The organism is Paenibacillus sp. RU5M (assembly GCF_900221055.1).
GTDB lineage: Bacteria > Bacillota > Bacilli > Paenibacillales > Paenibacillaceae > Paenibacillus > Paenibacillus marchantiae.
Window position 1 is genome coordinate 1 of record NZ_OBQM01000022.1, and the last position, 57,671, is coordinate 57,671.

The 57,671-nt window shown below is 46.8% G+C and carries 51 protein-coding genes, 9 tRNA genes and 1 rRNA gene (1 of these 61 running past the window's edge); 55 read left to right on the plus strand and 6 right to left on the minus strand.

From position 1 onward, the window contains the following. From rrf to yajC, 18 genes are all read left to right on the plus strand, one after another. Positions 1 to 95 (plus strand): 5S ribosomal RNA (gene rrf, locus CRO25_RS31595); the annotation flags it as partial. 84 nt (positions 96 to 179) lie between these two features. Next, positions 180 to 255, plus strand: a tRNA-Asn gene (locus CRO25_RS31600). Between the two features lie 4 nt (positions 256 to 259). Continuing rightward, positions 260 to 331: transfer RNA gene (locus CRO25_RS31605), tRNA-Glu, on the plus strand. Between the two features lie 9 nt (positions 332 to 340). Next, positions 341 to 416: transfer RNA gene (locus CRO25_RS31610), tRNA-Val, on the plus strand. 20 nt (positions 417 to 436) lie between these two features. Further along, positions 437 to 510: transfer RNA gene (locus tag CRO25_RS31615), tRNA-Met, on the plus strand. A 27-nt stretch (positions 511 to 537) separates the two neighbouring features. Then, a tRNA-Asp gene (locus tag CRO25_RS31620) sits at positions 538 to 615 on the plus strand. A gap of 24 nt (positions 616 to 639) precedes the next feature. Then, positions 640 to 714 (plus strand) — tRNA-Gly (locus CRO25_RS31625). A gap of 6 nt (positions 715 to 720) precedes the next feature. Further along, positions 721 to 797: transfer RNA gene (locus tag CRO25_RS31630), tRNA-Arg, on the plus strand. A gap of 14 nt (positions 798 to 811) precedes the next feature. Beyond that, positions 812 to 890, plus strand: a tRNA-Leu gene (locus tag CRO25_RS31635). Positions 891 to 897: 7 nt separating this feature from the next. Then, positions 898 to 971, plus strand: a tRNA-Pro gene (locus CRO25_RS31640). A gap of 243 nt (positions 972 to 1,214) precedes the next feature. Beyond that, positions 1,215 to 1,907, plus strand: coding sequence for a BofC C-terminal domain-containing protein (locus tag CRO25_RS31645; RefSeq protein ID WP_079697659.1), 693 nt, complete (start codon positions 1,215 to 1,217; stop codon positions 1,905 to 1,907). Between the two features lie 297 nt (positions 1,908 to 2,204). Continuing rightward, positions 2,205 to 2,708, plus strand: coding sequence for a crossover junction endodeoxyribonuclease RuvC (ruvC, locus tag CRO25_RS31650; RefSeq protein ID WP_053779097.1), 504 nt, complete (start codon positions 2,205 to 2,207; stop codon positions 2,706 to 2,708). Then, positions 2,705 to 3,319 (plus strand): Holliday junction branch migration protein RuvA, encoded by a 615-nt coding sequence (ruvA, locus tag CRO25_RS31655; RefSeq protein WP_079697660.1) that lies wholly within the window; start codon positions 2,705 to 2,707, stop codon positions 3,317 to 3,319. The genes ruvC and ruvA overlap by 4 nt, the downstream gene beginning before the upstream one ends. Before the next feature lie 55 nt (positions 3,320 to 3,374). After that, positions 3,375 to 4,385 (plus strand): Holliday junction branch migration DNA helicase RuvB, encoded by a 1,011-nt coding sequence (gene ruvB / locus CRO25_RS31660; protein ID WP_053779099.1) that lies wholly within the window; start codon positions 3,375 to 3,377, stop codon positions 4,383 to 4,385. A 51-nt stretch (positions 4,386 to 4,436) separates the two neighbouring features. After that, the gene (locus tag CRO25_RS31665) at positions 4,437 to 6,539 is read left to right on the plus strand and encodes a SpoIID/LytB domain-containing protein (RefSeq protein WP_079697661.1); all 2,103 of its coding nucleotides are present in this window, start codon (positions 4,437 to 4,439) and stop codon (positions 6,537 to 6,539) included. 7 nt (positions 6,540 to 6,546) lie between these two features. Continuing rightward, a complete protein-coding gene (gene queA / locus CRO25_RS31670; protein ID WP_072734773.1) occupies positions 6,547 to 7,575 on the plus strand; it encodes a tRNA preQ1(34) S-adenosylmethionine ribosyltransferase-isomerase QueA in 1,029 nt (342 codons plus the stop codon). 44 nt (positions 7,576 to 7,619) lie between these two features. Continuing rightward, entirely contained in the window at positions 7,620 to 8,756 is a 1,137-nt protein-coding gene (gene tgt, locus CRO25_RS31675; RefSeq protein ID WP_064635839.1) for a tRNA guanosine(34) transglycosylase Tgt, read from the plus strand. A 66-nt stretch (positions 8,757 to 8,822) separates the two neighbouring features. After that, entirely contained in the window at positions 8,823 to 9,134 is a 312-nt protein-coding gene (yajC, locus tag CRO25_RS31680; protein ID WP_079697662.1) for a preprotein translocase subunit YajC, read from the plus strand. 132 nt (positions 9,135 to 9,266) lie between these two features. Here the strand turns inward: yajC and CRO25_RS31685 are convergent, their stop codons facing one another. Next, complete coding sequence (locus CRO25_RS31685; RefSeq protein ID WP_053779103.1) at positions 9,267 to 9,659, minus strand: TIGR04086 family membrane protein; 393 nt, start codon at positions 9,657 to 9,659, stop codon at positions 9,267 to 9,269. A gap of 222 nt (positions 9,660 to 9,881) precedes the next feature. On the opposite strand from CRO25_RS31685, the gene CRO25_RS31690 reads away from it, so the two are divergent. Continuing rightward, positions 9,882 to 10,604, plus strand: a complete 723-nt coding sequence (locus CRO25_RS31690; RefSeq protein WP_064640704.1) for a DUF421 domain-containing protein — start codon at positions 9,882 to 9,884, stop codon at positions 10,602 to 10,604. Positions 10,605 to 10,607: 3 nt separating this feature from the next. On the opposite strand, the gene spoVB is transcribed toward CRO25_RS31690, so the two are convergent. After that, the gene (gene spoVB / locus CRO25_RS31695) at positions 10,608 to 12,209 is read right to left on the minus strand and encodes a stage V sporulation protein B (protein WP_063567707.1); all 1,602 of its coding nucleotides are present in this window, start codon (positions 12,207 to 12,209) and stop codon (positions 10,608 to 10,610) included. A gap of 223 nt (positions 12,210 to 12,432) precedes the next feature. Between spoVB and CRO25_RS31700 the strand changes: the two genes are divergently transcribed. The 6 genes from CRO25_RS31700 (at position 12,433) to CRO25_RS31725 (ending at position 18,949) form a co-directional block, all read left to right on the plus strand. After that, positions 12,433 to 12,672 (plus strand): post-transcriptional regulator, encoded by a 240-nt coding sequence (locus CRO25_RS31700; protein WP_175383441.1) that lies wholly within the window; start codon positions 12,433 to 12,435, stop codon positions 12,670 to 12,672. A gap of 90 nt (positions 12,673 to 12,762) precedes the next feature. Then, positions 12,763 to 14,013, plus strand: coding sequence for a protein translocase subunit SecD (gene secD, locus CRO25_RS31705; RefSeq protein WP_079697663.1), 1,251 nt, complete (start codon positions 12,763 to 12,765; stop codon positions 14,011 to 14,013). Then, positions 14,003 to 14,911 (plus strand): protein translocase subunit SecF, encoded by a 909-nt coding sequence (gene secF / locus CRO25_RS31710; protein ID WP_079697664.1) that lies wholly within the window; start codon positions 14,003 to 14,005, stop codon positions 14,909 to 14,911. Before secD ends, secF begins: the two co-directional genes overlap by 11 nt. A 74-nt stretch (positions 14,912 to 14,985) precedes the next feature. Beyond that, positions 14,986 to 15,951 carry a cation diffusion facilitator family transporter gene (locus CRO25_RS31715; protein WP_063567708.1) on the plus strand — a complete coding sequence of 322 codons (966 nt, stop codon included), beginning with the start codon at positions 14,986 to 14,988 and terminating at the stop codon, positions 15,949 to 15,951. Positions 15,952 to 15,990: 39 nt separating this feature from the next. Then, positions 15,991 to 18,399 carry a single-stranded-DNA-specific exonuclease RecJ gene (gene recJ, locus CRO25_RS31720; RefSeq protein ID WP_079697665.1) on the plus strand — a complete coding sequence of 803 codons (2,409 nt, stop codon included), beginning with the start codon at positions 15,991 to 15,993 and terminating at the stop codon, positions 18,397 to 18,399. Positions 18,400 to 18,436: 37 nt separating this feature from the next. Next, complete coding sequence (locus CRO25_RS31725) at positions 18,437 to 18,949, plus strand: adenine phosphoribosyltransferase (RefSeq protein WP_024633046.1); 513 nt, start codon at positions 18,437 to 18,439, stop codon at positions 18,947 to 18,949. Between the two features lie 196 nt (positions 18,950 to 19,145). Here CRO25_RS31725 and uraA read toward each other — a convergent pair whose 3' ends face one another. Further along, entirely contained in the window at positions 19,146 to 20,462 is a 1,317-nt protein-coding gene (gene uraA / locus CRO25_RS31730; protein ID WP_063567710.1) for a uracil permease, read from the minus strand. A gap of 376 nt (positions 20,463 to 20,838) precedes the next feature. Here uraA and CRO25_RS31735 point away from each other — a divergent pair, with 376 nt between their 5' ends. From CRO25_RS31735 to CRO25_RS31785, 12 genes are all read left to right on the plus strand, one after another. Next, the gene (locus CRO25_RS31735; RefSeq protein ID WP_063567711.1) at positions 20,839 to 23,022 is read left to right on the plus strand and encodes a bifunctional (p)ppGpp synthetase/guanosine-3',5'-bis(diphosphate) 3'-pyrophosphohydrolase; all 2,184 of its coding nucleotides are present in this window, start codon (positions 20,839 to 20,841) and stop codon (positions 23,020 to 23,022) included. Positions 23,023 to 23,034: 12 nt separating this feature from the next. Continuing rightward, the gene (gene dtd / locus CRO25_RS31740) at positions 23,035 to 23,496 is read left to right on the plus strand and encodes a D-aminoacyl-tRNA deacylase (RefSeq protein WP_079697666.1); all 462 of its coding nucleotides are present in this window, start codon (positions 23,035 to 23,037) and stop codon (positions 23,494 to 23,496) included. A gap of 77 nt (positions 23,497 to 23,573) precedes the next feature. Then, positions 23,574 to 23,741, plus strand: coding sequence for a hypothetical protein (locus CRO25_RS33635; protein WP_157258400.1), 168 nt, complete (start codon positions 23,574 to 23,576; stop codon positions 23,739 to 23,741). Positions 23,742 to 24,026: 285 nt separating this feature from the next. Continuing rightward, entirely contained in the window at positions 24,027 to 24,533 is a 507-nt protein-coding gene (locus CRO25_RS31745) for a type 1 glutamine amidotransferase domain-containing protein (RefSeq protein ID WP_053779112.1), read from the plus strand. A 111-nt stretch (positions 24,534 to 24,644) separates the two neighbouring features. Further along, a complete protein-coding gene (locus tag CRO25_RS31750) occupies positions 24,645 to 25,091 on the plus strand; it encodes a hypothetical protein (RefSeq protein ID WP_063567713.1) in 447 nt (148 codons plus the stop codon). Between the two features lie 615 nt (positions 25,092 to 25,706). Then, positions 25,707 to 26,975 carry an SEC-C metal-binding domain-containing protein gene (locus tag CRO25_RS31755; RefSeq protein ID WP_079697667.1) on the plus strand — a complete coding sequence of 423 codons (1,269 nt, stop codon included), beginning with the start codon at positions 25,707 to 25,709 and terminating at the stop codon, positions 26,973 to 26,975. Positions 26,976 to 27,806: 831 nt separating this feature from the next. Next, positions 27,807 to 29,060 (plus strand): histidine--tRNA ligase, encoded by a 1,254-nt coding sequence (gene hisS, locus CRO25_RS31760; RefSeq protein WP_079697668.1) that lies wholly within the window; start codon positions 27,807 to 27,809, stop codon positions 29,058 to 29,060. A gap of 202 nt (positions 29,061 to 29,262) precedes the next feature. Further along, on the plus strand, positions 29,263 to 31,041 hold the full coding sequence (aspS, locus tag CRO25_RS31765; RefSeq protein ID WP_063567716.1) for an aspartate--tRNA ligase: 1,779 nt from the start codon (positions 29,263 to 29,265) through the stop codon (positions 31,039 to 31,041). A gap of 18 nt (positions 31,042 to 31,059) precedes the next feature. After that, positions 31,060 to 31,818: a ThiF family adenylyltransferase gene (locus CRO25_RS31770; protein WP_024633055.1), complete on the plus strand. Its 759-nt coding sequence runs from the start codon at positions 31,060 to 31,062 to the stop codon at positions 31,816 to 31,818. Positions 31,819 to 32,012: 194 nt separating this feature from the next. Next, positions 32,013 to 33,311, plus strand: a complete 1,299-nt coding sequence (locus CRO25_RS31775) for an NCS2 family permease (protein ID WP_079697669.1) — start codon at positions 32,013 to 32,015, stop codon at positions 33,309 to 33,311. Positions 33,312 to 33,380: 69 nt separating this feature from the next. After that, the gene (locus CRO25_RS31780) at positions 33,381 to 35,174 is read left to right on the plus strand and encodes an ABC transporter ATP-binding protein (RefSeq protein WP_079697681.1); all 1,794 of its coding nucleotides are present in this window, start codon (positions 33,381 to 33,383) and stop codon (positions 35,172 to 35,174) included. A gap of 176 nt (positions 35,175 to 35,350) precedes the next feature. After that, positions 35,351 to 37,537: a UvrD-helicase domain-containing protein gene (locus tag CRO25_RS31785; protein WP_079697670.1), complete on the plus strand. Its 2,187-nt coding sequence runs from the start codon at positions 35,351 to 35,353 to the stop codon at positions 37,535 to 37,537. Positions 37,538 to 37,664: 127 nt separating this feature from the next. On the opposite strand, the gene CRO25_RS31790 is transcribed toward CRO25_RS31785, so the two are convergent. Both CRO25_RS31790 and CRO25_RS31795 read right to left on the minus strand, forming a co-directional pair. Next, positions 37,665 to 38,567: a DMT family transporter gene (locus tag CRO25_RS31790; RefSeq protein WP_079697671.1), complete on the minus strand. Its 903-nt coding sequence runs from the start codon at positions 38,565 to 38,567 to the stop codon at positions 37,665 to 37,667. Between the two features lie 28 nt (positions 38,568 to 38,595). Continuing rightward, a complete protein-coding gene (locus CRO25_RS31795) occupies positions 38,596 to 39,336 on the minus strand; it encodes an SDR family NAD(P)-dependent oxidoreductase (RefSeq protein WP_079697682.1) in 741 nt (246 codons plus the stop codon). Between the two features lie 163 nt (positions 39,337 to 39,499). On the opposite strand from CRO25_RS31795, the gene CRO25_RS31800 reads away from it, so the two are divergent. The 4 genes from CRO25_RS31800 to crcB (CRO25_RS31815) are packed head-to-tail and all read left to right on the plus strand — an operon-like array spanning position 39,500 to position 42,525. Beyond that, on the plus strand, positions 39,500 to 40,378 hold the full coding sequence (locus CRO25_RS31800) for a LysR family transcriptional regulator (RefSeq protein WP_079697672.1): 879 nt from the start codon (positions 39,500 to 39,502) through the stop codon (positions 40,376 to 40,378). A 53-nt stretch (positions 40,379 to 40,431) separates the two neighbouring features. Then, positions 40,432 to 41,739, plus strand: coding sequence for a replication-associated recombination protein A (locus CRO25_RS31805; RefSeq protein ID WP_079697673.1), 1,308 nt, complete (start codon positions 40,432 to 40,434; stop codon positions 41,737 to 41,739). A gap of 28 nt (positions 41,740 to 41,767) precedes the next feature. Continuing rightward, positions 41,768 to 42,169, plus strand: a complete 402-nt coding sequence (crcB, locus tag CRO25_RS31810) for a fluoride efflux transporter CrcB (RefSeq protein WP_079697674.1) — start codon at positions 41,768 to 41,770, stop codon at positions 42,167 to 42,169. Next, complete coding sequence (crcB, locus tag CRO25_RS31815; protein ID WP_079697675.1) at positions 42,166 to 42,525, plus strand: fluoride efflux transporter CrcB; 360 nt, start codon at positions 42,166 to 42,168, stop codon at positions 42,523 to 42,525. Before crcB (CRO25_RS31810) ends, crcB (CRO25_RS31815) begins: the two co-directional genes overlap by 4 nt. A gap of 141 nt (positions 42,526 to 42,666) precedes the next feature. Here the strand turns inward: crcB (CRO25_RS31815) and mnmA are convergent, their stop codons facing one another. Next, positions 42,667 to 43,791: a tRNA 2-thiouridine(34) synthase MnmA gene (gene mnmA / locus CRO25_RS31820; RefSeq protein ID WP_079697676.1), complete on the minus strand. Its 1,125-nt coding sequence runs from the start codon at positions 43,789 to 43,791 to the stop codon at positions 42,667 to 42,669. A gap of 323 nt (positions 43,792 to 44,114) precedes the next feature. Between mnmA and cymR the strand changes: the two genes are divergently transcribed. The 14 genes from cymR to CRO25_RS31890 form a co-directional block, all read left to right on the plus strand. Next, the gene (gene cymR / locus CRO25_RS31825) at positions 44,115 to 44,534 is read left to right on the plus strand and encodes a cysteine metabolism transcriptional regulator CymR (RefSeq protein WP_063566846.1); all 420 of its coding nucleotides are present in this window, start codon (positions 44,115 to 44,117) and stop codon (positions 44,532 to 44,534) included. 125 nt (positions 44,535 to 44,659) lie between these two features. Beyond that, a complete protein-coding gene (locus CRO25_RS31830; protein WP_079697677.1) occupies positions 44,660 to 45,811 on the plus strand; it encodes a cysteine desulfurase family protein in 1,152 nt (383 codons plus the stop codon). Positions 45,812 to 45,975: 164 nt separating this feature from the next. Beyond that, on the plus strand, positions 45,976 to 46,497 hold the full coding sequence (locus CRO25_RS31835) for a PRC-barrel domain-containing protein (RefSeq protein ID WP_024633069.1): 522 nt from the start codon (positions 45,976 to 45,978) through the stop codon (positions 46,495 to 46,497). A gap of 10 nt (positions 46,498 to 46,507) precedes the next feature. After that, positions 46,508 to 46,717 (plus strand): hypothetical protein, encoded by a 210-nt coding sequence (locus tag CRO25_RS31840; protein WP_024633070.1) that lies wholly within the window; start codon positions 46,508 to 46,510, stop codon positions 46,715 to 46,717. 251 nt (positions 46,718 to 46,968) lie between these two features. Then, positions 46,969 to 48,036 carry an AI-2E family transporter gene (locus tag CRO25_RS31845; RefSeq protein ID WP_063566848.1) on the plus strand — a complete coding sequence of 356 codons (1,068 nt, stop codon included), beginning with the start codon at positions 46,969 to 46,971 and terminating at the stop codon, positions 48,034 to 48,036. Positions 48,037 to 48,458: 422 nt separating this feature from the next. Continuing rightward, entirely contained in the window at positions 48,459 to 51,089 is a 2,631-nt protein-coding gene (gene alaS / locus CRO25_RS31850; protein ID WP_072734757.1) for an alanine--tRNA ligase, read from the plus strand. Positions 51,090 to 51,331: 242 nt separating this feature from the next. After that, on the plus strand, positions 51,332 to 51,592 hold the full coding sequence (locus CRO25_RS31855) for an IreB family regulatory phosphoprotein (RefSeq protein ID WP_024633073.1): 261 nt from the start codon (positions 51,332 to 51,334) through the stop codon (positions 51,590 to 51,592). Between the two features lie 125 nt (positions 51,593 to 51,717). Continuing rightward, positions 51,718 to 52,134 carry a Holliday junction resolvase RuvX gene (ruvX, locus tag CRO25_RS31860; protein ID WP_063566850.1) on the plus strand — a complete coding sequence of 139 codons (417 nt, stop codon included), beginning with the start codon at positions 51,718 to 51,720 and terminating at the stop codon, positions 52,132 to 52,134. 12 nt (positions 52,135 to 52,146) lie between these two features. Next, positions 52,147 to 52,446, plus strand: coding sequence for a DUF1292 domain-containing protein (locus CRO25_RS31865; protein WP_024633075.1), 300 nt, complete (start codon positions 52,147 to 52,149; stop codon positions 52,444 to 52,446). After that, the gene (locus CRO25_RS31870) at positions 52,447 to 52,761 is read left to right on the plus strand and encodes a DUF1292 domain-containing protein (protein WP_024633076.1); all 315 of its coding nucleotides are present in this window, start codon (positions 52,447 to 52,449) and stop codon (positions 52,759 to 52,761) included. 75 nt (positions 52,762 to 52,836) lie between these two features. After that, positions 52,837 to 53,877, plus strand: a complete 1,041-nt coding sequence (gene mltG, locus CRO25_RS31875) for an endolytic transglycosylase MltG (RefSeq protein WP_256863804.1) — start codon at positions 52,837 to 52,839, stop codon at positions 53,875 to 53,877. Positions 53,878 to 53,891: 14 nt separating this feature from the next. Further along, on the plus strand, positions 53,892 to 54,821 hold the full coding sequence (locus CRO25_RS31880) for a peptidase U32 family protein (RefSeq protein ID WP_063566851.1): 930 nt from the start codon (positions 53,892 to 53,894) through the stop codon (positions 54,819 to 54,821). A 17-nt stretch (positions 54,822 to 54,838) separates the two neighbouring features. Then, positions 54,839 to 56,167: a U32 family peptidase gene (locus tag CRO25_RS31885; protein ID WP_079697678.1), complete on the plus strand. Its 1,329-nt coding sequence runs from the start codon at positions 54,839 to 54,841 to the stop codon at positions 56,165 to 56,167. A gap of 235 nt (positions 56,168 to 56,402) precedes the next feature. Then, on the plus strand, positions 56,403 to 57,671 hold the 5' portion of the coding sequence (locus CRO25_RS31890) for a methyl-accepting chemotaxis protein (RefSeq protein ID WP_064635864.1). 1,014 nt of this gene lie beyond the right edge of the window; 1,269 of the gene's 2,283 nt are visible here — the first part of the coding sequence; its start codon is at positions 56,403 to 56,405; its stop codon lies beyond the right edge, outside the window.

Here is a 57,671-nt window from a genome sequence, read left to right on the forward strand (position 1 = left end):
TTCCACACGTACCCATCCCGAACACGACCGTTAAGCCCTCTAGCGCCGATGGTACTTGGACCGCAGGGTCCTGGGAGAGTAGGACGCCGCCAAGCGAACTCTTTCATCTTACATAGAAAACAGATTTTGTATGTTGACGTCGTACGATGAATTGCATTTGCACTGCAGATGCTTAGTATTCCCTGATAGCTCAGTTGGTAGAGCACTCGACTGTTAATCGAGTTGTCACAGGTTCGAGCCCTGTTCGGGGAGCCATTAAGGCCCGTTGGTCAAGGGGTTAAGACACCTCCCTTTCACGGAGGTAACAGGGGTTCGAATCCCCTACGGGTCATATTTACATGGAGGCTTAGCTCAGCTGGGAGAGCATCTGCCTTACAAGCAGAGGGTCGGGGGTTCGATCCCCTCAGCCTCCACCATATAGATTTCTGAATAACGACGCGGGGTGGAGCAGCCCGGTAGCTCGTCGGGCTCATAACCCGAAGGCCGCAGGTTCAAATCCTGCCCCCGCAATTATACTTTCTTTCAAGAAAGTGATCTGGAACCGTGGTGTAGTTGGCCTAACATGCCTGCCTGTCACGCAGGAGATCGCGGGTTCGAATCCCGTCGGTTCCGCCATTTTTATATTTATTAATACCGTATGCGGAAGTGGCTCAGCGGTAGAGCATCGCCTTGCCAAGGCGAGGGTCGCGGGTTCGATTCCCGTCTTCCGCTCCAATATTTGCGCCCTTAGCTCAGCTGGATAGAGCGTTTGACTACGAATCAAAAGGCCGGGAGTTCGAATCTCTCAGGGCGCGCCATTATAACTTCATACGCCGGCGTGGCGGAATGGCAGACGCGCTCGACTCAAAATCGAGTGGGAAACCGTGGAGGTTCGAGTCCTCTCGCCGGTATATATAACGGGATGTAGCTCAGCTTGGTAGAGCACCTGGTTTGGGACCAGGGGGTCGCATGTTCAAATCGTGTCATCCCGATCTCAAAAAATACGGATTATCTATTTATAGATAGTCCGTATTTTTATTTTTCTTTAAAAGTTAATTCTATTTTATGCAATCACAACCTCTTAATTCATGGCAACCTTTAATAAGGTATAAATAATATAGATCTCATCCTGTTTAAGCTCAAGCGCAAAGTATTGCTGGTGCCTTAGGTTAATTTTGCATAAACCCCAGTTCTTTCGGTCACAATAGGTTTAAAAAGTGATAGAAGGGGTTCATGTGAACACGTTTAACTTCAAAAAGCAATTTAAGAGACGCTGGCGTCGATGGAAAAGAACAGTGTGGATGACTGCAGCTTTGGTTGCCGTAGCTATACTGGCTTACAGTGGTTTGCCGATTTCTTCTGCGATTGAGCGTTTATTAACGACCAATTTCAGTGAGGCTGTATCTGTAATGGGACCTGCTGCGAGTGAACAAAGGTCAGAGCAAGAAATTCAGACGTTGATGGAACAACTCGGGTCTGATCCGGACCGTTTAACGAGTGTTGTATTGGAGACGCAATATATCTGTGGGGTAGAAACGGAACAATTAGGTAAGATGGCGATTCCTCAATTGAAGATGCTGCTCGTTCAACATCCGGATTGGGATGCTCAGGTTGAATCGGCAGAAGTGTTACGTATTAAGCAACATGTGGATGATCTTTCTCCATTATGTAAAGAGCAGGCGTATATTAGCATAGATGCTGTGGGTAATCTCAATCTTTATGAAGGACGGCCCACAGAAGATAAAGTCATCCGTACTTTTTTTCAATTGGACGTAGGCACGTTAGAGACATCATTGCCTGAAGGTGTGTTGGAGCAGTTGCAGCAGGGTATTCGTATTCAGGACAAGGATGAGTACGACAGTGTAATCTCTACGTTCAGCGATTATGCGGTGGATGAGGCCAATAAAGAAATCCGTAATGGCGGATAAAAGAACAGGCTGATCTGCATCGAATGTATTTGTTTACATCCAGTAGAGGAGAAGTTTCTGGCCGAAGGACATTCGCAGGTTATACAATATACGAAGAGAAATGAAGGACATCGAAAGATGTCCTTTTTGTCGTCGTTCCATGACCGATACACCTGAATATAGGAGATAAAGATTGTAGGTTATTCACGAATTGAGGCGAGTATATGGAAGGACAAAGTTTTTCCTGCCGTAGGGTCTATCTTTTGTTATAATGAAATGAACGATACATATGTTCGCTTTTGTAAGGGAGAGATGGATTTGCGTTTTTTGGGAATTGACCCGGGGATTGCGATTGTCGGTTTTGGTTTTGTGGATAAAATCGGCAGTAAGGTAACACCTGTACAGTATGGCTGTATTCAGACAGAAGCTCATACCCCTGAAGAGGAACGGCTGCTTCATGTATATGAGGGCATGGTACAGCTGATTGATAAATATAAACCAGACGCGGTAGCACTGGAGAAACTTTTTTTCAATCGTAACGTCACAACAGCGATGTCTGTAAGTCAGGCTAGAGGTGTTATGGTACTGGCTGCTGCCCAGAAGGGACTGCCTATTGCCGAATATACGCCGATGCAAATTAAGCAGGCGATTGTTGGATACGGAAAAGCAGAGAAGCGGCAAGTGCAGGAAATGGTCAAAATGTTTTTGCGTTTGCAGGTGATTCCGAAGCCTGATGACGTAGCAGATGCTTTGGCTGTAGCAGTGTGTCACGCACACTCATATACATTAAATTCCAAGTTGAATGAGGTATTGCGAAAATGATTGATTTCCTAAGAGGACAGTTCGTACATCTGGAGAATGAATATATTGTGCTTGATGTACATGGCGTTGGTTATCGTGTATTCTGTCCGAATCCTTTTGCATTTGCGAAGCAAGAAGGCGAAATTATGGTGTATACCCATCACCACGTACGTGAAGATGCGATGTTTCTGTTTGGTTTTGCGACTCGTGAGGAACAGAAGTTATTTCGCAAGCTGATCGAGGTATCAGGTATTGGACCCAAAGTTGCTCTGGGTATACTTGCTGGTGGTACGCCGGACCATGTCGTGACTGCAATTTATCAAGAGAATCTGACGTTCCTGACCAAACTGCCGGGGATTGGTAAGAAAACAGCGCAGCGTATGATACTGGACCTTAAGGACAAATTGGATGGTTTCGGTGCTGCTACGTATGCAACAGGTTTGTTTGCCCCTCCTTCGGAAGAAGCAGGAAGCGGCTCGGCCTGGGATGAGGCTCGTGAAGGTCTTAAGGCGCTGGGTTATACCGACAGTGAACTGGATAAAGTATGGCTCAAACTGAAGAAAGATGTTACTTCGGCCGATTCTGTTGATGTGTTGATGAAACGGGCACTGCAAATGCTGTTTACGGGATAATTAATTTTGCCTCTATAATAGAGCAGTAAGCCGCATAAAAAAGGTAGGGATGAACATGGATGACCGGATTATTTCCGCGAACCTGATGATGGAGGATCAAGCTGTGGAGCTTAGCCTTCGTCCCCGGTATTTGAATGAATATATCGGGCAGAACCAGGTTAAGGAGAATTTGAAAATATACATTGAAGCCGCCAAGATGCGCAATGAGGCGCTCGATCATGTGTTGTTATATGGCCCGCCTGGACTGGGTAAAACAACACTTGCCAATATCATTGCCAATGAATTGGGTGTTAACTTGCGCACAACATCGGGACCGGCGATTGAACGCCCAGGTGATCTGGCTGCATTGCTTACAAACCTGCAAGAAGGGGATGTCCTGTTTATTGACGAGATTCATCGCCTTCATCGAACGGTAGAAGAAGTGATGTATCCTGCCATGGAAGACTTCGCGTTGGATATCATGATCGGAAAAGGGCCAAGTGCCCGCTCCGTACGTCTTGATCTGCCATCCTTTACGCTGATTGGTGCTACAACCCGTGCAGGCTTGCTGTCTGCGCCTCTCAGAGACCGGTTTGGTGTTATCAGTCGGCTGGAGTTCTACACGGTGGATGAGCTGGCCTACATCGTCTCACGGGCCTCAGAGATTCTAGGGGTGGAGATTGTTGGTAATGCCGCCGAAGAGATCGCATTGCGCTCCCGTGGGACACCGAGGATTGCCAATCGACTGCTAAAAAGAGTGCGTGACTTTGCCCAAGTACGGGGTGATGGTATCATCACACAGGCTCTGGCGGAAGAAGCGCTGCAACGTCTTCAGATTGATCCGCGTGGTCTGGACGAGATCGATCATAAAATGCTCAAATCAATGATTAACAGTTTCCGGGGAGGCCCTGTGGGTCTGGATACGATTGCCGCTACGATTGGTGAGGAGAGTCAGACCATTGAGGATGTCTACGAGCCTTATCTATTGCAGATTGGCATGCTTCAACGCACACCGAGGGGCAGAATTGTAACGGACCTGGCCTATCATCATCTGGGTTTGCCAGTTCCACCGAGAGACGCCAAATAATTGTGACTATATATCAATGAGATTCATCTTAATATACAACTTGGGACAAACATGGAGAGGAGACTGATCGTGAAAGCAATACAAACAAGGAAGTGGAGTCGGCGTTTGAAGGTGTTGGCCGCAGCTCTGTTGACGGTAGGATGCCTGCAAGTGCCTGTTTATGCCGCTGAAGGTGATGGGCAGATGATCCGGGTAGCCATGTTTGCGAACCTGGGAAGTACGTATAAATCGACTACACCACTGATTACGCTTGAGTCGAGTGGAAAATGGAATGTCGGTTCGGAAAGCGGAGCAAGTATAACTCTTCCAGCAGGACAAATCCGTTTCAGTGCGGATGGATTCCGCGTCAAAGTGTTGGAAACAGGGGATTTCAAAACGGCAGCAGCAGCCGCAAAATTGTTGCAGGCCACTAGTGATAAACCCTTGTTGTTTACAACGTCTCTGAATGGTAAAGCGACCTATCAACTCTACACCGGAAACTATGCAACAGAGGCGTTGGCTGGACAAGCGGTAGCACGTGTACAAAAAGTGGCTGCAGCCCAACTAGGTGGACAAAAACCAGCGGTGACGGGCAGCAAGCGTCTGTCTGCAGGAGTCTACAGCTCACTTCCAGAGGCAGAAGCGGCACAAGCATCCCTTTCATCGGCAGGAGTTAGTTCTTATACGGCGCTTCAACTGGATGGAGGGAGTCAAGGGTATGCTGTATGGGTGGGAGAAGCCTCATCAGATACTGATCTGTCTGCATTCAAAAAAAGTGTGGAAGCCAGTGTTCCAGGAGTAAACCTGTCTCCGGTAAACAGTAATAGTGCTGCGCTTATCATCCGCCAGGATGCCGGGTTAAGCACAGATACACTTAAAACAGCTCCGCATTACACTATTGCCGGCAGTGAGGCCAAGGCGTTTGTGCAAGGAGACGGTAGTGGAATCAAAGTGGTGGAACGTTCCGGACGGACATATCGCGGTGACATGGAAATTAGCATTGTAAGCGGCGATTTGGCTTTGGTTAATGTAGTTCCACTGGAGCAATATTTATACTCTGTTGTTGGTGCAGAAGTGTATTCATCCTGGCCAGCCGAAGCGCTGAAAGTACAGGCTGTCGCTGCACGCTCTTATGCGCTTCAACAGGGAGATCGTTTTAAAATTGCTAACGTTGTGGATACCACGCTCAGTCAGGCATACAACGGAATGGGTTCAGAGAATGATAAAGTCTCCAGCGCGGTTGATGCTACTTCTGGAGAAGTCATCAAGAGCGGTGGTAAAATCGTAGAAGCTGTGTTCTCTTCCAATGCAGGGGGACAGACTGCTCACCCATCCGAGGTATGGAATGGGGGCGAGGGTGTGTTCAGTAATGTGGATAGCCCTGGAGATACATCGGCTCAAGCTGGATTACAGACATGGTATCATGTGCTGTTAAGTACAGGAGTCAGCGGATATATCCGCGAGGATAATGTAAAAGATTTAACGACCAAAACGGATGCGGGTTTAGCCAAAGTGACGGTTACTGCCCAAAATACCAATGTGCGTCCCGTTCCGTTAATTCAATCCAATGTTGATCCGGTAGCGAAAATGAATCCAGGCAACGAGGCTGTTGTTCTGGCCAAAGTGCCGCAGTCCAACGATTATGCTTGGGTAAGAGGGCCATTCACGTCAGCCCAGTTGGTTAAAACCCTGCAGGGTAAAACGACTTCTACTGTTCCATCTTCGATCTCAACGCTCGAAGTGACCAAGCGTGGGCCATCAGGAAGGGCACTTGAAGTTACAGCCAACGGCCAGCCCATGACGGTAAAATATGCAGATACATACCGCTCTGCTTTAGGTGGATTACCGAGTACTTTATTTGATATTGCAGGGACCGGAAGTTATACTGTATTAGGCGCTGACGGCAAAACAGCAAGCAAAACCGGCTCACAGGGTGCTGCTGTACTATCTGCCTCGGGCACAGGAACTTCATCCGGTAATGCTCTTGTGGTTATGAGTGGTGATGGTCAAGCTCGAGCTGTAACTCAGGGCCAAAGCTTCATGATCATCGGTCAGGGTAATGGGCACGGATTAGGTTTGTCCCAATGGGGTGCCAAAGGCATGGCTGATGAAGGGTATGATTACCAGGCAATATTGAAACACTATTATCAAAATGCGACTATTGTTAAGGAATGAATCTAATATGAATGTGAACTTATATGATTTTGAATTGCCGGAGCAATTAATTGCACAGACGCCACTGCTTGACCGCACGGCGTCCCGGTTGCTTACCTTAAATAAGGAAAGCGGTGAGGTTAACCATCACACGTTTCCTGATATTATCGACTTCCTTCAGCCTGGAGATACACTGGTGTTGAATGATACACGTGTTCTTCCAGCGCGTTTGTTCGGAACCAAAGAGGACACGGGGGCAAAGGCTGAAGTACTTCTGCTCAAAAACGTGGAGGGCGATCGTTGGGAAGCTCTGGTTAAACCAGGCAAGAAGCTGAAAGCCGGTTCGGTCATCGTTTTTAGTGACGAGCTCAGGGCAGTCATTGATGAGGAAGGCGAAATGGGTGCGCGTTTGCTTACGTTCTCATATGATGGAATCTTTCAAGAGATTCTGGATCGTCTGGGAGAAATGCCTCTCCCTCCTTATATCAGAGAGACACTGGATGACCGCGAAAGGTATCAAACGGTATATGCGAAACATGAAGGATCAGCCGCTGCACCGACAGCAGGATTACATTTTACAGATGAATTGCTGAATCGGATTCGGGATAAAGGCGTTAATGTAGCTTTCATCACGCTTCACGTTGGACTCGGAACATTTCGGCCTATGTCAGTTGACAAAGTTGAAGAGCATGTCATGCATGAGGAATACTACTCTTTGTCTCAAGAGACAGCGGATCTAATTAATGAAACGAAAAAACGTGGCAACCGTATATTTGCTGTAGGAACGACAAGTTGTCGTACACTTGAAACGGTAGGAAGCAAGTTTGAAGACGGGCAGTTGCAAGAAAGCAGCGGCTGGACCAAAATCTTTATCTATCCGGGATATACGTTCAAAGTGATCGATGGGATGCTTACGAATTTTCATCTCCCCAAATCCACATTGGTCATGCTGGTCAGTGCGCTTGCGGGTAGAGAACAAATCATGCATGCATATGAGGAAGCAATTAAAGAACAATACCGTTTCTTCAGCTTTGGCGATGCCATGTTGATTTATTAAGATGTGAAGTATTACGATTAATTTTTAGAGGATGATTAAAACCAATGGCAGCAATTACGTATGAACATATCAAAACCTGTAAACAATCCGGAGCTCGTTTGGGACGTGTACATACACCTCACGGTATTATTGAGACACCAACCTTCATGCCTGTAGGAACACAGGCGACGGTGAAGACGATGAGTCCCGAAGAACTGAAAGAGATGGATGCACAGATTATTCTGAGCAATACTTACCATCTGTTCCTGAGACCTGGCCATGAAATTATTCGTCAGGCAGGCGGCCTGCACAAATTCATGAACTGGGATCGCCCGATTTTGACTGACAGTGGTGGGTTCCAAGTGTTTTCTCTGAGTGAGATGCGCAAAATTACGGAGGAAGGGGTTAACTTCCGCTCCCATCTAAACGGAGATAAAAAATTCCTCTCGCCTGAAGTGGCAATGGAAATCCAAAATGCACTGGGCTCCGATATTATGATGGCATTTGATGAGTGTCCGCCTTATCCGGCTGAGTATGAATATGTGAAAAAATCACTTGAAAGAACGAGCCGCTGGGCAGAACGTTGTCTGGAAAGTCATGCTCGTCCGAATGATCAAGGGCTGTTTGCCATCGTACAGGGAGGCATGCATGAAGATCTTCGTCGCCAGAGCGCGGCAGATTTGACTTCCATGGATTTCCCGGGTTATGCTATTGGTGGACTGAGTGTTGGAGAACCGAAACATTTGATGTATGGTGTATTGGATTACACAATTCCTTTGTTGCCGTCCAATAAACCACGCTATTTAATGGGTGTAGGTTCACCTGATGCATTGATTGAGGGATCGATTCGCGGAGTGGACATGTTCGATTGTGTTCTGCCTACCCGAATTGCCCGTAACGGAACAACGATGACCAGCCAAGGACGTCTGGTAGTTCGTAATGCCAAGTTTGCAACTGATTTTGGGCCACTAGACCCTGAATGTGACTGCTATACTTGTCGTAACTATTCAAGAGCCTATTTGCGTCATTTAATCAAAGCGGATGAAACGTTTGGCTTACGTTTGACGACCATCCACAATCTTCATTTCTTGCAGAATTTGATGCGCAATGTGCGTAAAGCCATAATGGAAGATCGTTTGCTTGATTTCCGGGATGAATTTTTCGATCAATATGGTCTTCATGACAATGACAAAGGTTTCTGATCAGGTTTTTGCGGAACCGAAGTAACAAGTATTATCTGTACGTATAGTCGATAAGGGGGAGTTTAAATGTTCCAAGCATTACCAGCTGCATCCGCTAATGCGGGCGGTGGAATTGTATCTCTGATTGTACCTTTGGTACTCATGGTTGCAATTTTTTACTTCTTGATGATTCGTCCACAGAACAAAAAACAGAAGCAACGTAATTCGATGTTAGGTCAATTGAAAAAAGGCGATAAAATTGTTACAATTGGCGGTCTTCACGGAACAATTGCTGAAATCACGGATGATGTGGTTGTATTGCGTGTAAACGATGTTACTAAACTGACATTTGATCGTAATGCGATTAGTAGTGCAGTTGCTCGTGAAACGGCTGAATAAATCATAGATGTTCAAAAAGCCTGTAAGGCTATGAGTACGTTTGCAGCGTATTTTTTACTATCAGAGAACTGGATCTCCATGGAGACCCGGTTCTCTTTTTCTTTTTCTCAAATAACCGTTACACCCCGTCTTCTATGATCTTCGTGTGTTGACTCCAAATATACCGCCTAGTGCAGAAATCAGAAATGCACTTGCAAGCTGCAGACTGTCTTTCCAATTGAATGAGGCATCGAGTGCCAGAAACCCAATCAGCAATACAATAAGTCCGTAGACGATTCCGGTAATACCTCCGTGGTACCATCCTCGCTCACCTGACCTCTTGCCAGATACAAAGCCACCAACCAGCAAGGACAAGCCATGAACAACGTACGTATACAGGGAAAGATCCTGTTCCCGCATTCCGGTCATCCAGAGAAAGAAGGATAGAATCAGTGCGCCTAACATCATCCACACAAAAGCATGACAGAGGCCCGAAAGAATCGGGTTAGACATTCGAAATGAAACCATTCGGCGAATCAACTGCATGAAGCGACCCCCTTGTACAAGTTTGAAATTAATACAGTGTATGGTCAAGCCCTCTGACTTATGAACTGAATTTTCCATTAAATGAACGGATTATATTTGCATGAGCATGTGAGCTTCAGGCCAAAATAGGGATTACGCTTCAGGTACCTGTATAAAATTCAGATCCGAAGGAGGAACCCTGTTGTGAATTTCTCAGATGTCGGAGCACATATCTTTCGAACCATGCTCATGTACTTTATTGTCTATGGCTCAATTCGGATAATGGGTAAACGTGAGATCGGGAAGCTGTCCATGTTTGATCTGGTCGTATCCATCATGCTTGCAGAAATTGCGGCATTTGTCATTGAAGATATCAATAAACCGTTATTCCATGGTATTGTACCGATGCTAACGGTACTAGTAGTGCAGATTGCTATGGCATTTCTCAGTCTCAAAAGCCGCAAGCTTCGGTTAATGATTGATGGCAAGCCGACCGTGTTAATCTCCAAAGGGAAATTACATCGAGATGAAATGCGAAAGCAGCGTTACAATCTGGATGATCTGCTTCTACAGCTTCGCGAACAAAATGTAGACAGCATTGGAGATGTGGAATTTGCCATATTGGAGACCACAGGCAAGCTAACTGTTTTTCCGAAAGGTCAGAGTTCTTCGAGCGGCAACAGCGGCTCATCAGGATCTGGTTCGACAGGATCTAATTCCAAACAAAAAGCGCGAAAAAACAAAATAGAAGGGTTTGAAAATATCAAATATGAAGGGCTGCCATTGCCATTGATCATGGATGGCAAAGTTCAGGATCAAAACCTTGAGCTGATCCAAAAAACCAGATTTTGGCTTAAAAATCAGATTCAGCACAAAGGTATTATGGACTTTAAAGACGTGTTTATCTGTTCCATCGATCATAACGGAAAAATTTATGTAAGTTCCAAAGATGATAAAGATAACTGACGTTTAAGAACGGCGTTTAAACCAGGAACCAATAAAGGGCGCACGGGAAAGATCATGAAAATCAATCATTTTGGTCCAGCCCATAACAATGAAATAGACGATCAGACCAACAAGGGGCGCGAGAAGCATTCTGAGCCAAAATGGAAGCAAGGATGCAGTCTGTTCATAAATGACCAGAGTAGCGGCGCCCATGATGACCATACCAGTGCCTGTTTTGACCCAATCCATCATCTTGAAACGGAACTGTAACAGGCTGCGCACACTTCTTGCATGTAAAAGAGTAACGATCGTTGAATTCACACAAATGGCAATTACCGCTCCAAAAATACCGTATTCCGGCCGGGAGGCGAGTACCAAAATCAACGTAATTTTAATGACAGCACCAATAAATGTATTGAGTAGTGCCTTTCCTGGACGATCAAGTGCCTGAAGAGCCGCTTGAAGAGGAGCTTGAATGTAGATAAACAAAGCAAAAGGAGCCATGAGCTTAAGCATGCTTCCAATCGATGCATCATTATACAGAACAAGACACATCGGTTCGGCAAGCACATACATAAAAACAGAAAATGGAGCACCTGTTACGAGTGCTAGACGCAGAGCCTGATGCATCCGTTTATGTATGAGAGCACGGTCACCTTGCGCCGAGGCCTCAGACAATGAGGGGACAAGTGACGTGGCTAACGAGGAAGTTAAGGCTCCCGGCAGTAGAAGTAGCGGTATAATCATACCTTGTAATGCACCATACTGGGCCGTGGCGAGCCCTTTGGAGATACCTGCAATAGCTAGACTCTGTGCGGTTACAATCGTCTCAGCGAGATAGGAGAGGGAACCAACTAACCGCCCGGCAGTTACAGGTACGGAAATCGCGAGTAAACGACGAAGAAGTCCAGGTTCTGAGCCGGTTGAGTTTTTTGAAATAGCAGGTTTGGGTTCGATTGGAGATTCGAGTACGGGCAGATGTTGATCCATATATTTCTTCTGTCTGGCATAGTTCCACAATAATACGAGCATACCGATGAATTCACCAACAAGTGCTCCCAGCATGGCTCCTGCTGCAGCTTGGGCTATTCCTCGGGGCAAGAGGAGCCAGGAAAACCAGATCACACAGATAATACGAATGACCGTTTCTACGATTGATGAAACAGCCGTAGGCATCATGTTTTGCTTTCCCTGGAAATACCCTCTGTAGACTGCAGATACGGCGATGATGGCAATCATAGGGCTCATGCTGACAAACGTGTGATAGACTCTCTCATCGGTTAGAACATAACGGGTAACCCATGGAGCGAATATGATGCACAAAAACATAAACACAACGCCAAGGGTCAGTGTGAAGCTCAGGCTAATTTGCAGAATCCGTTGGGGTGAATAACGGTTGGCACCTGTATCCGCTTCGGCTACGAGTTTGGCTACGGCCAATGGAATACCGCCAGTGATCAATGTGACGAGTACGATGAAAAAGGGATAGCTCAGTTGGTAGATGCCAACACCTTCTGCACCGATAACTCGTGGCAGTACAATGCGCGGGATGAACCCGAGAATCCGATTAATAATGCCTGCGGCGAGCAGGATCATGGCTCCCTGGATAAAAGTTTGTTTCTTCAAGACTACCCCTCTTTCCCGGTTGGAGTACAGGTATTCATAAACGGGACAAAGCCGTCGTTCTTCATCCTATGCCAGTCCAATATCTTCTCATGACAACTTGGACACGATTAACAAAAAGATCCATCACCAGCAAGAAGGAATATGATTGGGTAAAGTCGAATGATGTAATATTGATGCCGCATAAAGGCTTGGATGTATGAAGGGAGGCTCCCCGTTGGAAGAAATGAATGATGTGGAGTTGGAACAGTCTATAGAGATGCTCTGCCGCAGCAAGGCAGAGGAATTAAGGCTTGTCGGTTACGAATATGTCACCAGCAAAGATGTCTGGAATTGCATCAGTCATAAATATGAAAAGCAGGGCATTCCACCGCTTCACCAACTGGTGAACGACATATTGTCACTGAAAGCAACAAGCTTTATGAACTTTATGACCGTGTCTGCATACCGGGGGTCCTCTTTCTAACGAAAGGGATCTTTTTTGTTGGAAATTGACTGCTTTTTACGGCATCGCTATAATAGGAATATTGAGAACGAAAGGGGATCTAGGAACGGCATGAAAAGAATCGTCAGTTTCATTTTGGTCGTGCTTGTGACCGCAGGAGTAATGTTGGGCACAAGTCCAGGGCTGCTCAAAAATATACGCTTGGGCCTTGATTTAAAAGGAGGCTACGAGATCTTATATGAAGCAGAGCCGCTGGAACAAGGACAACAAGTCACCAAAGCATCTTTGGTGCAAACAGCAAAAAGTCTGGAGAGCCGTGCCAATGCGCTCGGAACAAGCGAGCCGGAAGTAACAACTGAAGGAACGAACCGGATCCGCTTGAAGCTGGCCGGGGTTACCGACGAGGCTGAAGTCAGAGCGAAAATGAAAGAGCCTGCTGTCATGACCTTCCGCAGTAAAGCTGAGAATGACAAAGAAGGCGAATACACTAAAATCGAGCTTCGGGGAAATGAGTTCGTGGAGAATGGTGCCAAAGTGGTATTCAGCCAGTTGAACGCACCGATGATCGATATCCAGGTTAAAGACAAAGCCAAGTTTGCTGAAATCACCAAACGTTTGATTGGACAACCTTTGGCTATCTATCTGGATGATCAGTTGCTTTCAGCACCAGAAGTTAAACAGCAGCTGAGTGACGGCTCTGCGCAAATCACGGGTAACTACTCACGTGAGGAAGCCAATCAGCTTCGCGATACCATTAATTTGGGCGCGTTGCCGTTGAAACTGACAGAGAAGTACTCTCAAAGCGTTGGTGCAACGCTTGGTAAACTATCTCTGGACCAGACGATTAAAGCGGGATTAATTGGTTCCGTAATTATCCTGGTGTTCATGATTGGTCTGTACCGTATTCCGGGGATTATTGCGAGTTTTGCCCTAATTACACATACGTGGTTGGTACTTGCAATCTTCTATATGGGAGAATTCGTGCTTACCCTTCCGGGGATCGCGGCATTTATCCTGGGTATAGGGATGGCCGTGGATGCCAACATCATCACGTACGAGCGGATTAAGGAAGAAATGCGCAGTGGTAAGTCGATATTGTCTTCGGTTAAAGCAGGAGGTAAACATTCCTTCCGTACGATTATTGACTCTAACATTACAACCATCATTGCTGCAGCAGTTATGTTCTTCTTGGGTACAGGTGCGGTTAAAGGTTTCGCACTGGTACTGATTTTTGACATCGTGACCAGCATTATCACGAATATTTTCTTCTCCCGCTTCCTGTTGACCCTGCTTGTGCGGGCTAACGTATTGAAGAAGCCTAAGTATTTCGGAGTGAAGGAGAGTGAAATTCGTGCGCTTTAATTGGAATTTTGATTATATTAAAGGCAGTAAAATTGCCTATACCTTTTCCATCATTTTGACGATTGCAGGTATCATCAGCATTTTGGCCCTGGGATTGAATTATGCGGTAGATTTCCGTGCCGGTTCAAATGTAGATATCACGGTATCCAAGGCGATCACAACCGAACAAATCAATCCTATTGTGAAAGACCTTGGCGTTGACGAAGGTGATGTTCAAATCACAACTGGTGCTGATCGGGTTAACGTTCGTTTCTCGAATGAGTTGGATGAAAACCAGGAAAGTAAGTTCAAGCAAGAATTTACTAAGCTTGATCCAACTGCTTCCTATGAAGTCAACACGGTTGATCCGGAGATGGCTAAAGAGCTTGAACGTAATGCCATATACGCGGTTCTTATCGCAAGTATCGGGATTATGATCTATGTAGCTATCCGATTTGAATGGCGGTTTGGTTTGGCTGCTGTAATTGCGCTCTTCCATGATGCATTTGTAGTTATTAGTGTGTTCTCGATCTTCCGATTGGAAGTGGATCTGACCTTCATTACGGCTGTTCTAACCATTGTCGGATTCTCGATCAATGATACAATCGTTATCTTCGACCGGATTCGTGAGAATATGCGTTTTGCTAAAAAGACTTCGAAAGCCGATTTGCGTGAAGTAGTCAACCGCAGTTTGGCGCAAACGATGACACGTTCCCTGAATACAACATTCACCGTGTTTGTCGCTTCGCTCTGCTTGTTTATTTTTGGTGGAGAATCCATTCGCATGTTCTCACTTGCTATGGTCATCGGAACGTTGTTCGGTGCATATTCTTCGATCTACATCGCCGCTCCTTTGTGGCTGGCGCTCAAAGGTAAACAAACAGAGAAACCTAAAGCAGCTGTCAAAGCATCCAACTAAACATTGTATTGTCAAGCCGCGTCTGCTAGGCGCGGTTTTGCAACTTTAGGTAGAGTATTAAGGGGGGCATCGCCATGACCAGAGAACGTTTCCCTTCTGTTCACGCTGCCACGTGGAGCGGGATCGCCGGGAATTTGACACTTGCAGTAATCAAGGCTGGGTTCGGTTATATGGCAAACAGCAAATCGTTGCTTGCAGACGGCCTTCACTCTGCTTCAGAAGCTGCTTCTTCATTGTCCGGCCTCTTTCCCTCGAAGTCTGTACAAACAAAAAGAAAGGCTCGTAGGGAGCGGTCAAAGGAACATTCACGTATCGCGAGACCTGGAATTTCGGTATTATTATCTGTGCTCATCCTTATGGGAGGTTTGCAGATCGCCATCTCCGCTTTGAGTAGTCTGTCTGGAGATGAACCAGAATCGCTAGAGAAGTATACCCATGCACTTGTGGTAGCTTTTGCAGCATTGGCTGTGAAAGAAGCAATCTTTCAATATCAATACCGATATTTCCGTAAACGAAATCAATCGCAGGCTCTCGCTTATGCACAGCAACATCGTCGGGCACTTTACTGTTCACTTATCGTCTTAGTCGGTATTGTAGGTTCCATGACAGGAGAAACAATGGGGTGGAGTATTCTTCGATATATGGATCCCGCAGCTGCATTGATCGCTTCCTGTTTTGTGCTTCACAAAGGCTACAGAATGATTGTGGATACCGTATATGGTTCACTTGTTCAGGAACTGGAACAGGAAGAAGCACTTGACTTCAAAGAGACGGTGCAGCGTGTATATGGCATTATTACGATTGAACATCTGGTAGCACGTGAACAGGAACATGATGTTACGATTGAACTGGTCATTAGTGTGAACCCTAGAATTTCCGTGCTCGAGGCACAAGAGATTGCGAACCGGGCGAAGACACTTCTCTTAACTCGTTTCAGTCATGTGAAAGAAGTACAGATCCAGGCTGTACCTTATGATCCTGGATATCCTTATAAATCCAATCATGAACTGCCAGATCCTGAAGCGACATTAATTCAGTAATGAAGCTTGGTTCAGTAGATCAGGAAAGGAGCGTTATCATTGCTTTATTCGCAATACCGGTGGAACACACCGAATATCGATTTGGAGGCGGCTGCGGGACTCTCGCAGGCGCTTTCCGTTTCATCACTTGTTGGACGTTTGCTGGTCAGTCGGGGGGTTCATAATGAATCAGAGGCAGAACAATTTCTGCATCCTGATCTGAATCAGATGCATGATCCTTATCTGCTTCTAGGCATGAAAGAAGCTGTGCCCCGAATCCAGCAGGCTATTGAGCGTGAAGAACATATTTTAATATATGGGGACTACGATGCGGACGGAGTATCCAGTACATCTCTGATGATCCATCTGATGCGTTATCTCGGTGCTTCTTATGATATCTATATTCCTCATCGTTCCAATGAAGGCTACGGGTTACACAATCATGCCTTGGATTGGGCTCATCAACAAGGAGTCACGCTGGTGATTACGGTAGATACCGGAATCAGTGCCGTAGAGCAGATTGCTTATGCTGCAACACTGGGAATGGAAGTCATTGTGACGGATCACCATGAACCACCTGAAGTTTTGCCTGAGGCTTATACGCTCATTAATCCCAAACTTCCGGACTGTCCTTACCCCTTTAAAGGGTTAGCTGGTGCGGGTGTAGCGTTGAAACTGGCTCAGGCATTGATCGGAGAAGTGCCTGGAGAATGGATGGAAATTGCCGCTATTGGTACGGTTGCTGATTTGATGCCTCTGGAAGGCGAGAACCGGGTTATCGTCAGTTATGGTGTTGAGTCCATGCGTGGTACACGTCTGCCTGGTGTAAGTGCTCTGCTTGAAATTAGTGGTGTGGATCAAACTCAGGTCACTTCAATCAATATTGCCTTTGCAATGGCTCCGCGTATTAATGCAAGCGGACGTCTGGATCATGCTGGCAGAGCAGTATCGCTGCTTACAACCGAGGATCTGGATGAGGCACACACTTTGGCAGGCCAACTGGACTTGCTGAATCGTGAAAGGCAACAGGTTGTTGAGGGTATACTTCTGGAAGCGACAGCCCAGTTGGAGCAGAAAATCCAGCTTAATTCCGGAGCTGTGCCGGACGTCATCGTTTTGGCGGGAGAAGGCTGGAATGTTGGAGTTGTAGGTATCGTGGCTTCCAAGTTACTTGAACGGTATTATCGGCCAACGCTTATCCTGGGCATTGACCCGGAGAGCGGCGCTTGTAAAGGCTCAGCACGCTCCATAGAGGGGCTGGACATCTATGAGGCATTAACTGCTTGCAAACACACGATGGACCATTATGGTGGTCATCCAGCTGCAGCAGGCATGAGCCTTCATCGTGATCAACTTAAAGAGCTGGAAGCAGGATTGAATGAGTTTGCGGCATCCGTGCTGACAGAGGAGGACTTTGTGCCCCATCGTCTTGCAGATGACGAATGCAGAATCAGTGATGTACCATTGCAGGTCATTCAAGAGATCGACAGACTCCAGCCGTTTGGCATGAGTAATCCTTCTCCACGTTTTGTATTGCGAAATGTGACTGTAAAAGAAACACGAACGATGGGACGTGAAAAACGCCATCTAAAACTGGTTTTGGAGCAGGATGGTCAGCAATTGGAGACGGTCGCTTTTGGCAAGGGAGCTTTAGCTGAGTTTCTGCCTCCAGGCTCCATCATTGATGTTATGGGCGAGTTGTCCGTTAATGAGTGGAACGGGATGAGGAAACCACAATTAATGCTGCAGGACATCCAGGTTCCACATGCGCAAGTGTTTGATTTGCGAGGTAGTACGGAGCCTCTGAACGCGATGAAGCAGTTCTTGAGTTCGCTTGAAATACATCTACGATACAAGTCAGGCTCAATTGGTGCCATCGTTCGGAAAGAAACGAATGTTTCCGAGGGAAATTCATTGTATGAACCGTGCCTTTGGGTATATGATAGAAAGGTCGGTTTGTTTCCGTGCAATGCTGCCGCGCAGCATTATGGGCAGGAACAGGTCCGGACGTTATTTGTGTTTGATACGCCGGAAACCCCGGAACAACTTGATGCAATGCTGGCTTTATTCAGCGGAGCCGAGAATATTATCCTTCTGCACGGATCAGGCAACCGCCGAGATCGCCTTCAGATGCCCTCCAGAGAACTCTTCAAGCGTATTTATATGCTGGTGTCCAAATGGAGAGCTGAACCCGTGGAGGAACAAGAGATCACTCCTGTGCTCAGTCGTCAGTGTGGCTGCTCGCCGCGCATGATTACCATGATGTTGGATGTTTTTGAGGAGTTATCGTTCATTACCCGAGAAGCTGGAAAGATTGTGTTTGTGGATAACCCGCCCAAACGTGAGCTAACCGCTTCGCGTCATTACCAGGCGCTTGAGAGTATGGCCGAGACAGAGCAGGTGATGCTGGATGCATCGACCCCTCAGCTGACACAATGGATGATATCCCGGATGAAGGGCGTATCTTAGATAGAAGTTGTGCTATTTATTTTAGGAGGAGATTATTTTGGATTTTAAAGATTATATTCGTGTCATTCCTGACTTTCCACAACCGGGAATCAGCTTCAAAGACATTACGACATTGTTGAAGGATGGAGAAATGTACCGCAAGGCGATCAATGAGCTGAAAGTAATGGTTTCGGATCTCAAAATTGACGTTATTGCCGGACCTGAAGCACGTGGATTCGTTGTGGGCGCTCCTCTGGCGTACGCTCTGGGTGTCGGTTTTGCTCCGATCCGTAAAAGCGGAAAATTGCCTGGAGAGACGATCGAAGTCGGTTATGATCTTGAATATGGCAAAGATACGCTTGCTATGCATACAGATGCGATCGAAAAAGGACAAAATGTCCTGATTGCGGATGATCTGCTGGCGACAGGCGGAACTATTGCTACCTCCATTAACCTGATTGAACAATTGGGTGGCAAGATTGTAGGTGCAGCATTCCTGATTGAGCTGTCTGATTTGAATGGACGTGCAAAATTGCCAGGAATTGATGTATTTACATTGATGAACTACTAGAATTCCGGCATTCATTGCTGTTAAATCACGTGAACTGGATCTCCCGTTTCCCGGGAAATAATATACAGCATTAACTATTTGCAAAAAAAAGCCTGTCTCTCAACCCGTAAAGGTTAGAGAGCAGGCTTTTTGCGTTGTACGATGTATAAAATGAAGAATGAATAAACATTGTTCGTTCAGACCTATCGGTAAGAAATCAATCCGGAGTTTTCTCGGTTAAAGGCTGTTTCTCCGTTTGATCATTCGACCAACCCAGTACTTCAAATAATTTAAACAACAAGCTCAGCAGAATTCCGACGATGGTTGCCAGAGCCATTCCCTTCAGATGAATACCATAAAACGTGATCTCAGTACCACTAAGTCCGATGACGAGTACAAGGGTAGTTAGCAACAGGTTGGTCGGTTTGGCAAAATCCACTTTCTGTTCGACCAGAATACGCAAACCGGATGCCGCAATAACTCCGAACAGAAGCAAAGATACACCACCCATAACCGGAACGGGAATGTTAGCTATAAGTGCCGAGAACGTACCTGAGAACGAAAGTACAATTGCGATAACGGCAGCGCCGCCAATAACATACGTCGAGTAAACCCGGGTCAGAGCCATAACACCAATATTTTCACCATAAGTTGTATTCGGTGTGGATCCTACAAAACCGGAAAGAATGGTTGAAACGCCGTTCCCAAGCAGGGAGCGATGCAGACCCGGGTCCTTGGACAAATCTTTGCCCACAATGCTGCTCGTTACAAGCAGATGTCCGATGTGTTCAACAATGACAACAAGTGCTACAGGCAAAATGGTAAAGATGACTGACCAGTCAAATGTCGGTGTCGTTACGGTAGGCAGCGAGATAAAGTCAGCGTTTGCTATATTCTCGGTTTTTACCTCACCCATAAAGTATCCAAGCACGTAACCGGATACAATCCCGATTAGAATGTGAATGATCTTGGGGAACCCACGGAAGGTTACTGCACCAATAACAGTGATACCAAGAGTAACCATGGCTAAAATAATTGGTTTGGCTTGAGGTACCCAGTCTGGGTTCTCAGCAGGATTTGAATTGATCAGCCCAGCCATTCCGGCTGCTACAGGTACAAGCTCGAGACCGATTAGGGCAACAATGGCACCCATAACCGCAGGCGGGAAAACCACGTTAATCCAGCCTGTTCCCGCATACTTGATGATAAGAGCTACAATGCAGAAAATAACTCCCGTTACGATGAAAGCTCCAAGTGCCATGGAGTATCCGTTATCAGGGTGTGCTATTAATACGGAAGAAACAGGTGCGATAAAAGCAAAGCTTGATCCAAGATAGGCCGGAATCTTTCCTTTACACATGAGTATGTACAACAATGTTCCAATACCGTTCATAAGCAAGATCATACTTGGATCGACACCGAACAGGTTCGGCACGAGTACCGTACTGCCAAACATGGCGAACAAATGCTGGAGACTCAGCAGCGACCCTGAGCCAAGCGGCATTTTTTGATTAACCTGAATTTCACGTTGCAATGAATATTCATCTCCTTTTTTCCGAAACACAAATCTTCAATATAGTACAGAGTTTCTCTTCATTTAGCAATAACATTTTTCCACTAAGCATGGCGGAACCATTTTTATTTTGAGAATTGATCCTTCTATTTCGGCAAATAACGGTAATAATACATAGTAAATGAGGATGATTTCCGACCTCTGTTGAATATCTGGCAACATCTTTGGGGAATGACACATATCGTATAAAAAAATTGGATATGTGCTCTTATTCGTCAGTAGTTGACGGGAAACGGGCGAAGCGTCATAATTATAGGAAATTACTTTTACGGGGAACCTGTGTTGATATTATGTCACGGGTTCCATTTTGTATAGAAAGGACACGGAACAGATCAGAATGGGCATAGAGCAATTACTCGAGAAGGCCGGGGCATATATCAAAGAACCCGATCTGGTGCGCATACGTGAAGCTTACGAATTTGCTGATCAGGCCCACCATGGACAGACGCGAAAATCGGGAGAACCGTATATTCTGCATCCGCTTGCGGTTGCGGATATTGTTGTAAACATGCAGATGGACACCATCTCCATAATTGCAGCGCTTCTTCATGATGTAGTAGAGGATACTACGGTTTCACTTGAAGAAATCCGCAATCATTTCGGCAATACGTGTGCCATGCTTGTTGACGGCTTGACGAAGCTGGAACGTATTCAGTTCCGCTCCAAGGAAGAACAGCAGAACGAGAACTACCGCAAAATGTTCATCGCCATGGCGCAGGACATCCGTGTCATCGTGATCAAATTGGCTGACCGTCTGCATAATATGCGGACACTCAAGTTTCAGTCGGAAGAAAGCCAGCGCCGGATTTCATATGAAACGTTGGAGATTTTCTGTCCGATTGCGAACCGTCTGGGTATCTCTGCGATCAAATGGGAAATGGAGGACATCGCCCTCCGTTATTTGAATCCGCAGCAATATTATCGAATTGCAAACCTGATGCACAAAAAGCGTGCAGAACGTGAGCAATATATTGATACGGTTATGGACGGTATTACGAGCAAGCTGGATGAGATGGGAATTCAGGCAGATCTGTCGGGTCGTCCTAAGCACATCTACAGCGTGTTCAAAAAAATGACAACGAAAAACAAACAGTTTAACGAGATTTATGATCTGCTTGCGATTCGTATTATTGTGGATAACATCAAGGATTGTTATGCTACCCTCGGAATTATACACACGTTATGGAAACCAATGCCTGGACGTTTCAAGGACTATATCGCGATGCCGAAGGCGAATATGTATCAATCGCTGCATACCACGGTCGTAGGTCCGAATGGGGAACCGACTGAAGTTCAAATTCGGACATGGGATATGCACCGCACCGCTGAATTCGGTATTGCTGCCCACTGGGCCTACAAGGAAGGCGCTGCGAACGGAAACGGAAATAATTTTGAAGATAAAATTACGTTTTTCCGCGAGATTCTTGAACTTCAAAATGAAGCGCAGGATGCGTCTGAATTTGTAGAATCGCTTAAAATGGATTTCTTCTCGGATCTGGTGTTTGTATTCACGCCAAAAGGTGAAGTTATCGAACTGCCTACTGGATCTGTTCCATTGGATTTTGCATATAGAATCCATACAGAGGTGGGTAACCGGACGATTGGTGCCAAAGTAAATGGTCGTATCGTTCCACTCGATTATCATCTCAAAACAGGTGATATCATTGAAATTTTGACGTCCAAACATTCTTACGGACCGAGCCAGGACTGGCTTAAAATTGCAAAATCCTCTCACGCACGAGCGAAGATCAAGCAATGGTTCAAGAAGGAACGACGGGAAGAAAACGTTGAAAAAGGACGCGACAGTTGTGAACGTGAACTTAAGCGCATGGGACTTGATCCATCTGCTTGGATGACTGACGATAAGTTGCAGGAAGCAGCCAAAAAGTATGCCTTTAATGATATTGAGGATATGCTCGCAGCTGTTGGATTCGGTGGCATTACGGCTGCACAGATCGTGACCAAAGCAACGGAGAAACTTCGCAAGGAGCAGGAAGAATCCAGCTTGCTTGAACTGAACTCCGAAATGCGTGAGCTGAAGCCTGCACCTGAACGCAAAAACCGTCCGACGAATGGCATCCGTGTCAAAGGTATAGACAATTTGCTTGTACGTTTTGCGCGCTGCTGTAACCCTGTACCAGGGGATGCTATTATCGGGTATGTTACACGTGGACGTGGGGTTTCGGTGCATCGAACGGACTGTCCAAATATCCCGTCCAGTACGGATGGGGAAGAAGCAGCTCGCGTCATTGAAGTCGAGTGGGAAGAGAATATTGAAGCCAACTACAGTGTGGATATTGAGATTACGGGCCATGATCGCAACGGCTTGCTCAATGAAGTGCTTCAGGCTGTTTCGGAAAGTAAAACCAATATATCTGCCGTCACCGGACGTACAGATAAAAATAAATTAGCATTGGTGCATGTCACAATTCTGATTCGTAATACGGAGCATCTGCATTCGGTTGTGGAACGGATCAAACGAGTGAAAGATGTCTATTCTGTGCATCGGATTATGCAGTAAGGAGCCTGTAAGATGAGGGTGCTTGTACAACGCTGTAAAGAGGCTCAGGTGACCGTTGGAGACGAGCTGACGGGAAGAATTGAATCCGGATTGATGTTGCTCGTGGGAATTACACATGAGGACACGGAGAAGGATGCCATATATTTGGCAGACAAAATCGTTGGACTTCGTATCTTTGAAGATGAGCAGGAAAAGATGAATCTCAGTCTGATCGATGTGGGCGGGGCTGTATTATCTGTCTCACAATTTACATTGTACGGAGATTGTCGCAAAGGAAAACGCCCAAGCTTTGCAGCTGCAGCCAGACCTGAAGCGGCAGAATTGTTGTATGAAACGTTTAATCAGCTGTTACGTGATAAAGGAATTCAGGTGGAAACCGGACGTTTCGGAGCGATGATGGATGTGACTTTCACGAATTGGGGACCGGTGACTTTAATGCTCGAAAGCCCTATTCGTCAAGAAACACATGCATAATTGGTTGGGGAACAGGCCATAATGAGGGATAATTCGGTTCATTAACATAAGATGATCAAAGGAGTATCCCACCCACTATGCGCCAATCCGTCAAGGAAACACGTTCCCGAATAGAACCTCTGCTTCTGCCTGGAAACCTGTATGAGTCCCTGAAGCTTGCCCGCGCTGCTGCCGAGTGTACAACAACGGTTTGGGCCCTTCAGGATTCGGACAAAGGGGAGCAGAGCCGTCTTCCGCGTGACTGAGTGCTGACCATTTGGAATGAATGAAAAGTCTTGATTCGATCATCGAATCAGGGCTTTTTTTGTTATGGAACTTAACTGTAGCTGAATCAGATGGTCTGATCAAAGTCAAAATAATACAGGCTCGTCATGTTATAAACGGCTCTGGTTAGGGTAATAACAGAACGAGGCACGATGGCGTGCCAGGTTCAGTATTTATTACGGGCAATGAACAAGAAATGTACACCAACAATTTCTGCGAATACCCGATTTCAAGAAATTTCGAACACGGAAAGGAGAACATACGTTATGAGTAAAGTTGCTTTTTTATTGGCGAATGATTTTGAAGATTCGGAAATGCAGGTTCCATATGATGAGGTAAAAAAAGCCGGACACGACGTGGAAATTATCGGCTTGAAAGCAGGAGAGACGCTGAAAGGTAAAGGTGGTAAAGCCTCCTATACTTCGGACAAAGCGATCGCTGAGGTCTCGGCTTCGGATTACGACGCAGTTGTCATTCCTGGTGGATCTTCTCCTGAAAATTTGCGTACAGACGCACATATCCTGAAATTCGTAACGGAGATCAACAGTGCGAAGAAACCTATCGCGGCGATCTGCCACGGTCCGCAAATTCTGGCAAGTGCGAATCTGTTGAAAGGACGTACGATTACATCCTATCCTCCGCTCAAGGATGATATGGTGAACGCAGGGGCAGAATTCAAGGATCATGAAGCTGTTGTAGATGGAAATTATATTACATCCCGTACGCCTGCCGATGAACCGGCATTTGTCCGCGAGTTGTTAAAAGTCATTTAACTTGGGGCGGACCGTACGATAATGTGATTACTGATTAAAATGAAGATTGAAGCTCAAAGCTTCTAAGTTTTCGTTACACCAAGCATTTATTCCGATAAAGGAGGGTTTGACATGACAAAACATATTCAGGCGTATTTTCGGACCGAGGACGAGGCAGAGGGGGCAAGAACCTCACTTCAGACGTTCCGTACAGAGCATTTGGAGGTAGGGCAACTGGATAGCGCGGTTGGCAGAGACAAACGGATTATGGTACCTCTGGTGCCTTATAACACAGCGGGTGGCGTAGGAACCAATGGAGCCATGGGAGTGGGTGCAGCACCTGGGGTTCCCGCCAGCGAAAATGTAATCCCGGTCGTCAGCAATGTGGATCGTGATACCGAGCGAGGTACCCGAGATAATGTTAATGGGGATGGCAATCTGTTGGATGCTGCGGATGTGTCCTCGGCTGACTATGACGATCTGCATTATGTTTTGTCTGCCAAAGTAAGGGATGAGGATTATGAGGAAATCGTTCATAAACTTCGTTCCAACCAAGCTTATGTGGAAGAATTGAATTAATATGTAGTATGAAGCCCTTGCAGGGTCTGACTTCCATGTCAGGGCCATCTGCAGGGGCTTTTATAATGGAGAAAACAACAAATTATAAAGCGCTATCATTTTTGTAATATTACTGTAATATTAGTTACATAAGCCTTTAACATAGCCCGTTTATAATAACACACATGACCCCCTTTTTTTATATATCCTTTGAGCCTGCACACCGTGTGCAGGTTTTTTTTTTGAGATGAGAATTTGTATGTTTTGGGTGAAGCTTACCCCTTATTTAAATTTTTTGCTAGAATAGAGAAATGGGTTAATGTATTTTAGAGCGCATTGTTTTCATAGTTGGGCTACATTGGACGGTAAATCAAGCTTCCAGCGATTGGGCTCAGGCAAATCCAATCCTATGATCGAGAGTATGAGGAATTCATCGCCAGAGTGATCGTTATATTCTAGATGAACATATACTCGCTGAAACGGCCCCGCGTTTATATAAGGGCGACAACCGTTTCTGCTTGATGCTAGAAATTGTAAGTTATATAGAATGCCTCGTTTGAGAAATGACACCTATAATGCTAAAGCAACAGTGTTCTCATGCGAATGGCTAGTGACAGATTTAAGGGGGAATTAGTTTTGAGTAAGGTTGGAAGAAATGATTTATGCCCGTGCGGAAGCGGGAAAAAATATAAGAAATGCTGTTTGGGCAAGGAGCCTTCTGCGGTAGAATCCATACTGGGGCTGATATCAACGGAGCAGCATGTCCAGGAAGCCTCGATTCAGCCTGAGAGCAAACTGACCTTGACCAAACTGAAAAAGATGGTGGAGCGCGAACTGAAATGGGAGCATCCGGCTCACGAACAGCTGGCCCTGCAGCTTATTGAGAACATGAGGAACCATTACGAGCGGGAGCTGATATTGGAAGCTCTGGTGCTATGGAATGGCTATTCCCGTCAGACCCGCCCTACTGTGAAGAAGACAGGCTCGTTCTTTGCTGCAATCGAGTACTTGCTGTCTGAGGAATACGGCTTCAATGTTTCGAAGGCTGAGCTGTCAGATAAATATGAGGTAACGACATCAACGATCTCCCGAAAGGTTAAGGAGATGTTCGAATACATCGAAGAATACGGCATGGGTGGCGAAACGGACGAGCTGATGATTCTGAACAGCCCAGGTACATCGAAGGACAAAGCGCAGGCTCTGCTACATAAGGCGATTGAAGTCAGTTCTTCCAAACGCAGAATACAGCTGGCGAAAACGGCCCTAGAGATGTATTCTGACAGCTCTGATGCATATCGTATTCTGGCTGAGGAATCGGACAATGAGTCTGATGCACGAGCTTACCTCAAGGCCGGAATCGCTGCTGGCGAACGCGAATTGGGCGAACTGTTTTTTGAGAAGAACAAGGGGGACTTCTGGGCGCTTCATGAGACTCGTCCATATATCCGGATATGCAAAAGCTACGCCGAATCCTGCTGGTTTGGTGGAGATACCAACGAAGCGGCACAAATCCTGGAGCATATTTTGGAGCTTAATACGGAAGACAATACCGGAGCACGTTACCTGCTCGCTGCTGTGTATTTGTACAGCAACCAATTGGAGCAGGCAGAGCAACTGATGGAGAAGTATGGGAAAGGTGACGCTGCAGCCGCCTTTGCCTATGACCAGATCATTCTGGAGTATAAGAAGAACGGAATCACCTCCCAGCTCAAAATGCTGTACCGTGTGGCCCGGGGTGTGAACAACCATGTGCCTGATTACCTGCTGGGTTTGAAGCAGCTGCCGTATAACCTCCCTGATTTTGTCGGAATGGGCAATTCCGACGAAGCGATTGAATATGTCATTATGCACTCCCGTCTATGGGCGAATGTGCCGGATCTGCTGAAGTGGATGCTGAAACAATAGAGATATAAGAAGGCAATAGAAGTTGGAATTCATTTGATGAGTCCAGCTTCTATTAGCCTTGATTTCTGTGTACTCCGCATTCCGTATGACGTGTGAATATTTTTTTCTAGTGCTATCTTTTTGTGTTAGCCCTTGACTTTAGCACTGCGGTTCATTACAATCAGAAAATAAATTAACTTTAAACGTTATATAATAACTTTAAACGATATAACTTGATGATTTGATGACGGGACCAAGTACTCCGTGCCCACATGAACAGAGAAGAATCCCTTGGCTGTAAGGATTCTCTTGATGAGCGGACGAATGACTTCCCCGAGAACAGACAGCGAACACATTAGATTTACATCTGATGGCTATTAGCTGGCCTGCGCAGGGCGTGCGTTATACGTAGAGCGGAATGATCTGTTTGATCGGATTGCCTGGAGCAACCTTAGATCATTACATGATCACCTGAACGGCGAAAGTGTCAGGGATTCCGGAATGTGGGTGGTACCACGGGTGAATGTGTAAACACAATCCCTCGTCCCTTTGTTTGCTGTGTATACAGTGACAGGGCGAGGGATTTTTTTGTTATATAAGTTGATCCTAACATTTATACCATAACGGAGATTGCAGAACCAATCTGTAGAAGCGAAGCGTTCGGCTAAAAGCTTTCTGCAAGAAAGCTGCTTCGGAAGCATATGCTATCCCCGGATTTCCCCATTGAAAATTGAATTAAAAAATCTGGGGATAACAGCGATCGGAAGATGGTACTGCAATCGGAGTGGGCAGGTGTAACAGCCCTGGAACAACTTATTATACAGAGAAAAATAGATGCTGGAGGGATGAAAGATGGCTTTTCAAAAACCGACTGGAACGCAAGACTTGCTGCCTGGTGTTGTGGAAAAGTGGCAGTTCGTAGAGGAAAAAGCGCGTGATCTGTGTCGCCGTTTTAATTACCGCGAGATTCGCACACCGATCTTCGAACAGACTTCTTTATTTGTACGTGGCGTTGGGGAAACAACCGATATTGTTGAAAAAGAAATGTACACCTTCAATGATAAAGGGGACCGCAGCATGACCCTTCGTCCGGAGGGTACAGCGGGTGTTGTCCGCGCTTATGTGGAAAATAAAATTTATGGCGAACCGGATGTGAGCAAGCTCTATTACATCGGTCCGATGTTCCGTTATGAACGTCCGCAAGCAGGTCGCCAGCGTCAGTTCCACCAGTTCGGTGTAGAAGCCATCGGTGCCCTTGATCCAGCAATCGATGCTGAAGTCATTGCGCTTGGGTATCAACTGTGTGTAGAACTGGGATTGAAAGATGTCAAAGTGGAGATCAACTCGGTGGGTAACCCAACTAGCCGTGCAGAATACCGCGAAAAATTGCTTGGATTCCTCAGACCGATGAAGGATAGCCTGTGCAAGGACTGCCAATCCCGGATGGAACGTAATCCATTGCGTGTGCTCGACTGCAAAGTTGATCAGGACAAATTCGTAGGGGCACCGTCCATACTGGATAGCCTGGATGAAGAATCATTGAACCACTTTGCCAAGCTGAAAGAGTATCTGGATGATTTCGGCGTAGATTATGCGGTGAACAATCGTCTGGTACGTGGCTTGGATTACTACACATTGACTGCTTTTGAACTGAAAGCTCAAGGCATTGGCGCAATTGATACAGTCGGCGGTGGTGGCAGATACAACGGCCTCGTTGGAGATATCGGTGGACCGGATCAGCCTGGTATTGGTTTCGGTATTGGTCTGGAGCGTATTCAACTGATTCTGGAACACCAGAACATTGATGTTAGTTCCCTTGCTCCACTGGATGTATATTTTGTTGCTCTCGGTGAAGCTGCCGATCGTGAAGTCAATCGTCAGCTGTTTAAGCTTCGTCAATCGGGTCTGTCCGGCGAACGCGACTATCTCGGTCGCAAGATGAAAGCCCAGATGAAATCAGCCGACCGATTCAAAGCCCGTTATACTGCCATTCTGGGTGATGATGAGCTGGAGCGCGGGGAAATTGCCCTGAAGTCCATGGATACAGGTGAACAACAAACAGTGAAGCTGGATGATCTGGTAGCCGCTATACGCGGAAGTAAATAAGCACGAGTTTGAAACTGTAAAAAGCAACAATTGATCCGGCGAAATTACGGAGGTTCACCAATGTTTCCGATTAATCGGAAGTTGGAGAGCCAGAGGTAATAACATGCCATTTGAATAAAATCGTCTTCACACAACCGCACTGTTGAAAAGCGGGCTCTGCCCGCCCATACAGAACGGAAATTCACATAAGAGGAGTTTGGTTATGAAAAGAAGTCATCATTGCGGCGCATTAACACCCGCACACATCGGTGAGACCGTAACATTGAACGGCTGGGTACAGACCCGCCGTGACCTGGGGGGCGTACTGTTTATCGATCTGCGTGACCGCAGCGGAATTGTACAAGTTGTTTTCAACCCGGCTTATTCTGGCGAAGCATTGCAAATCGCTGATAGAGTGCGGAGCGAGTACGTTATCGCAGTAACGGGTAAAGTGGTTAAACGTGACGAAGAGACCGTAAACAAAAACCTGCCTACAGGTGAAATCGAAGTGCAAATTACCGAGATTGAAGTACTGAACGCGGCAAAAACACCTCCATTCTTCATCGAAGATGGTGTGGAAGTCGACGAGTCGCTTCGTTTGAAATATCGTTACCTGGACTTGCGTCGTCCGGAAATGTTTGAAACATTGAAATTGCGTTCCAAAGCATCCAAAGTGTTCCGTGATTATCTGGATGGAGAAGAGTTCGTTGAAGTAGAAACACCAATCCTGACCAAGAGCTCCCCGGAAGGTGCGCGTGATTATCTCGTACCAAGCCGTGTGCATGAAGGTGAATTCTTCGCCCTGCCGCAATCCCCGCAAATTTACAAACAATTGCTGATGGTCGGCGGACTTGAGCGTTACTATCAGATCGCTCGTTGTTTCCGTGATGAAGATTTGCGTGCGGACCGTCAACCGGAATTCACCCAAGTCGACATCGAGACTTCCTTCCTGCAACAGGATGACCTGCTGCCAATGATGGAAGAGCTGATGGCCAAATTGCTGCGTGAAACGAAAGGTATTGAGCTGGAACTGCCTTTCCAACGGATTACGTATGCAGATGCAATGGGTAAATACGGTTCAGACAAACCGGATCTGCGTTTCGGCATGGAATTGGTTGAAATGAACGATATCGTAGCAAACAGTGGTGTGAAAGTATTTGCTTCTGTCATCGAAAAAGGTGGAGAAGTGAAAGTTCTGAACGCCAAAGGCTGTGGTACATGGAGTCGTAAAGAAATCGATGACCTCGGACCATTCGCAGCACGTTACGGTGCAAAAGGATTGGCATGGATTCAAGTCAAAGATGGCGAGTTCAAAGGACCAATCGTGAAGTTCTTTACGCCAGAAGAGATCGAAGCAGTCAAAGAACGTACTGGCGCTGAAGAAGGCGACTTGTTGCTCTTCTCTGCTGACACCAAAAAAGTGGTTGCTGACGTTCTGGGCGCACTTCGTCTGAAAATTGGTCGTCAACTGGGCCTGATCGATGACAGCAAATTCAAATTTGCATGGGTTGTGGACTTCCCATTGCTCGGGTACGATGAAGATGCCAAACGTTATGTAGCAGAACACCATCCATTCACACGTCCTAAAGACGAAGATGTACATCTTTTTGATACAGATCCGGGTGCTATTCGCGCTCAAGCCTATGACCTCGTTCTGAATGGTTATGAAGTGGGCGGCGGTTCGATGCGTATCTACAAACGTGATGTTCAAGAAAAAATGTTCGCTGCTCTGGGACTTTCTCCGGAAGTGGCCAACGAGAAATTCGGATATCTGCTCGAAGCATTTGAATATGGAACGCCACCACACGGCGGAATCGCTTTTGGTCTCGACCGTCTGGTGATGCTGCTGGCAGGTCGCACGAATCTGCGTGAAACGATTGCCTTCCCGAAAACGGCAAGTGCAACGGATCTGCTCATGAATGCACCTTCTGAAGTGGATAACTCCCAATTGGAACAACTTCACATCCGCGTAGCCCGTAAACCGGTGGCGGAAAAGAAATAAAGGAGGCATCGATTCTCAATGCTCCATCAATTTTCAAGAACAGAACTGGCTATCGGACCTGAAGGTCTGAACGCCCTGAAAAATAGTACAGTAGCTGTGCTCGGCATCGGCGGCGTGGGCGGTATTGCAGTGGAAGCTCTTGCCCGCAGTGGTGTTGGCCGTATCATTCTGATTGATAAAGACGTAGTGGATATCACCAACATCAATCGTCAGATTCATGCTTTGACCACGACCGTTGGTCAGAAAAAAGCAGATCTGATGGTGGAGCGCGTGAAGCTCATCAATCCGGAGTGCGACGCGATTGCACTGAATATGTTTTACACGGAAGAAACGTATGAGGAATTGTTCAAATATGAGCTGGATTATGTGTTGGATGCGTCGGACACGATCATTTACAAAATCCACCTGATCAAAGAATGCCTCAAACGGAAGATTCCGGTCATTTCCAGCATGGGTGCGGCAAACAAAATGGACCCGACGAAATTCCAGGTTGCGGACATTTCGAAAACGACCATGGACCCTATTGCTCGTGTTGTCCGTACGACACTTCGCAAAGACGGTATTAAAAAAGGTGTGAAAGTGGTCTTTTCAACCGAAAAGCCGCTCAAACCACGCGAAGATGTAACACAGAAAATCGTTCCTGAGAATGCGCCGGAAATTCGCAAGGCCAAACAGCCACCAGCGAGTAACGCCTTTGTTCCTCCGGTAGCCGGACTGATCATGGTCAGCGTGGCCGTCAAGGAACTGATCGAAATTGCAGAGAATAAGCAGCAGTAATCTGTTGTGAATGAAAAGCGTAGGTGCCGACAAGGTACCTGCGCTTTTTTTTGCATGCGCAAACCTTAACAAATGTCAGGGTTACGTGATGTACTTCAATCCCAAAAGCGTGTATGATATGTGGTGCTGTGCGAAATGATGGTAACTGATAACTACATTTGTTCGGCTTACATAGAGAGAGGGGAACGGAACGAATGAAACAAGGATGGATGACCAGACGACTTGGCCTGGAGCCGGGGGACCAGTGGAAGAAGGAAATTGTGGCGGGGGCCATTTCCTATTTTGCCGTGGTGTATATCGTAATGGTCAATGCAACAATTCTGGCCGATGCCGGAATGCCGCTACAGGCGGCAATGGTGGGTACACTGCTGACGTCCATCGCAGGTTGTTTGCTGATGGCATTTGGCGGTAAGTCGCCGATTATCGTTGTACCTGGCATGGGTATCAATGCATTTTTCACCTACACACTCGTACATTCGATGAAATTGAGCTGGCAGGAAGCCTTGGCGGTTGTATCTGTCACCGGTGTGCTGTTTGCGGTCGTAGCCTTTACATCGTTATATAAAATAATTAGTAATGCCATTCCGAAAAACCTGCAGCATGGCATTACGGTGGGGATTGGCCTGTTCCTGACGTTTATTGGTTTGCAAAAAAGCGGAATCGTCATCGCACACCAGACCACATTTGTGGCGATCGGACATTTTAATGATCCTGGAGTGATCACTGCCTGTGTTACTCTTGTGATCGCCTTGATTTTATTTATACGCAATGTACAAGGCGGGCTTCTGATCAGTATTTTGGCGGGAACTGGACTAGCTTATGTGCTTGGCGCTGTAAAACCAGGTGATCCTGTGTCTGCCACAGAAGCACTGCATCAATATGGTGGTTTGTTTGCCCAGCTTTCCTTTGCAAATCTGTTGGATCTATCGTTCTGGATTGCAGTATTTCTGTTGTTGCTGATTGTTGTATTTGAGAACATCGGCCTGATCACAGCCCAAACCCATCTTATTGGTCGCCCCCAAAGGTTTAAGGGCAGTTTGCGAGCGCTGTCGATCTCCAATATTTTTGCTGGAATTTTTGGCAGTAGTCCTACTGTAGCTGCGGCGGAGACAACAGCGGGCATAGCAGCAGGTGGGCGGACGGGCTTGACTCCACTGGTTACCGCAGTGCTGTTTGGTGCAACGTTCTTCTTTATTCCGCTGTTGGGTTATATTCCGGACAGTGCTATTGCACCGATTTTGATCATTATTGGCGGCTTGATGGTACAAAGTGTGAAGGATATGGATTTCAGTGATTTCACGGAAGCTTTTCCGGCTTTTCTGATCATGGTCATGATTCCATTTACGTATAGCATCGTGGACGGTATGGCATTTGGATTCATTGCGTATCCGGTGGCGAAGCTGGCGGCGGGTCAGGGCAAACAGGTGCCTAAAGTCATGTATGGCATTGCCATCCTGTTTTTGGCCAATTTCGTGCTGCATGGGATATTGTAAAAGACAGGAAACGTAATGTGGTTCGTACGTATGATCTCTGGTGAACAAGGAGAGAACGGGGGAACGGAAATGGAAGAGCAACAACAGGCAGGTCAAGCTGAATCGAAAATAGGAAAAAAGGGATTCAAGGATTTTGTGAAGCTGATTGCTGCCACAAATCCACCGAAGCTTATTCTGATCATAGCGTTGATCCTGACACTTATTCAGACGACAGCCGGACTGATTGTTCCGCTGATGACCAAAGGCCTGATTGATGGGCTCACGATGTCTGCGCTGAACAAGTCCGTTATTTTCCTGCTGCTGGGGGCATTTGTTATTCAGGCCATCGCTTCAGGCATCAGCATCTATATGTTGAACTATGCAGGTCAACGAGTGGTTGCGACATTGCGAACGAAGCTGTGGAACAAGGTGTTATCCTTGCCAATGCCATATTTCGACCGGAATCGTACGGGTGATACGATGAGTCGAATCACGAATGATACAAGTCAGATTATGACGCTAATTGCGGATTATCTCGTTTCTTTTGTATCCAATATCGTTGCGGTTGTGGGCGGGGTAGCGTTGCTTTTCTATCTGGATTGGGTCATGTCACTCATTATTCTGAGTCTGGTGCCGCTAACGCTGCTCATCCTGCTGCCTGTTGGTCGTAAAATGTACAAAATCTCCAAAAAGCAGCAGGACGAAATGGCAGGTCTTACTTCGGTGCTCAGCCAAGTCATTGGCGAGATTCGTTTGGTGAAAGCTTATGGTACGGAGAAACAGGAGGCGGAAGCAGGCGATTCCCGTATTGGGAAGATGTTTGCTTTTGGACTCCAGGAAGCGCGGATTTTGGCGTTGATTGGTCCACTCTTTACGTTTGTCATGACGGCTGTACTAGTTGTTATTCTGGGTGTTGGCGGCATGCGGGTAGCTTCTGGCTTGCTGTCTCCGGGTGAACTGGTCGCCTTCATTCTGTTGTTGTTCCAAGTGATTATGCCGATGGGGCAATTTACGACACTGTACTCACGTCTGCAAAAGGTTGTCGGTGCGACAGAACGCATTCAGGCCATTCTGGCACATGAAGAAGAACCTCGTCATAGCACAGCAATAGCTCCTAAGGGCAATGAGACAATTACATTTAACAACCTGCACTTCTCTTATGTAACAGGGGAAGAGGTACTGCATGGAATTAATCTGACCGTTCCGGCCCGTAAAGTGACGGCCATTGTTGGGCCAAGCGGCAGTGGGAAATCAACGCTGTTCTCCCTGTTGGAACAGTTCTATCTTCCGGGGTCGGGCAGTATATCGTATGGTGGACAAGCTATAACGGATTATTCATTAGCCTCCTGGCGAAGCAAGATTGGATATGTATCACAGGAGAGCCCTCTGATGGCAGGCACAATTAAGGAAAACATGACATACGGGCTGGGCCGTGAGGCGAGTATGGACGAAATTAGACAGGCGGCAGAAATGGCTTATTCCTCCGCTTTTATTGATAAACTGCCTCAGGGCTACGATACAGAAGTGGGAGAACGCGGAATCAAGCTCTCCGGTGGTCAACGTCAACGGATCGCTATTGCTCGTGCACTGCTGCGCAGCCCGGATATTCTGATGCTGGATGAAGCGACGTCCAGTCTGGACAGCACCTCGGAACATGAGGTACAGCAAGCCTTGTCCAATCTGATGGAAGGACGAACGACAGTTGTTATTGCACATCGATTGTCCACCGTTGTCGATTCTGATCAGATTGTTGTTCTGGAACAGGGACATGTGACGGGAACCGGTACACATGCGGAGCTAATTAGCAACCATCCGGTATACCGTGAACTGGCACAGAAACAGTTTGTGGCACAGGATGGGAAGCCGGATTCTGAGCCGGTATGATGTTAAAGGATGACCGTTGTTCATCTGTTCTTTGCGAACAGGAACAGCGGTTTCTTCATTTTGCTATCCAGGCTACTGTAGCTTTTTATACATCAATATGATATAGTGGGTATCCTTTTGTGTCGTCAGCGATTGACTATGCAGAGCAAAACATATTCTTAGGAGGTAACTGAAACATGTCAGACAGCTTTCAAAGTGCCTATCAAGAAGAAGAGTACAGGTTAGAGCGAACGATGAAGGAAGTGGACAGTCAGCTGGAACGGCTGCAGAATATCCCGGTATACACCGGCCACGACTTCACAGAGCAAGTGCTGGAGGCCGGACGTGAAGAGCGCCGCACCGCCTTGTCCAAGAGCGCGCAGCAACCCTATTTCGGACGCTTGGATTTCGAAGAACAGGGCAGTGGTGCACGGAAACCGCTGTATATTGGCAAAATCGGCGTAGACCGCGAAGAGGTGGGAGAGCATCCGCTCGTCATCGATTGGCGTGCTCCTGTCGCAAGCCTGTTTTACTCATTTACCGGAGGGGAAGCCTCTGCAACGTATGAAGCCCCAGAGGGACTTATTGAGGGCCTGGTTTATCTGAAACGAAACGTTGTTATTCGGCAGCGTATATTGGAACGTGTAGCGGATACGTACAATCGGGACAGTGACCAGCCAGCTGTATCGGATGAATTCCTTGTGTATCGATTGGGAGAGAACAAGGACAACAAGCTCCGTGATATCGTATCCACCATTCAGGCCGAGCAGGATCAGATCATTCGTGCGGCGAGAAACACCGCATTGATCATTCAGGGTGTGGCCGGTTCGGGTAAAACAACTGTCGCACTGCATCGGCTTGCCTTTTTGCTATATCAATACAAGGAACAGGTATCAGCGGAGAAAATGGTTATTTTCGCACCCAACCACATGTTCCTGGATTACATATCCGATGTACTCCCGGAGCTCGGTGTAGGGGACATCCAACAGCGTACATTCCCGGATTGGGCGATGAACCTGCTGGGGTTAGACCTGCCTTTGGCAGACACGTCGGAGACTTTGAACACTTGGTTTGAAACGCCGGATGCACGTCCTGAACTCAATGATGATGTGCCTGGGCGTTATAAAGGCTCGATCCGCTTCATGGAACTGATTGGGGAGTGGCTATCCGGGATGGAAGAGGAATCCGTACCTGATATGGACTTCAGCCCATGGGATGGTGCAGTGCTCAGCAAAGCCGAGATTGAGAACTGGTTCGGGGATGAGTACAAACATTATCCGCTGGCGAAACGCAAAGAGCGGGTTATGGCGCGTATTCACCGCTGGATTGAGATGGAACTCAAGAAACCTTCCCCGGAAGCTGTTCGCAAAGAGCGTAAGAAGAAAGCGGCAACCCGTGAGAAGGCCTACGCCAAAAAATGGCCTCAATATGAACCGCTTACGCTGTACAAACAGCTGTTTAAGGTTGTTAAAGGCGGTTCGGTACCTGCCTCGCTCAGCGGGCTTATTCCCAAATTGGTGATGAAGCAAACGGCTGCAGATCTGAAGCAGGATATCATCCGTGAAGAGGATTTGCCTGCATTGGTGTACATTCATACCTTGGTTCATGATATTGAAGGCTCCGAGCGATTCGATCATGTCGTCATTGATGAAGCGCAGGACTTTTCTCCTTTTCATGTGGCGCTATTGGATCAGTTTGTCAAAGGGCATTCTTTCACCATACTGGGGGATCTGTCCCAAGGCATTCATGAGTACCGTGGTGTTCACGCGTGGGAAGAGATGAGTTCGCTGTTTCCCAAGGAACAGAATGCATACTTTGCATTGACCCGGAGTTATCGCTCGACAATGGAAATTATCGATTATGCCAATACGATTCTGGAGCGGGGCGTCAAAAGCGGTATTACGGCAATTCCTGTATTCCGGAGTGGTGATCCTGTACGGACATTGTCCTATGGGGTAGAAGGGCGCACAGCAAGCCTCGAACAGGCTCTGAAGCTCTTGACGGTCAAAGATTATCGCACAGTCTCTATTCTGACCCGTACCCTGCGTGAGGCAAAGGAGCTTCACCATGAACTCCAGGCGGCAGGCTGGGATCTGAACTTGATTGACGGCGGCAAAAAACAGTACACAGGCGGTCATTCCGTTTTACCTGTCTATTTGTCGAAAGGGTTGGAGTTTGATGCAGTTATCGTAGCGGATAGCGATGAGAAACACTATTTGCCCAATGCGGGTGATGCGAAGCTGTTGTACGTTGGCTGTACACGGGCATTGCACGAACTGTGGTTATTCCACGACGGCCCATTGCCAGACTATGCTGCTGCAACCCACAATCCGGAAGGCGAGTCTGTTGCCATTCAGGGTTGGCCTGACAGCGAGGCAGAGTGAAACCTTGTCGTTGAGCATCAATATAGAAAGAGCATGGCGCTGTTAAAGCACCATGCTCTTTCTACGTTCTCAGATGAGTATTATTTTCGAGTGGCTCACCTAAAGTTTCGCAGTGTTCTTCTGCTAGTTAACTTGCAGGTGTACGTTGGGTCAAACCCGGTTTATCCAAAGCTAAGTTATGACTGACGGGACGTCGGTTAACCAGGAAAATCCCCAGACAGATCATTACCCCACCTGCACCCACAATCCAGCCGACATGCTCTTCCAACAAGACGAAGCTCGACAGCAGTCCAAACAGCGGCGCCAGAAAAAGAAAGGAACTGGTTTTGGCCGGATCTGTGTTTTGCAGCAAATAAAACCAGAGGGTGAACTGAATGATGGAACAGAAAATCGTCAGCCATACCAGGACAATGATGGAAGTCGTATTTACGATAAAATGAGGCTGCTCTGTAAACACACTCAGTAGAAGCAATACTGCGCCTCCAGCGAGCATTTGGTAAGCGGTAAGTACAAATGTATCATGAGCAGCTCCCCAGCGCTTAATGAGCAACGTGGATACAGCAAAGGAGACAGCGCCGCCAAACCCAATCCATGTCCCTGGACTCAAGCTTAGATGGAATCCAAAGGTCAACGCCACTCCGACAAATCCGAGAACCACACCGGTCCACTGGCTAAAACGATAGGACACACCATATAGAGCAGCACTCAAGATGATGACAAGCAACGGATTCGTAAAGGTGATTATGGCGGACTCTCCCGAACTGATCCAGTTCATGCTGTAGTAGGCAAAGCCCATCACTCCCGCCGACTGGAACAGACCGATTACGGCGATTTGCATCCACTGTTTCCACCCCACAGGCATGGGGCGTTTTCTGATGATCCACGCTAGTAGTGCTCCTGCCAATATATAGCGAAGTCCCATTAACAAAAAGGGAGGAGCATACATCATACCGATTTTGCCTACGGGAAACGAGGTTCCCATGATGAGAGTTGTAACAAGGATCAGCAACGTATACTTTAAAGGCTTCATCAGGATTCCTCCCTTTGGCTTATAGTGCTCATAACGTCTGACCACTATCTACTGTAATCAGTTGCCCGGTCATAGATGGTTGCTCTAACGCGGCGCATATCATATGTGCAATATCTTCGCTTGCTGCTATTCGCTGCAGCAATAACTCACCACCCAGACGATGCATTTGTTCTTCCTTTCCTGCCCACCATCGGGTTGCGACTGCACCCGGAATGATGGCGTTAACCCGAATATCGGGGGATAGCGAGTGTGCCAAAGACTTCGTCAAACCGTGTACTGCTGCTTTGGAAACTGCGTAAGGAAGGGAGGACCCAGATCCTGTGCTGCCAGCGATACTGCCAAGGTTAACGATTGCGCCTTGACCTGCCTGCTGCATTCCTTTCGCTACAGCTCGTGCGCAGTAAAACATGCCTTTAACATTAACGTCATATAGTTCATTCCATATGTCATCCGTTACGGATTCCAGATCCTTCATTGGGATATGATGCGTAATGCTGGCGTTATTTACGAGTGCGGTCACAGGGCCAACTTTATTATTGATAAAGGCTACCATTTGACGAACCTCGACATCGGAACCCACATTAGCCTGAACTGCAAAAGCATGACCTCCCGCATTCAGAATATGTTGTACAGTCTCTTCGGCCTCATCCTGGGAACGGGAGTAATTGACGGCAACGGTTGCTCCACGATTAGCGAGCAGTATACTGGTAGCACGGCCTATACCCGTACCACCTCCGGTTATCAAAGCTACAGTGTTCGTCCAGTTCATCATTATTAACACTCCTTAAGTGAACTCAGCCAGTAGTAAGTTGCTGTGTTCTGATTACCCCGATTGTAGCTCGAAGCAGCTATACTGTATAATGATTGTTAATGGATTAGATATCATTTTAAATGATGTCAGAATAGATATCGTTTTATTTGGGAGGTTTACTATGGAAAGTGGGGATTTAAGGATATTTCAATGTGTCGCACAAGAAGGGAATCTGACCCGAGCTGCGGAGCGCCTCGGTTACGTGCAGTCCAATGTCACAGCAAGGATACGACATCTGGAATCCGAAGTAGGGACACTACTGTTTATCCGTCATAATCGGGGGATGACGTTATCTCCAGCAGGGGAGATGCTGCTGACGTATGCGGATAAAATTGTAGGCCTGCTCGATGAGGCGGGTAAAGCGTTGAGCTCTAAAAATGAACCTTCTGGACCACTGCGCATAGGCTCCACGCAGACTGCCGCAGCGGTACGTTTACCTGAGCTTTTTGCGAAATATTATAAACAGCATCCGGCTGTCTCCTTATCTTTGACTACAGGTAACTCTCAAGTGCTTATGGATCAGGTTATTGGGTATGAATTGGAAGGGGCGTTTATCGGTTGTTCATGTGACCACCCCGACATTGCTTCTACTCCCGTATTTGATGAAGAACTATTCGTTGTCTCCTCCGGTATGGGACCGGAAGAAGAAGAACTCACCATTAAACCGATTCTGGTCTACAGCATGGGGTGTTCGTATCGTCAGATTTTGGAGGAATGGTTATTAGTTAGCGGTGTAACCCGTCCGGTCATTATGGAATTTGGAACCCTTGAAGCGATTATTAGCGGGGTTACATCCGGCATGGGAATTTCACTGTTACCTGAAATCGTCATTCGGCATCAGATCGAAAATGGATCACTGCGCAAGCACACACTCCCGGTAGGCATGAATCGGATGATGACTCATTTTATTACGCGCAAGGATGCCTTTGTCAGCAGTGCGCTTGGCGCATTTATGGGTATGCTGCCGCGGGAGTATGATATGATAGAGAATAGCGATTAATCAGAAATTTATCAGGAACAAGTAAAGGCAATCCGTTAAGGAAGTGATGAGCAATGGATTTATTTTCGTTTCAGCAGGATTCAGAACCTCAAGCAAGACTGCTCGCTGACCGCATGCGGCCAGAGCGGCTTGATGAATATATTGGGCAAGAGCATATTATTGGACCGGGAAAATTGCTTCGGCGCGCTATTGAAGCGGATCAGATCTCGTCCATCTTGCTTTATGGTCCTCCGGGATGTGGCAAGACGACATTGGCACATATTATTTCCCAGCATACCCAAGGACAGTTCGTCCGTCTGAATGCGGTGGATGCTTCCATCAAAGATGTACGTGAAGTCATCGAGCAGGCGCAAACGAACAAGCAGTTGTACGGAACAAAAACTATTTTGTTCCTCGATGAAGTACACCGCTTTAATAGTTCACGTCAGGATGCCCTGCTGCCCGCAGTAGAGAAGGGCACGATCATTTTTATCGGCGCAACGACAGAGAATCCCTTTCATTATGTGAATGGGGCCTTGATGAGTCGTTCCACGCTGTTTCAGCTGGAGTCTTTGAACAAAGAGCATTCCCTGATTGCGATGCGCCGGGCACTGACGGATGTGGATAAAGGTTTGGGATTCATGGACCTGCAGGCAGACGAGGAGGCATTGGAGCATATTGCGACGATGGCAAATGGCGATATTCGGCGTGCGCTGAACGCCTTGGAGCTTGCTGTACTGACTACACCGCCAGAGAAGGACGGCTCGATTCACATTACGCTTGATGTAGCTGAAGAATCTATTCGTCGTCCGATTGTGAAGGCAGATGAATCGACACAATATGATGTATTGTCGGCATTTCATAAAAGTATCCGGGGTTCCAGTGATGCAGCACTGTTCTGGTTTTTGTATGCGGTAGAGAAGCTGGGCATGGACCCGATGACGTTTATACGTCGTCTGATTGCAGCGAGCAGTGAAGATATTGGACTTGCGAATCCGCAAGCGATGACCCAGGCCATTGGGGCGCTGGATGCTTATCGCAATAATGGCTGGCCTGAAGCCAAGCTGAACATTGCCCAAGCGATCCTGTTTGCTGTTGAAAGTCCGAAGTCCAATGCGGTGTACACTGCGATCTCGAAAGCGATGAATGCCATTGATGAGGTGAAATCGGCTGAAGTCCCTCTTCATCTGAGGGATACCCATTATTCCGGTGCAGTGAAGCTGGGACATGAAGGTTACCAATACCCTCATAATTATCCGGGCCATTATGTGAAGCAGGAATATTTACCGAAACAGCTCTCACGCCGTATTTTCTATGAAGCAACAGAACAAGGCAATGAATCGAAGATTCGTCTAAACCAGCAGCGGCGCAGAGAGCTGTAAGACCGATGACCCGGGAGATGCTTGAACGATGAAAGAAATATTCTATATTGGAATCGGTGGAATTTTGGGTACATTATGCCGATATGGGATACAGTTATGGATGCCAGCAGCCAATGAGGGCTTCCCTTGGGCAGTGCTGCTGATCAATGCCATCGGGAGCCTGTTTTTGGGTTGGTTCTTCACCATAGCTGTTCCAGGTAAAATAACGCCTCAACTTCGTCTTGCAATTGGTACGGGATTTACTGGGGCATTCACCACATTCTCCACCTTTACTCTCGATATGGTCCGTTTATCCGAGGGAGGAATGTGGGGTAAGGCTGCTATATACCTCGTTGTGAGTGTATTTGCAGGGTTATTGCTGTGTGCATTGGGGATTAAAGTTGGACAGCGAATGCTGAGTAAACCGACGCAGGATGGTGTTGCACCATGATCATCTGGATTGGACTTGCAGGAATGCTGGGTGCGGTGCTTCGCTACAGTTTGGGTCGATGGATATCCGGTTCGCTCGGAACGGCCTTCCCATGGGGGACATGGGTCATTAATATCAGTGGTTCTCTGTTACTTGGATTATTCTATGGCTGGCATAAGTCAGCTTCAATCCCGGACGAAGTCTGGGTGATAGGGGGGACTGGATTTTGCGGAGCGTATACCACATTCTCTACATTTGGATATGAGACCCTCGGTCTGATGGGGCAGGAACGTTACTTAAGAGCAGTTTTATACGTCATCAGTTCGGTACTGCTGGGGGTTGCGGCTTCTTTTGCAGGAGTGTGGCTGGCTGCATAAGTGAAAATAATTATTTTTTTTGCAGGAAAAAGAAGGAAAAAAGCCATCCGTCATGGTATACATGAAAGATGGCTTTTGTTATAGGAATACAGGGTATTGTGCAAAATCCATATGGGGAAGGATTCATTTCTGTTATTGAATCTATTGCAGCGCCGGTACAGGCACTTTTTGAACCTGATCGATCGTTCCGCCGCCGAGACACACATCTCCATCATAAAACACAACGGCTTGACCTGGCGTGATCGCTTTTTGCTGTTGGTCAAACTGTACATCCACGTTGCCATCTTCCTGCCATGTCAGGGTTACACCCTGATCCGGCTGACGATAGCGGAATTTGGCTGTACAACGGAATGGTACGTTAGGCATGTGTGCTGCACCTGCGATCCAGTTTACACCTGTTGCAGTCAGACCGGTTGAATACAGGCTTGCATGTGCATCGCCTTGAACGACAAGCAGTTGATTTTTCTCCAGATCCTTGTCTGCCACGAACCAGGGTTCACCATTACCGGAACCGCCAATGCCGAGACCTTGACGTTGTCCAAGCGTATAGTACATCAGACCATCATGACGGCCCTTCACTTCTCCGGTTGCAATATCAACCATGTCTCCACCTTTGGCAGGAAGATAGTTGCTCAGGAACTCTTTGAAGTTGCGCTCGCCGATGAAGCAGACACCTGTGCTATCTTTTTTCTTCGCAGTGTACAGGCCAGCCGCTTCTGCAATCTTGCGCACTTCCGGTTTTGGAAGATGACCAATCGGGAACATGGCTTTGGACAGCTGGTTCTGATTCAGTGCATTGAGGAAGTAAGTTTGGTCTTTGTTACTGTCCACACCGCGCAGCAGTTTGAACGTTCCATCTTCTTCAATGAGGCGAGCATAGTGGCCTGTAGCCACATAATCAGCGCCGAGATCCAGTGCTTTGTTCAGGAATTCGCCGAATTTGATCTCACGATTACACATGACATCAGGATTCGGAGTCCGACCCGACTTATATTCATCAAGGAAATAGGAAAATACTTTATCAAAGTACTCTTTCTCGAAGTTGACAGTGTAGTAAGGAATGCCGATCTGTTCGCAAACCCGGCGTACGTCCTCTGAATCTTCTTCAGCAGTACAGTGGCCGAACTCGTCCGTGTCATCCCAGTTTTTCATGAAAATGCCGATGACATCGTAACCCTGCTCCTTCAGCAGCAGTGCGGTGACGGAAGAATCGACACCTCCGGACATGCCAACGACGACCCGTGTATTTTCAATTGTTTTGGACATCGTTATCACCATTTCTCTATATAAATGTGTTTCGTTTCTTATTCTAGCATAACCGGACTCAAGTTACGATACACCCGGCCAACTTTGGATAGTGTCCACCACAGGCGCACATTTTGGAATTTCGTCAATCTTTTTTTTCCATAAAGCATGCAGATATGTTAACATTAGCTGAGGGTTATGATCGGAATACGGAGGATTAGAGGGACTAGGTCTGTATTTTTCATATCCCGCTGTGGCGGATCCTAGAAAGACGGTCTTGGACCACATCCTGTTATTTTATGTTTCACAACTTGTTTTTTCGAAAATTGAAAGAGGTGACTCCTTTGAAAATATCGACAAAGGGCCGTTATGGGCTCACAATCATGATGGAGCTGGCAGCCAGAACAGGCGAAGGCCCTACATCTTTGAAAAGTATTGCCGAGCGCAACCAGCTCTCGGAGCATTATCTGGAGCAATTGATCGCTCCCCTGCGTAATGCAGGACTGGTCAAGAGTATCCGTGGCGCCTACGGCGGTTACATTCTGGCAGGCGATCCTGCTACCGTAACGGCAGGGGATGTTATTCGTGTACTGGAAGGTCCAATCTCTCCAGTGGATTTCACGGAGGAAGATGATCCGGCGAAGCGCGATTTGTGGTTGCGCATCCGTGATGGCATTGCAGAAGTATTGGATTCAACAACGCTGAAGGATCTGATTACATTCCAGGATCAGGAGCAAAAAGACAGCTACATGTTCTATATCTAATATAGTTGATGATGAGCATCACAGACGACACACTAAAGCCCCCATATTTGGGGGCTTTAGCCGTGCAACAAGCTTCTTTAATGATTTGAAAATATGGAAGTCCAACATATAACGGGGTGAAATCAATGAAAAGAATATATTTGGATCACGCCGCATCGACACCTATGCACCCACAAGTCGCGGAAGCGATGATGAAAGTTATGACAGGGCAATATGGCAATGCATCAAGTATCCATGCCTTTGGGCGTGAAGCCAAACGGACCGTCAGTGGAGCAAGGGATGTCATTGCGGCGTCTTTGGGTTGTTTCCCAGATGAACTCGTATTTACCGGAGGCGGCACGGAAAGTGACAATCTGGCGATATTTGGCGCAGTTTCAGCGAGAAATGAACGGGGACGGCACATCATTACAACGGCCATTGAGCATCATGCGGTACTGCATACTTGTCAGGAGTTGGAGCGACAAGGCTATGACGTGACCTATTTGCCTGTAGATGAGTACGGAAGAATAAGTTTGGAAGAGCTGAAAGATGCCATCCGGCCAGATACAGTGCTGATCACCATGATGTATGCCAATAATGAAGTGGGTACGATTCAGCCTATTCGCGAAATTGGTGAACTGGCCCGTCAACATGATATTTTGTTCCATACCGATGCAGTTCAGGCTCTTGGCACCCAGGAAATTTCCTGCAAGGAACTGCCTGTGGATCTGATCAGCTTCTCTGCTCATAAAATTAATGGTCCTCAAGGTGTGGGTACACTATATGTACGGCGCGGAATTGTGCTGGAAGCGAGATCTCATGGTGGCCTTCAGGAACGGCAGCGACGGGCGGGTACCGAGAATATAGCGGGTATCGCTGGTTTTGCGGAGGCGTTGAAAATATCAGGAGAACAGGCGGAGGCGCGCCGTGAACATGATCTGGCATTGCGATCATTACTTCTGGAACAATTGGAGCAGCATGTAGGGTTGGAGCATTTCCACGTCAACGGACATCCGGAATATACGCTGCCCAATATCCTGAACATCAGCTTTCCGGAAGTTTCCACAGAGACGATGCTCATGAATCTGGATATGGAAGGCATCGCAGTTGCGAGCGGTTCGGCATGTACTTCCGGTTCCCTCGAAGTATCCCATGTACTCAAAGCGATGAAGCTGCCGGAGACATTTTTGCATTCCGCGATTCGTTTTAGCTGGGGGTTGGGTAATACTACGGAAGAAATCATGATAACCGCCGAAAAAATTGGAACCATTCTTGGGCGACTGCGTAATAGAGCCTAAGGGGCTCTTTGCACATGGAACAGAAGGAGGGAAGAAGTTCCATTTCATCGGTTGGATAGAAGCGGTTTTGATGATCGGCGTCTGATTGCCACTCATCAACTTTGGGCAGACCTAGCAATAGCGCCGCGACTATTTAATGATAAGAAGATGAGGGGGACCCTGCGATGAAGCTTCAGGAAATGATCGGACTTGCCGTTTTTGACGTTGAGGATGGAAAGCAGGTCGGTAAAATCCAGGATTTCATTGTGAATGACGATTGGAAAATTGAAGGCATTGAACTTGAAAACAAAGGCCTGTTTACCAGTCATGTCAAAATCGTGCAGTGGCAAGATATCGTTGCCTACGGCGAAGATGCCGTCATGATCCGTAATCAACAGGCTGTCCGCAAAACGGGAGCCGACGACATAAAACACACGTACCTCCTCGGCCAGTCTAAATTGAAGGAGATGTCCGTGCTCACCGAAGAAGGTTTGCTGCTTGGACGTGTCTCTGATGTTTATTTTGACCAGGAGTTGGGAAATACAATAATAGGGATTGAAATTACGGACGGTTTTGTGTCCGATTTGATTGAGGGCCGCAAATGGCTGCCATGTACAAGCGATATGTCTATTGGGGAAAGTGCCATTATGGTGCCGCCGCTGAGTGAACAGCGCTTGGAAAATGCCATTCATTCTGTTAATGGATAGGTGAATGAATATGAAATGTCCAAACTGTAGTTCCAAAGATATTGGAAAAATCGGTTCCCACCAGTTTTATTGCTGGGGATGCTTTATCGAATTAACAGTGAACGGTGAGAAAATGTCCGTATACCAAGTGGAAGAAGATGGCACGCTCAGCTCCCTCGATGATCTGTTCTTCGGGGAAGAGCTGCCGCAAGACTTCCCTCATCTTCATGCTTCTTCTTAATAAGAAGCATAACTTCTTCTATATGCGGTTTCATGACAAAGACTGTCATTGAATGCTGTCATGAAATGATGACAGATGTATATAGCTGCGGTTACATAGTGGTTCAAGGGAACTTGTATGAATATATGCTAACCCGGATCACAAGATGCGTCTCCTTCGTTATGAAGGAGACGCTTTTTTTGTGTGTTAATAAATATTCCCTTCCTTACATATACTGACTTTCAGAGCCAGTCCAAAAGGGAGAGATGCAAGTGGAGCAATTAACCAAAAACAAGCTGTTCCGTTATGCCATCTGGCTGCTACTCGGATTGATTATTCTGTATTTTATATGGCTGCTGCGGCCATTACTGCTTCATATATATGGATTTTTGAAAACAGTGCTGGCACCATTTATCGTGGCCCTCATCATATCCTATGTTCTCAATCCGATTGTAAGCATGCTGGGAGGGCGCAAAGTCCCTCGAACCATTGCCGTGCTGTTAATCTATGCTTTTTTCCTCACCTGTATCGGGGTCATCTTGATGAATGTGATTCCAGTGTTGATTGAACAGTTGGAGGAACTGAACGAGCATATGCCTGAACTGTCAATGCGTGCTCAGAGTCTGATGAACAATATGGATCACAAATTAATGCCGCCAAGTGTGCGCACGGGTATGAACAGCTGGTTTTTCCAGATGGAGGATCGGCTGACACAGGGGATTACGAAGCTGATGGATAATATCGGGACAACCATTAATGTGTTGTTCAACGTGTTTATCGTGCCATTTCTCATTTTCTATATGTTAAAAGATTTTGAGGTGTTCGAGCGTACGATTGTGGCGTACCTGCCCCGCTCACGGCGCAAGGCCATTGTTTCGGTTATGAAAGAGATTGACACGGCCTTGGGAAACTATATTCGCGGACAATTTATCGTCTGTGTGATTGTGGGCATCTTTGCCTACATTGGTTACATGGTCATTGATATGCCTTATGCACTGCTGCTCGCGAGCATTGTCGCTGTATTTAACATCGTGCCTTATTTGGGGCCGTTTCTTGGAGCTGCTCCTGCAGTGGTGATGGCGTCTACGGTATCGTTCAAAATGGTGCTTTTCGTTGTTATTGTGAACACACTGTGCCAGGTGCTGGAGAGCAACGTCATCTCCCCTCAGGTGGTAGGGCGGACTTTGCATTTACATCCGTTGTCGATTATCTTCGCGCTCCTTGTGGGAGGCGAACTGGCGGGCATAGTAGGTCTCATTCTAGCGGTGCCAGTTTTTGCTGTTCTGAAGGTCATTGTGCAGCACTTTTTTGCCTATTACATCAAAAGAAGAACGGACTAATCGTAGCAACAGTCTGGTCCTAAAGGGTGCGTTGACACCATATAGGCATATCGATATAATGGAGGGGTATGTTTAGAATAAGAAATCGATGATGAAATGAAGTACGCCGAGGTTCCTTTCCTCAGAGAATAGACTTCTTCGGATCAGATGTAATCTGAGCCCGATGGCTGGAAGAGTCTTGAAAGATGAAACGGCGGAAAGCTAATTTCGGAGTGCAGGACAACCCTGCCGGGAGCGACCGTTATTTCGCATCAACGAGGAGATTGTTTGTTTCATCTGCGGATGAACAGCAATAACCAGGGTGGTACCGCGATTACAATCGTCCCTGACTATCAGGGGCGTTTTTTGTGTTTATTTTTACTTGTTTAACAACCCGGAGCGAATATGCACCGGACTATTATAATTAATTGGGGGCACTCCGTATGAAAGCCAGTGAAATCCGGTCCAAATGGATAGAGTTTTTTGCAAGTAAAGGTCACAAAATCGAGCCAAGCGCATCGCTTGTACCTCATAATGATCCATCCCTTCTGTGGATCAATGCGGGTATGGCACCGTTGAAACCGTATTTTGACGGTCGGGAGAAACCGGAGAATCCACGTCTTGCCAACTCCCAAAAATGTATTCGTACAAACGATATTGAAAATGTCGGTAAAACTCGCCGTCACCATACGTTCTTCGAAATGCTCGGTAACTTCTCCATCGGAGACTATTTCAAGGAAGAGACGATTACTTGGGCATGGGAATTTCTCACAAGCAAAGAATGGATCGGTTTTGATCCGGAACGTCTCTCCGTAACGGTATACCCGGAAGACGAAGAAGCCTTCAAACTGTGGAACGAAAAAGTAGGCTTGCCTGCTGAGCGTATCATCAAACTGGATGAGAACTTCTGGGATATCGGCGAAGGTCCGTGTGGACCTTGTACCGAAATCTTCTATGATCGCGGCGAAGCTTATGGCAACGACATGAATGATCCCGAGATGTATCCAGGCGGGGAAAATGAACGTTACCTCGAAGTATGGAACCTGGTATTCTCCCAGTTCAATCACAACAAGGACGGTAGCTATACACCGCTTCCGAACAAAAATATTGATACAGGCGCAGGTCTGGAACGCTTTGCATCCATTCTGCAAAATGTGGATTCCAACTTTGACACAGATCTGTTCCAACCAATGATTCAAAGAACAGCGGCTCTTGCCGGTGTGAAATATAATGACAGCGTAGAGATTGACGTTGCACTTAAAGTCATTGCCGACCACATTCGGACCGTTGCCTTTGCTGTGGGTGATGGCGTTCTGCCAAGTAATGAAGGACGCGGATATGTCATTCGCCGTTTGCTCCGCCGTGCCGTACGTTACGGAAAAGTACTGGGACTGGACCGTCCATTCCTATATGAACTGACAACGACTGTTGGTGAAGTGATGGGTATGTACTACCCGGAAGTCGTGGACAAACAGGAGTTTATCGCTAAAGTGATCAAAACCGAGGAAGAGCGTTTCCACGAAACACTCACAGATGGTCTGGCTATTCTTGCGGATATCAGCGGCACAGCCAAGTCCGAAGGACGTACGGTTATTAGCGGGCCTGAAGCGTTCAAACTATATGATACGTACGGTTTCCCGTTTGACCTGACAGAAGATTATGCAGCAGAGCATGGTCTGACGGTAGATCGTGAAGGTTTTGATGCTTCGATGCAGAAGCAGCGTGAGCTGGGACGTGCAGGACGCCAAGAAAGCGAGAGCATGAAGGTTCAAGGCGGACCGCTTGCCGATCTTGCGGTTAAAAGCGAGTTTGTTGGTTATAATGACCTGTTGACGGAAGCAAAAGTGGTAGCCATCGTTGCTGGTGACGCACTGGTAGACTCCGTAAGCGAAGGACAGACATGCCAGGTCATCCTTGATAAGACTCCGTTCTATGCGGAAAGTGGCGGACAAGTGAGTGACCAGGGCTTGCTGCGCGGAGCCAGTGTAACGGCGAAAGTGCAAGGTCTGTTCAAAGCTCCGCTGGGACAACACGTACATCTGGTGACTGTAGAGTCCGGTGAACTGCGTGTGGGTGATGTGATTAAAGCTGAAGTAGATGCGTCCAAACGCGGCGATATTATCAAAAACCATACCGCAACTCATTTGCTGCACAAAGCGCTCAAAGATGTGCTCGGAACGCATGTCAATCAGGCAGGATCACTCGTAGAGCCTCAACGTCTGCGCTTTGACTTCTCGCACTTCGGCAGTATTACGCCGGAAGAATTAACAGAGATCGAGCGTCAGGTAAACGAACAGATCTGGAATCGTCTGAACGTAAACATTGAACTGAAAGCTATTGATGAAGCTAAAGAAATGGGTGCAATGGCACTGTTCGGTGAAAAATACGGCGATATCGTACGTGTGGTACAAGTCGGAGACTATAGTTTGGAACTTTGTGGTGGCTGTCACGTAAACAATACATCAGAGATTGGTATCTTCAAGCTGGTGAGCGAGAGCGGAATCGGCTCCGGCGTACGTCGGATCGAAGCTGTGACTGGCCGTGGCGCGTATCTGTATGTAGAAAGTCAGCTTGAATTGCTCAAACAATCCGCATCCCTGCTCAAAGCAAATGTGGCGGATGTTCCTAAACGCATTGAAGGTCTGAATCAGCAATTGAAAGAAGCTGCGAGAGAGACTGAATCACTGCAAAGCAAACTGAGTGCCATGGAAGCAGGCGCATTGACAGATCAAGTGGTACAAGCAGGAAATACACAATTGCTTGCAGCTCGTGTGGATGCTCCGAACATGGATGCACTGCGTACAGTGGCTGATGAATTGAAAGTAAAACTGCCTAATGCAGTACTCGTACTGGGTGCTCCATCTGACGGCAAAGTGAATTTTGTTGTAGCTGTCCCTGCTGAACAAGTAAAACAAGGGCTGCATGCAGGTAAAATCGTCAAGGAAGTTGCGGCAGTATGCGGCGGCGGAGGTGGCGGACGTCCTGATATGGCGCAAGCCGGCGGCAAGGATGCAAGCAAGCTGGATGAAGCGTTGAAACTGGCGGTTTCACTGGTTAGCGGGCATATTGCATAAATCCATTGAGCGGCTTTCAATCTTCAAAATATAAATCGAAATGGTTCTGTTCGTTTATATTTTGTACCCGAGAGCGAGTGGAATCGAATGATGTAATATGCAGAAGCCAGTAAAGGACAAGCAAAAAACACAATTGGCTTATCCTTTGTTTACTTGTGGCAGTCAGAATATGTTATTATATAAGCAGAAATCAATTCGGCAGGACATGGTCCCCATGTTCATGCAGGAGCGAGGTGTCATCAATGGACTCCATGGATAAGACGGTTAAATTTAATGTGAAAGCCGACGAGCAGGAAGCATCCTCCAAAGAGATTCTTCTCACGGTATATGATGCACTGGTGGATAAGGAGTATAATCCTATTAACCAGATTGTCGGGTATCTGATTTCTGGAGACCCCGCATACATCCCTCGTCACAACAATGCACGCAGTCTGGTCCGTAAAAAAGAGCGCGATGAGCTGATTGAAGAGCTTGTTCGTTCTTATCTGGCCAATCACCGGTAATGTACATCGCTTCCGCTGTGATGCAGCTATGCAGGCAGCGGGAAATGAACCGACAGAAGACAGCCTGAAGCTTGAGAAGGCGATTATTAATCGACCTAAGCAGGCTTGAGGATGGGAGAGCATGGATGAAAATATTAGGTTTGGACTATGGGGACCGAAGAATCGGAGTTGCCGCTAGTGACGCCTTCGGTTGGACTGCCCAGGGATTGGAAGTACTTGAACGCCGCCGGGATGAAGGTGAGTTCGTTCGGATTGCTGAACTTGTGCGTGAGCATGAGATTGGCGAGATCGTAGTCGGACTTCCCAAAAACATGAACGGCACCGTAGGGCCGCGTGGTGAAATATGCATCGCTTTTGCCGACCGCCTGCGGGGCGAACTGAATTTACCTGTTCACCTTTGGGATGAACGGCTGACAACCATGGCAGCAGAACGAACGTTGCTTGAAGCGGATGTCAGTCGCAAAAAACGCAAGCAGGTTGTGGACAAAATGGCCGCAAGCTTGATTTTGCAAAATTATTTGGATGCCAATAGTAAAAGGTGAGGGGGATCAACAATGGCTGAAGATCAACTGGGTATGGAAGAAGAATCGGAGATTATTTACATTGCGGATGACGAGGGTAATGAAGAGGAATTCGAAGTCATCATGAAATTCGAAGTGGACGGTTCGGAGGCCAAGTACATGATGGTTGCTCCGGTTGAACCCGAAGATGGAGAGACGGATGTTTATGCATTCCGTTATGAAGAAGAGGGCGACGATATTAAACTTTTCGTCATCCAAGATGATGCCGAATGGGATATCGTCGAGGAGACGTTTAATACATTTCTTGCAGAAGATGAAGAGGAAGCGAACTAAATGACAGAATACAGCCGCGAAGACTTGAAATGGACAGATTCGCTGCGTCTGGCTTTTGGTGCTCACGTTGAGCTGGAAGAAGAGAACGGTAAATCGCATCCGTATGACCTGTTGGCTGAGTTTGAAGTGAAGGGCCAACAGTATGCGGTGCTCCGCAGTTCATTACGTCCTTATGACGAAGTTGAACTTCTGCGGGTTTTACCGGGAAGTGAAGGCCAGATCATGCCGGAATTAGTTACGATTGACGATGATGATGAGTGGGAGAACATCTCGGAACTGTATGATGAATGTACACTCCCCATTGACGAAGATTAATCAGCTTCAAATTGAAGAAACCGGGAGGGCGGAGAAGTCCGCTCTTTTTGGTTGTGTAAAGGAGTTGTTTCTTTTTTGAAAGGGAAAGCAATAGTAGTCATACTGCTTATCATTGTAGTTCTTGCCGGAGGCGCTGGCGTTTACGTATGGAGCATGATGCGTCCCGTGGAAGCTTCTACAGAACCGGTCGTATTCGAGATTAAGAGCGGATCGGGAACTTCGAAAATCGCGGATCAGCTTCAAGAGGAAGGCCTCATTCGAAGCGGGTTAACATTTAAAGGGTATTTAAAGTGGAAAAACCTAGGTTCTAATTTCATGGCGGGTACATATTCTATGAATCCTGGCGTGACATATGATGAGATTGTTAGCAAGTTGAGTAGTGGCGAAGTTGTACCAGAGGAAATGGTGAAATTTACGATTCCGGAGGGTTATACCGTTCTGCAAATGGCGGGTAAGCTTTCTTATGAGCATGTCGTAGATCGAGATGAATTCATCAAGCTGGCTAATGATCCTTCGGCCTTTGATGTAGATATCGTCAAAAATATTCCAGTGGATGAAGAACTTCGCTACGTATTGGAAGGGTATCTGTTCCCGGAAACGTATGAGCTGAAAAAAGGAAGTTCCACGCATGATGTGATGCAACGGATGCTGGAAGAATTTCAGACCAATATTAATTCCATTCCTGATTTGGAAGCCAAGCTCCAAGAGAAGAACCTTTCCCTGCATGAACTGCTGACCATTGCGTCACTGGTGGAGAAAGAAGTTGTAGTGGATGAGGAACGTGCTCTGGTTGCAGGTGTAATCTACAATCGGATTAATCAGGATATGAAGCTGGAGATTGATGCTACCGTGCAATATCTGCTCGACAAGCCTAAGGAGCGGTTGTTTTTCAAGGATCTAAAGGTGCAAAGTCCCTATAATACGTATCTGAATAAAGGGTTGCCACCAGGTCCAATTGCCAGTCCAAGTCTTCCGTCCATTGAGGCAGCGCTAAATCCGGAAGCTTCGGAGTATCTGTTCTATGTGACGAAAAAGGATGGCTCGTCTGGACATCTGTTTGCCAAAACGTATAAGGAACATCAGCAAAATATAGCCAAAAGTAAGGCTGCGCAATAAGCGGAGGGATGTATATGAGTACGAAACATGAACTGCTCGTTACGGCGGCAAATGTGAAAGAGGCAGAGGTGCTGCTCCAAGCAGGAGCAGATGCTTTGTTAATTGGGGATGATCGCTTCGGCATGCGTCTTCCCGGCAGCTTCAGTGTGGAAGAAACAGCAGAGGTCGTTGCCGTTGCTGCGAAACATCAGGCTCGTGTATACGTGTCTATGAACAATCTGATGTCCAACGAGTTGCTAAAGGAATTACCTGAATACGTTCAAGCTCTGGGTAAAATCGGTGTTCATGGGGTGGAGTTCAACGATCCATCTGTGCTCGCCGCTATTAAGGAGCATGCTCCGCATATCCAGCTGCACTGGAACGCTGAGATGACATCGACCAACTATGCAACAGCCAACTACTGGGGGGCCAAAGGAGCGAGTCGTGTCGTACTTGCTCGGGAGCTGAATATGGACGAGCTGACAGAGATGGTTCCATTTCTGAAGGTGGAAGCTCAGGTTCAGGTACATGGCATGACGAACATTTATCATTCCAAACGGAGTCTGGTGCAAAGTTATATGTCCCATCAGGGGCGTCCTGTAGAGGGGCATTTGGGTAAAGAGCGTGGTTTATTTCTGATCGAGGCTGAACGCCGGGATGAGAAGTTCCCGATCTATGAAGACCTGAACGGAACTCACATCATGAGTTCGGAGGATATTTGTATTCTCGAAGATCTTCATCTGTTGATGGAGGCCGGGGTACACAGCTTCAAAATCGAAGGCATGTTAAAATCGCTTGCGTATAACGAAGCTGTTGTACGTGCATACCGTATAGCTCTGGACAGTTATGCAGCTGATGCCGATGCTTATGCATTTTGTGAAGAATGGCTGGACGAGGTTCGTCAGTTGCAGGACCCTGAACGGGAATTGTCGTTTGGATTTTTCTATAAAGAACAGGTGTATTAATAGACGAGGTGAACAACATGGAAACAGTGGCGGTACAGCGGAAGTTCTCGGGTAAACGTAACCGTCTGGACAAACCGGAGCTGCTTGCTCCGGCGGGCAACCTGGAAAAACTTAAATTTGCAATCCATTATGGTGCAGATGCTGTGTATATCGGTGGACAGGCATACGGATTGCGTTCCAACGCGGATAACTTTAGCTTTGAAGAGATGCGTGAAGGTGTGGAATTTGCCAAAAAATATGGAGCTAAAGTTTTCGTGGCAACCAATATTTATGCGCATAATGAAGATATCGAAGGCATTCAAGCGTATTTGCAAAACTTGTATGATGCAGGAATTGCAGCTATTATCGTAGCAGATCCAGCAATTATTGAAGTGGCTCAGCGTGCCGTACCGGGGCTGGAAGTGCATTTGAGTACACAACAATCCACTCTGAACTGGCAAGCTGTGAAGTTCTGGAAAGATGAAGGTCTTCCACGCGTCGTTCTCGGACGTGAGACAAGCTTTGAAGAAATTGAAGAAATCAAGGCCAATGTGGATATCGAGATCGAAGCCTTTATTCATGGAGCGATGTGCTCGTCATATTCCGGACGTTGTGTGTTGTCCAACCATTTTACGGATCGGGACTCCAACCGGGGTGGCTGCTGCCAATCCTGCCGCTGGAAGTATGATCTCTTTGAAGATGCCCGGGAAGATACCGTGTGGGTCAGCGAAGAAGAAATGCAACTGCAGGCACCTGCACCATTCAAATTGGGAGAGAACCAGCTACCCCTATTTCAGGAGCAGGACAATTCTTTTTCCATGGGTTCGAAGGATCTGTGCATGATTGGGCAAATTCCTGAGCTGATTGATGTTGGTGTGGATAGTTTCAAAATCGAAGGACGCATGAAGTCGATTCACTACGTGGCTACCGTGGTTAACGTATATCGTCAAGCTATTGATTCTTATATGGCTGACCCGGAGAACTATGTATTGAAGCCTGAGTGGGTAGAGGAAATGAACAAGGCAGCGAATCGTCCACTGAATACCGGATTTTTCTATGATACACCGGATCATGAGGATCACATCTATGAACCGGAAGAAAAAGCGGTACCTTTCGACTTTGCTGGATTGGTGATGGACTATGATGCGGCTACAGGAATGGCGACCATTCAACAGCGCAATCATTTCAAACCTGGACAGGAAATCGAATTTTTCGGTCCGGGAGGCCACTTTTTCAAACAAGTGGTTGGGGAACTGCAGGATGAAGAAGGCAATATGCTCGATGCAGCTCGTCACCCGTTACAGCGTGTAAAAATGAAGGTGGATCAACCTGTTTCCTACTTTGATATGATGAGAAAAAAGAAGTAGGTTCAAATGCCTAGTTTTCAACAAAATAATATTATGTTTTAACAATATAGTGTTATAAAATTTACAAATTTGACTTCCGTATATCGGTATATGGGGGTCTTTTTTTTATAGAAAAATAGGAAAAAAGTTGTAATAAATTTCGAAAAAACGAAAGGGGAAAGGAGAAAGCTGTCGAATACTACATATTTATAGGGGAGAGAAAGAAAAATCCAACAAGTAAATTACTGGCAGGTGAATGGGATTGGTTCAAAAGAAGCAGAAGGACAGTGGGGAAGAGTTGAAAATACCCGAGAAGGTTAAGCCCGAGAAGGTTCAGAAAGTAAAGAAAGAAAAAGTAGTGAAAAGTAAGACAGGGGATACTTCAAGCAGAAAGGCTTTTAAATTAGACTCAGGTAATCTGAGGTCAGGGTGGAACAAGACCAAAAACCAGTTGAAGAAGCAAAACTGGAAAAATGTTGGGGGAACAGCGTTAGAGCAAATGAAGAAGGTCAATCCGATTAAATCGGTAGGTGTTAAACTGTTTTTGATCTTTTTTGTAGCAATTATGTTTTTTGTAGTCGGTTTAGGTCTATTATCCTACGCTAAAGCCAAGGATACGATTGAAAAAAATGCTTCTCGATCAAACCAGGAAACGATTGAACAGACCAAGCAAAAAATGGACATTATTTTGGAGCGGTTTGTAGATACATCCACACAAATTTTCTTTGATCCAGAAATGCAGTCATTGCTTCAGAAGATGTCTGATACGAATTTAACGGCGTACGATACGTTTATAAATTCAAGTTCGATCAACAAACAATTGTCGAACATTGCATTTACGAATAAATCTATGGAAGCGATTTATCTTGTGCCGACAGACGAAACAAAGTCTACCATGGGCACAGGCAACAACAGTTCTTCCATGGGCGACATCCGTAAAGAGAGCTGGTACAGCGAGTTGGTCCAAGCAGGCGGATATCGCTGGCTTCCAACGGAAGTCAAAGAGGACGGCGCCACACCAACGTTCCGAATTGCCCGTTCAATGAAGAACCTGCAAGGGACAACCCAGTCCTATGTGTTAATCATTGAATTGAAATTGGAGGTTCTGGAGCAGCAATTGAAATCGCTTGATTTGGGTGAAGGCGCAGTCCTCCAGCTCATTGCTCCGGACAACAAGGTTGTAGCTTCAACAATTTCTGATCGTACAGGGAAAGATACGGATTTGACCTTTGTTAAGGAGCTAACAGACAAATCCGGTAGCACCAATACAGAGTATACCGTGGATGGAAATTCGACCGATATGCTGGCAGTGTATAGTACTATGGATTCATCCGCTTGGAAATTGATCGGAATGGTCCCAACTTCTATGCTGGTGAAAGATGCCAAAGGCATTCTGACACTGACTTTGTGGGTGGCACTCGTAGTTGCCGCTATTGCCATACTGATCGGTATTTGGATGGTTCGCATAATTGCCCGTCCAATGGGCAAATTGAAAGATCTGATGCAAGAAGGAGCAAAAGGTAAT

What these genes read in the sequence shown, in the direction of transcription:
- CRO25_RS31665 (WP_079697661.1), top strand. Translation starts at nt 4,437, where the DNA reads ATGGAGAGGAGACTGATCGTGAAAGCAATACAAACAAGGAAGTGGAGT.
- alaS (WP_072734757.1), top strand. Translation starts at nt 48,459, where the DNA reads ATGAAAGCCAGTGAAATCCGGTCCAAATGGATAGAGTTTTTTGCAAGT.
- mnmA (WP_079697676.1), bottom strand. Translation starts at nt 43,791, where the DNA reads ATGTCCAAAACAATTGAAAATACACGGGTCGTCGTTGGCATGTCCGGA.
- CRO25_RS31715 (WP_063567708.1), top strand. Translation starts at nt 14,986, where the DNA reads ATGACCAGAGAACGTTTCCCTTCTGTTCACGCTGCCACGTGGAGCGGG.
- tgt (WP_064635839.1), top strand. Translation starts at nt 7,620, where the DNA reads ATGGCAGCAATTACGTATGAACATATCAAAACCTGTAAACAATCCGGA.
- ruvA (WP_079697660.1), top strand. Translation starts at nt 2,705, where the DNA reads ATGATTGATTTCCTAAGAGGACAGTTCGTACATCTGGAGAATGAATAT.
- CRO25_RS31775 (WP_079697669.1), top strand. Translation starts at nt 32,013, where the DNA reads ATGAAACAAGGATGGATGACCAGACGACTTGGCCTGGAGCCGGGGGAC.
- CRO25_RS31855 (WP_024633073.1), top strand. Translation starts at nt 51,332, where the DNA reads ATGGACTCCATGGATAAGACGGTTAAATTTAATGTGAAAGCCGACGAG.
- CRO25_RS31770 (WP_024633055.1), top strand. Translation starts at nt 31,060, where the DNA reads ATGCTCCATCAATTTTCAAGAACAGAACTGGCTATCGGACCTGAAGGT.
- CRO25_RS31805 (WP_079697673.1), top strand. Translation starts at nt 40,432, where the DNA reads ATGGATTTATTTTCGTTTCAGCAGGATTCAGAACCTCAAGCAAGACTG.
- CRO25_RS31785 (WP_079697670.1), top strand. Translation starts at nt 35,351, where the DNA reads ATGTCAGACAGCTTTCAAAGTGCCTATCAAGAAGAAGAGTACAGGTTA.
- CRO25_RS31790 (WP_079697671.1), bottom strand. Translation starts at nt 38,567, where the DNA reads ATGAAGCCTTTAAAGTATACGTTGCTGATCCTTGTTACAACTCTCATC.
- CRO25_RS33635 (WP_157258400.1), top strand. Translation starts at nt 23,574, where the DNA reads ATGCGCCAATCCGTCAAGGAAACACGTTCCCGAATAGAACCTCTGCTT.
- queA (WP_072734773.1), top strand. Translation starts at nt 6,547, where the DNA reads ATGAATGTGAACTTATATGATTTTGAATTGCCGGAGCAATTAATTGCA.
- CRO25_RS31885 (WP_079697678.1), top strand. Translation starts at nt 54,839, where the DNA reads ATGGAAACAGTGGCGGTACAGCGGAAGTTCTCGGGTAAACGTAACCGT.
- CRO25_RS31870 (WP_024633076.1), top strand. Translation starts at nt 52,447, where the DNA reads ATGACAGAATACAGCCGCGAAGACTTGAAATGGACAGATTCGCTGCGT.
- CRO25_RS31735 (WP_063567711.1), top strand. Translation starts at nt 20,839, where the DNA reads ATGGGCATAGAGCAATTACTCGAGAAGGCCGGGGCATATATCAAAGAA.
- yajC (WP_079697662.1), top strand. Translation starts at nt 8,823, where the DNA reads ATGTTCCAAGCATTACCAGCTGCATCCGCTAATGCGGGCGGTGGAATT.
- CRO25_RS31835 (WP_024633069.1), top strand. Translation starts at nt 45,976, where the DNA reads ATGAAGCTTCAGGAAATGATCGGACTTGCCGTTTTTGACGTTGAGGAT.
- CRO25_RS31690 (WP_064640704.1), top strand. Translation starts at nt 9,882, where the DNA reads ATGCTCATGTACTTTATTGTCTATGGCTCAATTCGGATAATGGGTAAA.
- crcB (WP_079697675.1), top strand. Translation starts at nt 42,166, where the DNA reads ATGATCATCTGGATTGGACTTGCAGGAATGCTGGGTGCGGTGCTTCGC.
- CRO25_RS31780 (WP_079697681.1), top strand. Translation starts at nt 33,381, where the DNA reads ATGGAAGAGCAACAACAGGCAGGTCAAGCTGAATCGAAAATAGGAAAA.
- ruvB (WP_053779099.1), top strand. Translation starts at nt 3,375, where the DNA reads ATGGATGACCGGATTATTTCCGCGAACCTGATGATGGAGGATCAAGCT.
- dtd (WP_079697666.1), top strand. Translation starts at nt 23,035, where the DNA reads ATGAGGGTGCTTGTACAACGCTGTAAAGAGGCTCAGGTGACCGTTGGA.
- aspS (WP_063567716.1), top strand. Translation starts at nt 29,263, where the DNA reads ATGAAAAGAAGTCATCATTGCGGCGCATTAACACCCGCACACATCGGT.
- CRO25_RS31685 (WP_053779103.1), bottom strand. Translation starts at nt 9,659, where the DNA reads ATGCAGTTGATTCGCCGAATGGTTTCATTTCGAATGTCTAACCCGATT.
- CRO25_RS31830 (WP_079697677.1), top strand. Translation starts at nt 44,660, where the DNA reads ATGAAAAGAATATATTTGGATCACGCCGCATCGACACCTATGCACCCA.
- CRO25_RS31745 (WP_053779112.1), top strand. Translation starts at nt 24,027, where the DNA reads ATGAGTAAAGTTGCTTTTTTATTGGCGAATGATTTTGAAGATTCGGAA.
- crcB (WP_079697674.1), top strand. Translation starts at nt 41,768, where the DNA reads ATGAAAGAAATATTCTATATTGGAATCGGTGGAATTTTGGGTACATTA.
- hisS (WP_079697668.1), top strand. Translation starts at nt 27,807, where the DNA reads ATGGCTTTTCAAAAACCGACTGGAACGCAAGACTTGCTGCCTGGTGTT.
- CRO25_RS31795 (WP_079697682.1), bottom strand. Translation starts at nt 39,336, where the DNA reads ATGAACTGGACGAACACTGTAGCTTTGATAACCGGAGGTGGTACGGGT.
- CRO25_RS31840 (WP_024633070.1), top strand. Translation starts at nt 46,508, where the DNA reads ATGAAATGTCCAAACTGTAGTTCCAAAGATATTGGAAAAATCGGTTCC.
- ruvX (WP_063566850.1), top strand. Translation starts at nt 51,718, where the DNA reads ATGAAAATATTAGGTTTGGACTATGGGGACCGAAGAATCGGAGTTGCC.
- CRO25_RS31700 (WP_175383441.1), top strand. Translation starts at nt 12,433, where the DNA reads ATGAATGATGTGGAGTTGGAACAGTCTATAGAGATGCTCTGCCGCAGC.
- CRO25_RS31865 (WP_024633075.1), top strand. Translation starts at nt 52,147, where the DNA reads ATGGCTGAAGATCAACTGGGTATGGAAGAAGAATCGGAGATTATTTAC.
- CRO25_RS31880 (WP_063566851.1), top strand. Translation starts at nt 53,892, where the DNA reads ATGAGTACGAAACATGAACTGCTCGTTACGGCGGCAAATGTGAAAGAG.
- CRO25_RS31800 (WP_079697672.1), top strand. Translation starts at nt 39,500, where the DNA reads ATGGAAAGTGGGGATTTAAGGATATTTCAATGTGTCGCACAAGAAGGG.
- secD (WP_079697663.1), top strand. Translation starts at nt 12,763, where the DNA reads ATGAAAAGAATCGTCAGTTTCATTTTGGTCGTGCTTGTGACCGCAGGA.
- CRO25_RS31750 (WP_063567713.1), top strand. Translation starts at nt 24,645, where the DNA reads ATGACAAAACATATTCAGGCGTATTTTCGGACCGAGGACGAGGCAGAG.